We start from the raw sequence: 55,993 nt of genomic DNA, 5'->3' as shown, positions 1-55,993 counted from the left end.
ACAGGGCGGCGTCGTCCGGTTCGTAGCGGGTCAGGCCCCGGTAGGGCGGGCGGGTCTCGTCGTCGGCGCCCGCGAGTGCGGCGGCCTCCGCGCTCGCCGCCCGCCAGCGCCGCTCCCACTCCCCCGGGTCGCCGCCGCAGACGTCGACGTAGGCGAGGGTGACCGCGAGGGTGGGCAGTTGCCGTCCGGCGGCCGCCTGTGACAGGGCGGTCACCGAGAACGGGACCTTGTCGGCCATCGTCCGGTACGTCGGTCGCCCCACCGCGTCGCGCAGGGCGCGGAGTTCGGCGGCGAACCGCTCGACCGGTCCGGCCGCGGGGTCCAGCCGTCGCTCCCGGCGTCCCACTCCGTTTCCGCCCACGTGTGCCCCGCCCCGCCGTCGCTCTCGGTCCCCGTCCGGGCGCCCACGGTAGGGAGGCGCGGCAGGGGGCGGCAAGCGCCGGGCTGCTCGTCGGGGGGTGGCGCACGGGGAGTTCACCGTGTCTTCACGCCGGGTCCGCACGGCTCCGGTTCGCTCCGCGCGGCCCGCCGCATTGTTCAGTGCCGGGTGCGGGCTGCTGAACAACGGTGTTCCGCGGTGGAATCGGTGACCGGGGGAGTGCGGGGTGGCACGACCGCCGGGTCCGGCACGGCCGCGCCACCCCGCACCCGTTTTCCCGTCCGAAGAAGGCACATGAAGGAAGTGATCCGATGACCGCCGAGACGGCGACCCGCCGGCCGTGGACCGTGACGCTGGCGGTGGTGCTGGTGATGCTGGGGACGCTGGTCGCGGCGACGACGGCGACCGGCCCGCAGGGCGCGGCGACCCTGGTGCTCCTGCTGCTGGCGGTCTGCTTCTGGTTCGCGATCCGCGCGGGCCGCGGCCGGCGCACCGCCCGGACCGCGGTGAGCGCTCTGACCGCGGCGATCCTCGTCGTCGCGGCGCCGTTCGCCCTGGACGATCCGCTGTACGGCGGCACCACGCTGCTGTTGGCCGCGCTGCTCGCCGTCCCGGGCGTGGTGCTGCTGTACCTGCCGGCCGCGGAGGCGTACGTGCGGGCCCGCAGCGGGGAGAGCGACGAGGGGTTCGCGGGATGACCGAACCGATCTGCGACCCCCCGTCGGACTACGCGCGGGTGGCGCCCCGGGAGCCGCCTGCGCCCGATCCGCTCGCGGTGGCCGTCGGCAACGCCTCGCTGCTCGGGGCGGGTTACCTGATCCTGCGGCGGCGGGCGCTGTTCTGGGCCGCCGCGGTGGTCACGGCGTCGCTGCTGTGGCTGACGTACCGGACCGCCGAGACGTGGTGCGAGCTGCTCGTAGTGCTGTGGTGGGCGGCGGTCGTCGGACACAGCTAGTGGCTGGCGCGGCGGCATCCGGCGGCGGGGCCGCGGCGCGGACAGCGGGTGCTCGCGCTCGCCCTGGCCGTTGCGGTGCTCGCGGCCGCCGGGTGGGTGCGGTTCGACGCGTACGGGATCGAGGACCGGATCACCGACGCCCGCGCGGACGGGAGTTGCCGGGCGGCGGTGGACGCCCAGGAGGGGATGGGGTTCCGGCACCGGCTCGTCGCCGCGCCGGTGGCCGCCCGGGGCGAGACGGTGGTGGAGGCGTGCGAGCGCCTGGACACGGCGGCGGGCTATCTGAGCGGCGGGCTGACCGGCGACCTGGACATGCTGGAGTCCGCCTTCGAGCGGCTCGGTGCGGTGCTCGGCGAGCCCGGCAACGAACGGATGGTCGAGGTGACCCTGGACCGCTACCTCGGGCGGCTGCCCACCGACGACGGCTGCCGGAACGTACGCATCGCGGACTGGCTGCGGGACCGGAAGACCGGTCCGAAGGACCTGACCGGCCCCGCCTCGGCCACCGCGGCCCGGATAACGCCGGGGGCGCTCGCCCAGTGCGGTGACGCCCTCATGACCGACGAGGAGTGGGCCGACGCCCGGGACACCTACCAGCGGCTGCTCGACGAGCATCCGGGGGACGGCCGTGCGGACGACGCCCGCGAGGGGATCAGGAAGGCGGAGCTGGCGATCGAACTGGTCCAGGTCAGGAATCTGGTCGAGGAGGCGGACGGCATGGACTCGGGCTACTGCCGGGAACCGGCGAAGTACTCGGCGGCCCCCGCCTACCGCAAGGGCAGGAGCGGTGCCGTGTTCGTCGGCGACACCGAGTACACGGACAAGCTGCCGGAGGAGTGGCGGGCCGACACGCCCGATGCCGCGCTGGTGGTGTGCACGGACGAGACGGAGGCGGGCGACGTCGTCGAGACGTGCCAGTACCGGGACCAGAAGGGCCGCATCGGCAGTGTCAGGTTCAACAGACTGGCGGTCCGGGTGAAGGCCTACGCGCTGCGGACCGGGAAACTCGTGACCGACCGCACGGTGCAGATCGGCGGCGAGAGCTGCCCCGGCACCCTCGGGTACTTCGGCTCGCTGCCGTCGCGGATGGCCGTCACGCCCTCGAACGGGGACGTGCGCGACGCCTTCGGGCCGGTGGTCGGGCGCTGACCCGGCGCACGCGGTCGCCGTGTGGGTGGTCGCCGTGTGGTTGGTCGCAGTGTGGGTGGTCGCCGTGCCGTTGGTTGCCGGGCCGTCGGCTGGGCACCCGGGGGCACTGTGCACGAACGTGACGCAATTCTGGTGACCGGCTGGTTCAGCTTCCTGCACGGGGAGGCGACGGCCGGGGACGTGCTGGCGCTGGCCCGGGTGGAGCGGGTGCTGGGGGACGCGGGGCTCGCGTACGACGTCGTGTGGAGCCCCGGGTTCCGTGCCGGCGGCACGCACTTCGCGGACGTGGACCCGGCGACGTACTCCCGGCTGGTCTTCGTGTGCGGGCCGGTGCACGGGCCCCAGGTCGAGGAGTTGCACCGGCGGTTCGCGCACTGTGTGCGGATCGCGGTCGGGGTCTCCGTGGTCGATCCCCACTCCCCTGCCGTCACCGGCTTCCACCGGGTCCTGGCCCGGGACGCCGCCGGAACCGGTCCGGGCGTGGACCTCGCGGCCCGCGCTCCGGCGCTCCCGGCCGTGCCCGTCGTCGGAGTGGTGCTCACCCACGGGCAGCACGAGTACGGGGGGCGGCGACGCCACGAGGAGGTCGCCGCCGTGCTGACCCGCTGGCTGGCCGGGCGGGACTGTGCCCGGCTGGAGCTGGAGACCCGGCTGGACGCGCACGACTGGCGGCTGTGCGGCACACCGGCCCAGCTGGAGGCCGTACTGGCCCGCCTCGACCTGGTCGTCACCGACCGGCTGCACGGTCTGGTGCTCGCGCTGCGGGCCGGTGTGCCGGTGCTGGCGGTGGATCCGGTCGAGGGCGGCGCCAAGGTGACGGCGCAGGCCCGTGCCTGCGGCTGGCCCGCGCTGGTGGCCGCCGAACGGCTGGCGCGGGCGCCCGCGGAGGGGGTGCTGGGGCGCTGGTGGGACTGGTGCCTGGCCGACGGGCGGGCGGCGGCGGCGCGGGTCGCCGCGGGGTTCCGGGCGGCGGACCCGGTGCCGGACGCGGCGGACGGCCTGCCGGCGGCCTTGCGGGACACGCCGGCCTTGCGGGACACGCCGGGAGCGGCGCCGGGGCGATGACGGCGCCGCCGGGCGGTCGGTCGGGCCCGGCACGGCGACGGGCCCGGGGTCAGCCGGTGTAGCTGCGGGCCGTCGAGTCGCGCTGGGCGGGTTCCAGCGAGCGCAGTCGCGCCTCGACCTCCGGCGGCAGCACCCGGCGTTCGCGCAGCACCCACGGCAGGGCGGCCGTCGCCTGGGCGAAGGCGCGCAGGGACGCGGTGTCGCGGGGGACGGTGCGGGCCAGGTGGAGGGTGCGGCGCAGGGCCGGGCCGACCGGGCGGCGCAGCCAGGTGAACCACAGGGTGTTGCGGATGCCGTGGGACCGGCGCACGGTCGAGTCCCGTACGCCGGAGGGATGGTGATGGATCGTCAGGTGGTCGGCGTACGTCAGCCACCAGCCGTTCGCGGCGAGGTCGGCGGCGAGCAGCTCCTCCTCGCCGCCCAGCCACAGCCGGGGGTGGAAGCCGCCCGCGGTCCGGAAGGCGTCGGTGCGCAGGACGGTCGCGGCGGCCAGGAAGGAGCCGAGCGCCGGCCCCGGGAGCCAGCCGGGGCGGGGCACGGGCGAGTCGCGCAGTTCCTCGACGATGGGGTCCTCGGTGCCGTCCGGTTCGACCAGGATGCGGGCGGTGACCGAGCCGACCGCCGGGTACCGGTCGAGCAGGTCCGCGGCCCCGGACAGGGAGCCGGGCGCCCACCAGGAGTCGTCGTCGCAGAAGGCGACGTAGGGGGTGGCGATCTGCCGGACCGCCAGGTTGCGGCCGACGGCGCCCAGGTTGCGGCCGGGGCGCAGGAGCCGTACGCCGGGGTGGTGGCGGGCGACGGCGGCGGCGGTGCCGTCGGTGGAGCCGTTGTCGGTGACGATCACCGCGGGCTGCTCGGGGAGTTCGGCCAGCCGGTCCAGGGTGCGCAGGAGTTCGGGGCACCGGTTGTGGGTGATGACAACGACGGTGGTCCGGGCGTCCGTCATGAGGCCGCTCCGCCGGGTCCGCCGGGTCGACCGGGTCCGTCGGGCCGGCCGGGTCCGTCGAGGAGGCGTGCGGCCCGTTCCACGTGCGGCGGCAGGGGCCTGCGGGCCCGCAGGGCGGCGGGCAGGCGGGTGAGCGCCTCGCGCAGGGCGTGCCGGGCGTGCGGGTCGCGGCGGGCGTCGGCGGCGAGGGCCCGGGTGCGGGCCAGCGCGTGCGGCAGGGGGCGGCGCAGCCAGGCGGTGAGGAGTTCGTTGCGCCGTACGACGGCCGGGCGGCCGGTGCGCGGGCGGGGGTGCGGGTGGTGGTGGGCGATGACGTCGGGGCAGTGCGTGACGCCCCAGCCGCGGGCCGCCAGGTCGTAGGCGAGGAGGGTCTCCTCGCCGCCGAAGAAGAGCAGCGGGTGGTAGCCGCCCGCGTCGAGGTAGGCGGTGCGGCGGGCGACGGCGGCGCAGCCGAGGAAGCCGAGCACCTGGGTTCCGGGGAGGTCGGTGGCCGTGCCGAGCGGGGAGTCGGCGAGCTGGTCGTTGAGGGGGTCGGCGGCGTCGCCGGGGCCGACGAGGGTGCGGGCGGAGAGCAGGCCGAGCCGGGGATGCCCGTCGAAGTGCCGGGCGGCGGCGCCGAGGGCGCCCGGCGCCCACCAGGAGTCGTCGTCGCTGAACGCGACGTACGGGGTGTCGAGGGCGCGCACGCCGTGGGTGCGGGCGAGGGCGCCGCGGTTGACCGGCAGGGCGAGGACGCGGACCTGGGGGAAGTCGCGGGCCAGCATGGCGCGGGTGTCGTCGGTGGAGGCGTTGTCGACGACGAGGACCTCGGGCCGTTCGGGCAGGGCGAGCAGGTTCCGCACGGTGACGGCGAGGCTCGCGCGGCGGTCGCGGGTGGCGATGACGATGCCGACGGGGGCGGGTTTCGTGGGGTCGGTGCGGGTCCGTTCGCGGGTGACCGTCGGGCCGTGGTGCGCGGGGTGGCTCATGGTGCCTCTTCCGGGGCGTCCTGGGTCTCGGTCTCCGGGGCGTCGAGTACGTCGAGGGCTTCGAGTACGTCGAGGGCTTCGAGTACGGCGTCGGGGGTGATCCGCAGCAGCGCGGGGTCGGTGCGGCGGCCGTGCGGGTCGCCGTCCGGGCCCGGATGCCACAGGGCGCGGTGGCGGGGGTGGGACGGCGGGCCCCAACGGCTGGGCGGGACCGGGCCGAAGAGGGTGACGGAGGGGGTGGCGTGGGCGACGGCGAGGTGGGCGATGCCGGTGTCGCCGCTGACGACGGCGCGGGCGTCGGCGACCAGGGCGGAGAGCCGGTGGTAGGGCAGGCCGCCGCCGAACACGTCCGTGTCGGGCAGGTCGGCGAGCTTGGCCAGCCGGGCCACCAGGTCCGCCTCGTCCGCTCCCCCGGTGACCACCACCCGGCGCCCGCGTGCGCGCAGCGCCTCGGCAACGGCCGCGTACCGTTCCACGGGCCAGCAGCGGGCGGGGGCGCCCGCGCCGGGGTGCAGTACGACGGCGCCGGGGGCGGGGGACGGTGCGTCGGGGCGTGGCAGCCGCAGGTCGCGGGGGTCGGCGTCGATGCCGTACGCGCGCAGCAGGCGGCACCACCTCTCGCGCTCGTGTTCCTCGGCGTACCAGGGCGGGCCGTCCACCTCGGGGGTCCCGGGGTGCGCGAACGCCAGCAGCCTCCGCGGGCGCAGGCGGGCGAGGAGGCGGTGACTGGGCGGCCCGTTGCCGTGCAGGTCGACGGCGACGTCGGGGGGCGGCCCGGTCCAGTCGAGGGTGCGCGGGACGGCCCGCCCGGGTGCGGCGGCGGGCAGTACCCGGTCCACGGCGCCGGTGGCAGCGGCCACGGGGGCCAGCTCGGCGGGGGCGGCCAGCACCAGCTCGTGCCCGGGGTACGCCCGCCGCAAGGCCCGCAGGGCGGGTACTCCGGCCAGCAGGTCGCCGAGCCCGAGGGCACGCAGCACCAGCACGCGGGGGGCGCCTCCGCCCTCGCCGCCGACCGGGTCCGGTCCGCCCCGCACCGCCCCGGCGACCGGCGGGTGGACGGGATCCCCGGTCACCGGCCCACCGGCCGACCCGGGGATCCCGGATCCGCCCTCTCCCGGCCGGGACTGCGGCACCGGCGCACCCGTACCGGCCTCCCGGCCGCCCGCGGACACGTCACGACCGTCCACCGGCCGGGCCGGGGTCCCGCCACGGACGGCGCGGACCTCGTGCCCCCGGCCGGCTGCGCCCCGGTCCCCGCCGCGCCGCCCGGCGCCGGCGCTCCCGCCGGCCGCCGCCTCGACCGGTTTCCCCGGGGCCGGGCCGGCCGGTGGACCGTCGTGCGCGGTGGTCGGCGCGGGCCGTGGTCCACGGCGGGTGGGCCGCGGTCCCGGCGGACGGAGCGCGTGCGTCGGCGTGGGCGGGGCGGTCGGGCGGCTCACGGGGGCCGCGGGCGGTGGAGCGCCCGGCGCTGCGCCGACGAGGGGGCGGGCCGGGGCCTCGGGGCTCATCGGGGGGCCTCCGCCGCGCGGGCCAGCAGGGCGGTGGAGGAGCGGCCGTCGAGGTAGGGCAGGAGGACCGCCTGTCCGCCCCACTCCTTCAGGAGCCCGGCCTCGGGGAGGTCGGCGCCGGCGTAGTCGCCGCCCTTGACCCAGACGTCGGGGCGCAGTTCGCCGAGGAGGCGTTCGGGGGTGTCCTCGTCGAAGACGGCGACCGCGTCGACGCAGGCGAGGGCGCGCAGGACGCGGACGCGGTCGGCGAGGGGGTTGACGGGGCGGCCGCCGCCCTTGCGGCGCCGGACCGAGGCGTCGGAGTTGACGCAGACGACGAGGCAGTCGCCGAGCCGCCGGGCGGCCTGGAGGAGGCCGACGTGTCCGGCGTGCAGGAGGTCGAAGCAGCCGCCGGCGGCGACGACCGTGCCGTGTTCGGCGCGGATCCGGGCGGCCAGGGCGCCGGGGTCGTCGGTGTCGGGCAGTGCGGCGAGCGCCCGGTCGGACCCGGCCGGCGGCACGGCGGCCGCGCCGCCCGCGGCGACGAAGGCCGTGGCGGCGCCCACCGCGCCCTCGACGGCCTCACCCACCAGCGCGCCGTCGGCGAGCAGCCCGGCCGCGGTGGCCGCGAACCGGTCCCCCGCGCCGCAGGAGTCGCCGTGGTGGGCGGCGGGCGCCGGGACGAGCAGGGGGTGTTCGCCGTAGGACAGGAGCGCGCCGCGCGAGCCGAGGGTCACCGTCACGGCGGCCACCCGCCAGTCGCGTACCAGGGCGGCGGCGTCGAGCGCGACGGCGCGCAGGCCGCCGCCCGGGCGGCCCTCGGACGGCGCGAAGCCGTGGGCCTCCTTCTCGGCGGGCGTCACCAGGCGGGTGCCGGGGACCGGCGGGCCCCCGCGCGGGTGCGGGTCCCAGACCAGCGGCGGGCGCGCGGTGAGCACGTCGCGCAGGGCGTCCGCCGCGCCGCGGCCGTAGTCCGAGACCAGGACGGCGCGGGCGGAACGCAGCGCGTCTCGGGCCTCGTCCGTCGCCTCGCGGACCCGGCCGCCGCCGCGGTCGAGGCGGACCACCGGGCGGTCCTGGGCGAGGACGCGGGTCTTCTCCGGCACCGTGCCGGTCAGCGGCAACGGGACCAGCTTCAGCCAGGGGGCGAGCAGTTCGCGCAGGGCGAGACCGGCCGGGTCCTCGCCCACACCCGCGATCAGCGTGACCTCGCGGCCGTCGCGGGCGGCGAGGTACGCGGCGAGGGCTGCGCCGCCCGGGCGGATGCGCTCGGCGCACTCCTGGACGACCGGTACCGGCGCGTCCGGTGCGAGCCGGTCGGCGGTGCCGGTCAGGTCGCGGTCGAGCAGTGCGTCGCCCACGACGACCAGGGGGGTCCTGTCCCTCATGACGGCCATGTGCCCCGTCACCTCCGCTTCCGCTGCGCAGCGCGCCCCGCGCGTCCCGTACTCGCCGCGCGTCCCTTACTCGCCGCGCTCCCCGCGGCCGGGGTACCGCGCACGCCCCGCTCCAGGGCCGCGTCGAAGGCCGCGCAGATCATGTGGACGGCGACCAGGTGGATCTCCTGCACGGTGGCCGTCGACGGCGCCTCGACGCACAGGGACTCGTCGCTGCCCGCCATGAGCGGGTTGGGGGCGCAGCCGGTGAGCGCCCACACCCGGACCCCGGCCGAGCGGGCCGCGTCGGCAGCGGAGAGCAGGTTGGCGCTGGCGCCGCTGGTGGACAGCAGCATCAGGACGTCGCCCTCGCGGCCGTGGGCGCGGACCTGGCGGGCGAACACCTCGTCGACGCCGTAGTCGTTGGCGATGGCGGTGGTGGAGGAGGTGTCGGCGTGCAGGGCGATCGCGGAGAACGGCGGGCGGTCGTCGCGGTAGCGGCCGACGAGTTCGGCGGTCAGGTGCTGGGCCTGGGCGGCGCTGCCGCCGTTGCCCGCGGCGAGCAGCCGGCCGCCGCCGCTCAGTACGGCCGCGAGCCGGTCCCCCCAGCGCTGGGTGACGTGCGCGGAGGTCCGGAAGGCCCTCAGCGCGTACTGGAGTTCGTCGCAGTGCCCGACGCCGGGCGGATGCGGCGTCACGACGCCACCCCCGTCGTCACCGCGTGCTCGGAGCGGGTCAGGCGGTACACCTGTTCCGCGCCGTCGGCGACGCGCGCCCAGGTGTAGTGCCGCAGCACGCGCTCGCGGCCGTTCCTGCCGTACTGGCGGCGCAGCCGTTCGTCGGCGAGGAGTTCACGGGCGGCCTCCGCGACGGCCTCGGGGTCCTGCGGGGCGACCAGGCGGCCGGTGACGCCGTCGGCGACCGAGTCGCGGTGGCCGCCGACGTCGGTGGCGAGGACGGGCACGCCGCACGCCATGGCCTCCAGCGGCACGATGCCGAACGGCTCGTACACGGGGGTGCACAGCACCAGGTCGGAGCTGCGGAGCAGGGCGGGCATGTCGTCCGGGTCGACCGCGCCGAGCAGCCGGACCCGGTCGGCGACGCCGGCGCGGCGGGCGATGCCGGTCAGGCGCCGGGCCTCGGGTTCGGTCTCCAGGGCGCCGGCCGGCGGGCCTCCGGCGACGAGGAGTTCGGCGTCGGGGATGCGGGCCAGGGCGCGGACGGCCTGGTCGTAGCCCTTGCGGGGGACGAGTCGTCCGCAGGCGAGCAGCCGGTGCCGCAGGCGTCGTTCGGGGGTGCGGCCGGTGTCGGCGGCGGGGTGGAAGTGCTCGGCGTCCACGCCGCAGGGCACGACGGAGACCTGCCGGGGCGGGACGCCCATGTCGCCGAGTTCGACGACCTCGTCGGTGCAGGTGGCCAGGACACGTTCGCAGCTCCGGCCGAGCTGCCGTTCGATGCCGATGCGCTCGTAGGGGCTGGTGTCCCGCATGCCCTGGTGGCGGCGCTTGACGGTGCCGAGGGCGTGGAAGGTCTGGACGAGCGGGATGCCGTGCGGGCCCGCGCCGATCTGCGCGGCCATGCCGGACATCCAGAAGTGGGCGTGCACCACGTCGGGCCGCTCCCGGGCCCAGGCGCGGGCCAGGTGGGCGCCGAAGGCGGGCATGTGCGGGAACAGTTCGTCCTTGGGGACGGACACGGGTGGCCCGGCCGGCACGTGCTCGACGACCGCGCCGCCGGGCAGCGGCACCCGGTCGGGCAGGCCGGTGGCGTCCCGGCGGGTGTAGACCGTGACGTCGTGGCCACGCCCCGCCAACTCCTCCGCGAGACGGGCCACGTAGACGTTCTGTCCACCTGCGTCCACGCCACCGAGCGCGGCGAGCGGGCTCGCGTGCTCGGACACCATGGCGATCCTCATCGGGTCACCTCCTTGAGCAGCCGCTCCCAGTCGTCCAGGAAGCGGGGCAGCCCGTAGTGGGCCAGGGCCGCCGCACGGGCCGCCTCCCCGACCGCCCGCGCCTGCGGCGGGTCGGCGAGGAAGTCGCGTACGGCGTCGGTCAGTACGTCGATGCGGTTGGACACCACCCCGGCGCCGGGCGGCACGGCCTCGGTGACCTCGGTGGTGGCGAGGGCGACCACGGGCATGCCCAGATGCATGGCCTCCAGCAGGGACAGGCCGAGGGAGGTCCAGCGGACGGGGTGGACGTAGACGCGGCGGCGGGCCAGCTCGGTGTGCAGCTCGCTCTGCGGGACGTCCTGGGTGCGGCAGCGGCCGGGCTCGACGCCGAGGTGCTCGGCGAGTCCCTCGGTGCGCATGCCGAACACGTCGAGCGGGGCGGCCCGCGCGAAGGCGGGGAGCAGGTCGGTCCCGGTCGTGCGGCCGCGCCTGATCGGCTCGTTGACGACGACGGCGGCGCGTTCCAGCTCGCCGGTCCAGCGGTGGCCGGGGTCGACGACGCCGTGCTCGACGACGGTGGTCGGGGTGGCGCCCGCGTCCCACATCAGCCGGTTGAAGTGGGTGACGTGGACGAGGGTGACGCCCGGGAGGTCCGCGGCCGGGTGGCGGGTGCGGGGCACGTCGCCGTCGGGGGCGTTGTGCTCCAGGTAGACCAGCGGCGGGCGGCGGCCCAGCCAGCGGTCGACCAGGTCGAGTTCGTGCGGGCGCTGGAGGACCACGAGGTCGATGTCCTCGTCCCGCAGCCGCTCCGGCGGCACCTCGACGACGGAGTCGGGCCAGTCCCAGGTGCGGGCGCGGCCGAGGCCGTCGGGTCCGCGGTCGGGGGTGACGGGGACGAGGTAGGTGTGCGGGCCCTGCACGAAGGCCGTGGTCCACGACCCGTGCACGTGCCACATGAGGATCCTCATGTCTCCCCCATCGGCTTCTCGACGAAGATCAGCTTCTCGACGGCGGCGGCCACGTCGGTGGCCGTCACGGTGTTCAGGCAGGGGTGCCCGGGGACGGGGCAGTCCCGGGCCCTGCTGTCGGCGCAGGGCGCGTCCTGGTCGCCGAGCAGGACGTAGGGCACGCCGTACGGACGCCAGCGCTCGGCGGGTACGACGGGGGCGAACAGGGAGACGACGGGGGTGCCGACGGCGGCGGCGAGGTGGGCCGGCGCGGTGTTGCCGGTGACGACGGCGGCGGCGCCGGCGAGGACGCCGGCCAGTTCGGGGGCGTCGGTGCGGCCGCCGAGGTCGGTGCCGTGCCGGCCCGCGACGTGTGCGGTGAGGTCGCGCTCGCCGGGGCCGCCGGTGACCAGCACGCGGTGTCCGGCGGCGGCGAGTTCGCGTACGGCCTCGGCGGCACGCTCGGGACTCCAGGCGCGGGCGGGGACGCTGGCGCCGGGGTGCAGGACGACGTAGGGGCCGGGCCCGGTGAGGGCGTCGGCGCGCGGCGGTGTGCGCACGCGCAGCCGTCCGTCGTCCGGCGCGGGGAACCCGGCCGCTTCGGCGAGGTGGAGCGCGGCCTCGGCCTCGTGGGCGTGCGGGGCGCGGTGGTGGCGCAGGTCGAGGAGGGAGCCGGGGTAGTCCTCGCTGTCGGCGGCGATGTACCGGACGCCGGCGAGGCGCAGCACCAGGGCGGTGGGGAGCGGGGACTGGTGGAAGGAGGTGAGGATCAGCGCGGTGTCGGCGTCGATCCGGGTGACGAGCGCGTCGATGTCCTCGCGGCCGACGTCGGGCGGCTCGAAACCGCCCCACGGCGCCTCCCACACCATCACCTCGTCGACGCCGGGCAGCAGCCGGGCGGCGGGCGCGCCGCGGGACCCGCACAGCAGGGTCACGTGGTCGGCCCGCGCGGCGACGGCACGCACGGCGGGCCCGGCGAGCAGCACGTCGCCGAAGCTGTCGAGCCGGGTGACGAGCGCCTTCATGACGACCTCCCGTGCCTGTCGCCGACACCGCGCGTACGGGCCGCCCCGGTGGCGGGCGCGGTGCGCGACCGGGCCCCCGCGGGGGCGTCCCCGCCCCGGCCGGGGGCACGGACCGGGTCCGGGGCCGCTGTCCGGCCCCGGTCGGGGGCGACGACCGGTCCGCGGCGGCGCTCGTGCGCGTCGGGCCCGGTCCCGCCGCGTTCGGCGGCGGGGCTCGCACCCCCGCGTGTGTCCGGGGCCGCCGGAGCCCTCGGGGCACGGCCCGCCGCCGCGGCGTTGGCCTCGCCGCCGCCACGACGGCTCACGTGCGCACCCCGCCTGCTCCCGCCCGGCGCGGCGGCGCCGCGGCCCCTGCCGTCGCCGTGGTCGCTGCCGTCGCCGTGGTCGCTGCTGTCCTGGACGGCCGGCTGCATCGAGGCGCGGTCGGCGGCCCCGGCGGAGGGGTGGTCGCGATCGCTGTCGGCCTCGCTCGGCGGGCCCTCGGGGGCCGGTCGGCGGGCGGCGTTTCGGGGGGCGAAGACGCCTCGCCCCGGAGACGTGGGGGACGCGGTCGCCACGGGAGGGGACTGCTCGTCGTCGGCGGGGGCGGCGGTCCACGGACCGGTACTCGCCGGGCCCGGCCGGTACGCCGCCTCGATGGGCCGCTCGTTCGCCAGGACCCGCCCCCTGGGCGGGCCGTCGACGAGGGCCCGTACGGCGGTGAGGAGGTCCGGGGCGACGTGGGCCGCGGCGGCCGTCTCCTCCGGGCGGGTGCGGTCGTTGGGGACGAGGATGCCGTGGGCGCCGGCGCGTTCGGCGGCCTCCGTGTCGGCGCCGATGTCGCCGATGACGACGCAGTCGGCGGGGGCTGCGCAGACGCGGCCCGCCGCCCACAGGACCAGGCCGGGCTGCGGCTTGCGGCAGTGGCAGCCGTCGTCGGGGCCGTGCGGGCAGACGGCTCAGACGTCGAAGGGGCCGGTCAGTTCGTCGATGCGGCGGTTGACCCGCCGGACGTCGGCATCGCTGATCAGGCCGCGGGCCACGCCGGACTGGTTGGTGACGACGCCGACGCGGATGCCGTGGGCGCGCAGCAGTGCCACCGCCTCGCGGGCGCCGTCGACAGGGCGGACCCGGTCCGGATCGCCGTTGTAGGGGACGTCGTGGACGAGGGTGCCGTCGCGGTCGAAGAGGACGGCCTTCACGGCGTTGCCGGGGGCGCTCATGCGGCCACCTCCCGCCATGCGGGGGCGGAGCGGTGGCGCCACAGTCCGCCGAGCCGGTGCCAGGTCGCGGCGGGCGGGATGAGCACGCTGGTGACCAGCATGGTGGTGATCTCGTGCCGGGTGCGCGGTCCGGGCGCGATGCGGGCCCAGGCGAACTCGGCGGTGCCCGCGGCCCAGCCGGCCCCGGCGAGGGCGGCGGCACGGGGCCGTCCGGCCACCGCGAGGGCGAGGGCGGCGGCACCGGCGGCGGTGATCGCCGCGTGACGGCGGATCCGGCCCCGTGGGGCGACCGCCTTGGCCCACCAGTCGGGGCCGTGCAGCCGCCGCATCAGGGCGTCGTCGGCGTTGCCGCGCTGCTGCTTCAGGGAGACCCAGCGCGCGGCGGGGCGTACGGGGTGGCGGGTGGTGCGGCGGCCGCGCCGGATGCGCCAGCCCGCGTCGAGGACGCGCAGCGCGAGGTCGGCGTCCTCGCGGAAGGCGCGGGTGAAGCGTTCGTCGAATCCGCCGACCTGTTTGAGCACGTCGGTGCGGTAGGCCATGTCGGCGGTGATCCACCGGGCCTGCGCGAGACCGGCGGTGCCGCGCTCCCAGTCGGTGGGGCGGCGCTCCCCCGGCAGCGGCACGGCGATCACGCCCTGCACGGCGCCGGTGTCGGGTGCCGCCTCGGCGAGGTCCTGGATCAGCTGGTCGCACCAGTGCGGGCCGACCTGGACGTCGTCGTCGAGGAAGGCGGTCCAGGGTGAAGTAACCGCGCGGGCACCGGTGTTGCGGGCGGCGGCGGGCCCGCGGCCCCCGCTGCGCAGCACGACCGTGCGTTCGCGCAGGTCGCCGAGGACCGTCAGGGCATGCTCCAGCGCGCCGGTGTCGGCGTCGGGTTCCGGCCGGTCGTCGACGAGGACGATCTCGTCGGGGTCGGGACCGTGCGCGGCGACCAGGGCGGCCAGGCAGTCGGCCAGCGTGTCGCGCACGAGGGTGGGGACGACGACGGCGTAGCCGGTGCACGGGCCGCCGGTTCCGGGGGCGGTGCTCATGTGAACGCCCGTCCCCGGCGCACCGCGAACGGGCCGATGGCCAGCAGGTCGACGGGCGCCGAGCCGAAGCACTCCAGTGCGTCGCGCGGGTCGTCGACCATGGGCCGCCCGGCGGTGTTGAGGCTGGTGTTGACGACGACCGGCAGTCCGGTGCGCCGTTCGAAGGCGGCCAGCATGCGCGCGACGAGCGGCTCGCGGCGCTCCTCGACGGTCTGGATGCGGGCGGTGCCGTCGACGTGGACGACGGCCGGAATCCGGTCGCGCCAGGCAGGGTCGACGTCGTGCACGAAGAGCATGTACGGGCTGGGGAGGGGCCCGGTGAAGATGTCGGCGGCGCGGTCGGCGAGCACCATGGGCGCGACGGGGCGGAACTCCTCGCGGCCCTTGACGTGGTTGAGGCGTTCGAGGTTCTCCGACCGTCCGGGGTGGGCCATCAGGGAGCGGTGTCCGAGGGCGCGCGGCCCGAACTCGCTGCGGCCCTGGAACCAGGCGACGACGCCGTCCCGGGCGAGTTCCTCGGCGACGGTCTCGGCGATGTCGTCCGGCTCCTCGTAGGGGATCGCGGCCGTCTCCAGCCAGGCGCGGATCTCCTCGTCGCGCCAGCCCCGCCCGAGGTCGGCGCCGGGCATCGGCTCGGGGGCGGCCCCCTCCTGGGCGGCGGCGACGTGCAGCGCACCGCCGAGCGCCGTGCCGGCGTCACCGGCGGCGGGCTGCACCCACACGTGCCGGTACGGGCCGCGGGCGGCGATCTTCGAGTTGGCGACGCAGTTCAGCGCGACGCCGCCCGCCATGGTCAGGGCCTGGCCCCCGGCCTCTCCGTGCAGCCAGTGGACCAGTTCGAGGAGGAGTTCCTCCAGGACGGCCTGGGTGCTCGCGGCCAGGTCGGCGTGGTCCTTCGTCCAGTCCTCGCCCTTGGCGCGCGGCGGGGCGAGGGCCGCCCAGTCGACGCCGTGGGCGCGGAATCCGCCGTCGCCGGTGGCGTGGATGTGCTCGCGGAGCCGGTCGAGGTGGCGGGGAGTGCCGTAGGAGGCGAGGGCCATCACCTTGTATTCGTCGCTGCTGCGCAGGAAGCCGAGGTGCTCGGTCAGTTCCTCGTAGACGAGGCCGAGCGAGTGCGGCAGCGCCTGGGTGGCGAGGACGTCGAGCTTGCCGTCGCGGTAGCGGCCGGCCAGATGGGAGGCGGACTCGCCGCGGCCGTCGAGGACGAGGACGTCGTTGTCCGGGTGCGGCGAGGCCGGGCCCGCGGAGGCGGCGTGCGCCACGTGGTGCGGGACGAAGACGACCCGGTCGGGGTCGAGCCCGGGCAGCGCGTCGGCGAGGAACTCGGGGGCCCGGCGGGCGTACTCGAGGCGCAGCGGGTCCCAGGGGTCGTCCAGTCCCATGTCCCGGGCGGGCCGGGCGAGTTTGGGGTCGAAGGAGTAGGCGACGGCGTCCAGCTCCCCCGGCCGCACCCCGGCGTGCTCCAGGCACCACCGCGCGGACAGCTCCGGGACCTCCCACGCGGAGAAGGGCACCGGGCGCTTGCCGTGCTTGCGTCGGCTGAACCGCTCTTCCTCGGCGGCCGCAACGGTCCGGCCGTCGACGACGAGCGCGGCGGCCGGGTCGTGGAACAGGGCGTTGATACCAAGGATGCGCATGGGGCGGGCTCCTCTCTCGGCGTCGCGGGTGCCGCGGGGCGGTTGCCTCAAACACTTGGAGACAGGTCACTTGCGGAGATAAGCGGAATTGTCGCTGTAAGTGACCATCCTGGGTCTGCGTTCGGCCGCCCCCCGGGCCTGCATCGGCCGCCTCCGGGGCCGCGTTCAGGCGGCGACGGCGCGTGCGAACCAGCCGATGGTCCGCTCCAGCCCCTCGTTCCAGCTCACGCCCGGCCGCCAGCCCAGCCGTTCCCGGGCCAGCGTGGTGTCCGGCTTGCGTCGGCCGGGGTCGTCGACGGGGCGTTCGACGAAGCGGATGCGGGAGCCGGAGCCGGTGAGGTCGACGATCCGGCGGGCCAGTTCCAGCATGGTGATCTCGTCGTCGCCCCCGATGTTGATCGGCCCGCTCTCCCCGGATCCGGCGAGGGCCAGGACGCCCGCCACGGTGTCGTCGACGTAGCACAGGGAGCGGGTCTGGCCGCCGTCGCCGGCGACGGTGAGCGGCATGCCGTCCAGCGCCTGTGCGATGAAGGTCGGGACCGCCCGGCCGTCGCCGGTGCGCATGCGGGGGCCGTACGTGTTGAAGATCCGGACGATGGCGGCGTCGGTGCCGTGCACCTGGCGGTGGGCGGTGACCAGGGCCTCGGCGAAGCGCTTGGACTCGTCGTAGACGCTGCGCGGGCCGATCGGGTTGACGTTGCCCCAGTACGTCTCGCGCTGCGGATGCTCCAGCGGGTCGCCGTAGACCTCGGAGGTGGAGGCGAGCAGGAAGCGGGCGCCGTCGGCGTGGGCCCGTTCCAGGGCGTTGCGGGTGCCGGTGCTGCCGACGTCGAGGGTCTGAAGGGGCAGCCGGAGGTAGTCGACGGGTGAGGCGGGGCAGGCGAAGTGCAGGACCAGGTCGAACCGGCCGGGCAGGCCGCGCAGGGCGGCCGGGTCGGTGGCATCGCCGCGGACGAACCGGAATCCGCGCCGCCGCTCCAGGTCGGCCACGTTGGCGCGGGAGCCGGTGGCCAGGTTGTCGAGGCAGACGACCTCGGTACCCGCGTCGAGCAGACGGCCGCACAGGTGGGATCCCACGAACCCCGCTCCGCCCGTCACCAGGGCCCGGCGCCAGGCGCGTCCGCTCACGGAGGACTCGCTCACGGGGGTCTCGCTCACGGAGTTCTCGTTCACGGGGTCTCCTCGCTCTCACCGTCACTTGCGTGCCGGCTGAGTAACCCGGTGAAGACCACCACTACCCCGAACGCACATTCGAGGGGGCACTATGAACCGCGTATATACACGCGGCGTATAGTCCTCGCATGCCTTCGCTGACCAGGAAGACGACGAATACGGGGACCAGGTTGCGTGTGCTCGCGACCTTCGCCGCCGCGGCCTCGCTGACCCTCGCGCTGAGCGGCTGCACGAAGCTGGAGACGCACTCCCCCAGCTCCGTCCGCAACGCCGCCGACACCGTGTCGGCCGTGCCGGCCGACACGGCCGGCACCCAGGCCCGCGCGGGCGGGCTCGGCACCGTCGACTGTGCGCACGCCAAGTGCATCGCACTGACCTTCGACGCCGGACCGAGCGAGAACTCCGCGCGGCTGCTCGACATACTCAAGGAGAAGCAGGTCCCGGCGACCTTCTTCCTGCTCGGCAAACGGCACATCGACACGTATCCCGAGCTTGTCAGGCGCATGGCCGACGAGGGCCACGAGGTGGCGAGCCACACCTGGACGCACAAGATCCTCACGGACGCCGAGCCGGACGAGATACGCGAGGAGCTGGAACGCCCCAACAAGGAGATAGAGCGCCTGACGGGCAAGCGGCCGACCCTGATGCGCCCGCCGCAGGGCCGCACGGACGACACGGTGCACGACATCTCCCGCGAGCTGGGCCTTGCGGAGGTGCTGTGGACCGTGACCGCCAAGGACTACAAGACGAACGACTCCGACCTGATCACCGAGCGGGTCCTGGACCAGTCGTCCCGGGACGGCATCATCCTGCTGCACGACATCTACGACGGCACCGTGCCCGCCGTGCCCGGGATCATCGACGCGCTCAAGAAGCGGGGCTACGTCTTCGTGACGGTCCCCCAGCTCCTGGCCCCCGGGAAGGCCGAGCCGGGCAAGGTGTACCGCTGACGGACGTGCCACGATCGTCCGGTGGCCGTCTTCTCGCTCGAACGCACCGCTCCGCTCGCCCCGGCCGAGGCCTGGCGCCGGCTCACCCGGTGGGAACGGCACGGCGACACCGTGCCGCTGACCCGGGTCACCGCCGAACCGCCCGGCCCCACCCGCCCGGGCACGCTGGTCGTGGCCCGCACGGGGGCCGGGCCGCTCGCCTTCGACGACCCGATGGAGGTGACGCTCTGGGAGCCCCCGCGCGCGGACGCCCCCGGCCGGTGCCGACTGGTCAAGCGCGGCCGGGTGGTCCGCGGCCGGGCGGAGATCGAGGTCGGTACGGCGCCCGGCGGCCGGGCCCGCGTCAGGTGGCGCGAGGAGCTGGACGTCCGGCTCGTGCCGCCCCTCCTCGACGGCCTCCTGGGCCGCGCGGGGCGCCACGTCTTCGGCCGCACGGTCGACCACCTGCTCCGGCAGCCGTGAACCGGAGGTTGCGGGCGGGGGACGGGCCGCGGGCGGGATCGCGCCGCACGCCTCGCGGACGCCGTTTCCCGCGTACCGTGCCGGCATGTCTCTCAGAGCGCGCACCTTCACCCAACTGTCCCTCGCGGGTGTCTTGTTGACCCTGGCCGTGACCGCCCAGCCCGCCTCCGCCACCGACCGGGGCCACTCGGTCCCGCTGCGCATCGCCACGTACAACATCCACGCCGGGGCGGGCTCGGACGGCGTCTTCGACCTCGACCGGCAGGCCGCCGCGCTGCGCGCCCTCGACGCGGACGTGATCGGCCTCCAGGAGGTCGACGTGCACTGGGGAGCCCGCAGTGAGGGGCTCGACGTGGCCGGGGAACTGGCCCGGCGGCTCGGCATGCGGGTGTCCTTCGCGCCGATCTACAGCCTCGACCCCGCGACGGCGGGGGAGCCCCGGCGCGAGTACGGCGTGGCGGTGCTGTCCCGCTTCCCGGTCCGTTCCGCGACGAACCACGAGATCACCCGCCTGTCCACGCAGGACGAGAACCCGGTACCGGCCCCGGCGCCCGGCTTCGGCGAGGTGACGCTGAAGGTGCGCGGAGTGCCGGTGCAGGTGTTCGTGACCCACCTCGACTACCGCGCGGACCCTGCGGTGCGCCAGGCCCAGGTCGCCGACACCCGGCGGATCATGGCCCGGGAGCGGGCGGAGCTGCCGGGCGCGCACCAGTTCCTGCTGGGCGACTTCAACGCCGAGCCTTCGGCACCCGAGCTGGCGCCGCTGTGGAAGGAGCTGCGCGACGCGGGGGCGGGGACCCCCGCGACGTATCCGGCCGAGGCCCCCGTGAAGCGCATCGACTACGTGACCGCAGGCAAGGGCGTACGGGTGCGCGCCGTCGCGGTCCCAAAGGAGCCCACCGCCTCCGACCACCGCCCGGTGGTCGCGGACGTGTCCCTGCCCAGAAGGTCCCCCGGCCGGGGCTGAGACCGGATCTTCGGGCCTCTGCTGCCGACCGTGCGTCGACTCACGTCACCCACACCATGGTCGGCGCCTCGTCTACGCCACCGACCCGATGCGCCCCGTCGGGGCCGGCGGGCCGTCGTGGTGGATGGGGGTGTGGGCGCCGGTCAGGGAGGCGCCCGTACCGCCGTGGCGGGTCGCGACGATCTCGGCGGCCATGGACAGGGCCGTCTCCTCGGGGGTGCGGGCGCCGAGGTCGAGGCCGATCGGCGACCTGAGGCGGGCCAGCTCCAGGTCGCTCACCCCGGCCTCGCGCAGGCGTGCCTCGCGGTCCAGGTGGGTGCGGCGGGAGCCCATCGCGCCGACGTACGCCACCGGGAGGCGCAGCGCCAGCCGGAGCAGCGGGATGTCGAACTTGGCGTCGTGGGTCAGGACGCACAGCACCGTACGGGCGTCCACGGCGGTGCGGGCGAGGTACTCGTGGGGCCACTCGGCGACGATCTCGTCCGCCTCCGGGAAGCGGGCCCGGGTGGCGAAGACGGGGCGGGCGTCGCACACCGTCACGTGGTAGCCGAGGAACCCGCCGACCCGGACCAGCGCCGAGGCGAAGTCGATCGCGCCGAAGACGATCATGCGGGGGGCCGGGACGGAGGACTCGACCAGCAGGGTGAGCGGTGCTCCGCAGCGCGAGCCCTGCTCACCGAGCTCCAGCGTGCCGGTGCGCCCGGCGTCCAGGAAGGCGCCCGCCTCGGCGGCCGCCGTGCGGTCCAGCTCGGGGTGGCCACCGAGTCCGCCGGTGCGGGAGCCGTCCGCGCGGACGACGAGCGCGCGGCCCAGCAGCTGCGCCGGGCCGCTCACGACGCGTGCCACGGCCGCCGTCTCTCCGTGTGCGGCGGCGGCGAGGGCCGCGGCCAGGGCGGGCCGGACGGGGTCGCCCGTCCGTACCGGGGCGACGAGGACGTCGATGACCCCGCCGCAGGTCAGACCCACGGCGAAGGCGTCCTCGTCGCTGTACCCGAAGCGCTCCACGACGGTGCCGCCGTCCTGGAGGGCCTGCCTGCACAGCTCGTACACGGCTCCCTCCACGCACCCGCCGGAGACCGAGCCGACCACCGTGCCCTCGGCGTCGACCGCGAGGGCGGCGCCGGCCGGCCGGGGGGCGCTGCCGCCGACGGCCACCACGGTGGCCACGGCGAAGTCGCGTCCCTGCTCGACCCACCGGTGCAGCTCGTCGGCGATGTCCAGCATCTGTCGGTCCTCCTCGATCCTTCCGGTCCTCCTCGGACCTTCCGGCCTCCTCGGACAACGGGTACGTGAAGGGTTCCCGTCGCGGCGGCTAGTGCACGCCCAGCCAGCTCTCGATCGGGTTGAGGGCGAAGTAGACGACGAAGATCACCGTCAGGGCCCACATGAACGCGCCGATCTCCCGCGCCTTGCCCTGCGCGACCTTGATGGCGACGTAGGAGATGACTCCGGCGGCGACACCGGCCGTGATGGAGTACGTGAACGGCATCAGGACGACGGTCAGGAAGACCGGGATAGCGGTGGCCCGGTCGGCCCAGTCCACGTGCCGGGCGTTCATCATCATCATCGCCCCGATGACGACCAGCGCGGCGGAGGCGACCTCCTGCGGGACGATCGCGGTGATCGGGGTGAAGAAGAGGCATGCCGCGAAGAACAGGCCGGTGACGACCGAGGCGAGCCCGGTGCGGGCGCCCTCGCCGACGCCGGTCGCGGACTCGACGAAGACGGTCTGGCCGGAGCCGCCCGCCACGCCGCCGATGGCACCGCCGGCGCCGTCGATGAACAGCGCCTTCGACAGGCCCGGCATGCGGCCCTTGTCGTCGGCGAGCTTGGCCTCGGTGCCGACGCCGATGATGGTGGCCATCGCGTCGAAGAACCCGGCGAGCACCAGCGTGAAGACGATCATGCCGACCGTCATCGCGCCGACCTCGCCCCAGCCGCCGAACTCCAGATCGCCGAAGAGCGAGAAGTCCGGCATGGAGACCGCGCTGCCGTGCAGTTCGGGGGCGCCGTTGGCCCACTGCTCGGGGTCGATGACACCGGTGGCGTTGAGGATCGCCGCGACGATCGTGCCGGTGACGATGCCGATCAGGATGGCGCCGGGCATGTTGCGGGCCTGGAGCATGAAGATCAGCAGCAGGGTGCCCGCGAAGAGCAGGACCGGCCAGCCCGCGAGTTCCCCGGCCGGGCCGAGGGTGAGCGGGGTCGCCTTGCCCGCGTGCACGAAGCCGCCTTTGACCAGGCCGATGATGGCGATGAACAGGCCGATGCCCATGGTGATGCCGTGCTTGAGGGCGAGCGGGATCGCGTTCATGATCATCTCGCGGAGCCCGGTGACCACGAGCAGCATGATCACCACGCCGTACATCACACACATGCCCATGGCCTGCGGCCAGGTCATCTGGGGGACGACCTGCCCGGCGATCACACCGGACACCGAGAGCCCGGCGGCCAGGGCGAGCGGCACCTTGCCGACGAAGCCCATCAGGAGCGTGGTGAGCGCCGCGGCGAACGCCGTCGCGGTGATCAGGGCCTTCTGGCCGAGGGTGTCCCCGGCGGCGTCCTTGCCGGACAGGATCACGGGGTTCAGGAGGACGATGTACGCCATCGCCATGAAGGTGGTGATGCCGCCGCGCACCTCACGCGCGACCGTGGATCCCCGGTGGGATATGTGAAAGTACCGGTCGAGCCAGGACCGTCCGCCGGGGACGCGGGAACCCGCGCCCGCCTCTTCGGCGGTGATCTCGGGCTCCACTGACTGCTGGGTCATGGGGCCGTCTCCCAAGGTTCATAGGTGCACCCGGCCGGCCGCTGGGGCGGCCGCGGGATTTGGGATATGCACGACCCGGGGGACGGCCCGAGACGAACGCATGTGTGGTGGTACTGGTTGGTGCTGGTTAGTACTGGTTGGTACTGATTCGTGCTGATGATGCTGATTGGTTCGGACGGTACTGGTGGTGCTTCAAGTGCCGCGAGCGGAGCGGGACTTGGTCGGTGCTCCGGGCGGCGCGGAGGGTGTGACGTTCCGTGCGCCGCCCGGAGGGTCCTGGGGGTGTCGACCGGAGCCCGCCGTGCCGGTGAGGTGTTCCGGTCGTACGGGCGTGCGGTCGAGCGCCAGCCCGGTCGCCTCCCTGATGGCCGCGAGGACCGCCGGGGTGGACGACAGGGTGGGTGCCTCGCCGGCTCCGCGCAGCCCGTAGGGCGCGTGGTCGTCGGCGAGTTCGAGCACGTCGACCGGTAGGGCCGGCGTGTCGAGGATCGTGGGGAGGAGATAGTCCGTGAAGGACGGGTTCCTCACCTTCGCGGTCACGGGATCGACGACGATCTCCTCCATCACCGCGATGCCCAGGCCCTGGACGGTGCCGCCCTGGATCTGGCCGACCACGGAGAGCGGGTTCAGCGCCTTGCCGACGTCCTGGGCGCAGGCCAGCTCGATCACCTTGACCAGGCCCAGCTCGGTGTCGACCTCGACGACGGCGCGGTGCGCGGCGAAGGAGTACTGGACGTGGCCGTTGCCCTGTCCGGTGCGCAGGTCGAAGGGTTCGGTCGGCCGGTGCCGCCACTCCTCCTCGACCTCGACCGCGTCGTCCTCCAGGACGTCCACGAGGTCGGCGAGGACCTCGCCGCCGTCGGTGACGACCTTGCCGCCCTCCAGGAGGAGTCCGGCGGTGGCCCAGGCGGGGTGGTACGAGCCGAACCTGCGGCGGCCGATCTCCAGGACCTTCTCCCGCACCAGCTCGCAGGCGTGCTTCACGGCGCCGCCGGTGACGTACGTCTGCCGGGAGGCCGACGTCGAACCGGCGGAGCCCACCTGTGTGTCGGCGGGCCGGATGGTGACCTGGGTGACGCCCAGCTCGGTGCGGGCGATCTGCGCGTGGACGGTGACGCCGCCCTGGCCGACCTCCGCCATCGCCGTGTGCACGGTGACGACGGGGCGCCCGCCCGCGACCTCCAGGCGGACCCGGGCCGTGGAGTAGTCGTCGAAGCCCTCGGAGAAGCCGACGTTCTTGATGCCGACCGCGTAGCCGACGCCCCGTACGACGCCCTCGCCGTGCGTGGTGTTGGACAGGCCGCCGGGCAGCTGCCGTACGTCCGCGCCCTCGCTGGACTCCCACTGGCGCTCCGGAGGCATCGGCATCGCCTTGACGCGGCGCAGGAGTTCGGCGACCGGCGCCGGGGAGTCGACGGGCTGCCCCGTGGGCATGAGCGTGCCCTGCTCCATGGCGTTGATCCGGCGGAACTCCACGGGGTCCAGGCCGAGTTCCTTCGCCACCTTGTCCATCTGCGCCTCGTAGGCGAAGCACGCCTGGACCGCGCCGAAGCCGCGCATGGCGCCGCAGGGCGGGTTGTTGGAGTAGAGGGCGAGGGCCTCGATGTCCACGTCCTCGCACACGTACGGTCCGACCGACAGCGAGGCGGCGTTGCCGACGACCGCCGGGGAGGCGGAGGCGTAGGCACCGCCGTCCAGGACGATGCGGCACTTCACGTGGGTGAGCCGGCCGTCGCGGGTGGCGCCGTGCTCGTAGTGGAGCCGGGCCGGGTGGCGGTGGACGTGGCCGAAGAAGGACTCGAACCGGTTGTAGACGATCTTGACGGGTTTGCCGGTGCGCAGGGCGAGCAGGCAGGCGTGGATCTGCATCGACAGGTCCTCGCGCCCGCCGAAGGCCCCGCCGACGCCGGACAGCGTCATCCGCACCTTGTCCTCGGGCAGGCCGAGCACGGGGGCGATCTGGCGCAGGTCGGAGTGGAGCCACTGGGTGGCGATGTAGAGGTCGACGCCGCCGTCCTCGCCGGGCACCGCGAGACCCGACTCGGGGCCGAGGAAGGCCTGGTCCTGCATGCCGAAGTGGTAGTCGCCCTCGACGATCACGTCGGCGCGCCCGGCGGCCGCGGCGGCGTCGCCGCGCACGATCGGCTGGCGGTGCACGATGTTGGGGTGCGGGACGTGGGGGTTGTGGTGGTCGGTGCGGTTCTCGTGGACGAGGACCGCGTCGGGGGCGGTCGCGGAGGCCTCGTCGGTGACGAGGGGCAGTTCGCGGTACTCCACCTTGATCCTGGCGGCGGCGCGGCGCGCGGTCTCCGGGTGGTCGGCGGCGACGATCGCGACCGGTTCGCCGTGGTGGCGGACCTTGCCGTGGGCGAGGACCGGGGTGTCCCGGATCTCCAGCCCGTAGTGGCGCACGTCGGTGGGCAGGTCGTCGTAGGTCATGACGGCGTACACGCCGGGGGTGGCGAGCGCCTCGCCGGTGTCGATGGAGACGATCTCGGCGTGCGCGACGGTGGAGCGCAGGATCTGGCCCCAGAGCATGTCCTCGTGCCACATGTCGGACGCGTACGCGAACTCGCCGGTGACCTTGAGGACGCCGTCCGGGCGGAGCGTGGACTCGCCGATGCCGCCCCTGGTCGTGGAGCCCTGGGTGAGGCCGGTGGGTGCGCCGTTGGCGGTCATGCTCCGGCCCCCTCGCAGCGGCGGGCCGCGGCCAGGCGGACCGCGTCCATGATCTTCTCGTAGCCGGTGCAGCGGCACAGGTTGCCGGACAGGGCCTCGCGGATGTCCTCGTCGGTCGGGTCCGGGTGGCGCTCCAGCATCTCGTCGGCGGCGACCAGCAGCCCGGGCGTGCAGAAACCGCACTGGACGGCGCCGGCGTCGAGGAACGCCTGCTGGATCGGCGCCAGTTCGATGTTCTCGCCGGTCTGCGAGTCGGTGCCCCGGGCCTGCCACCGCCGGGCCTCGTCGAGCGAGGCGCTCTCGCCGGCGCGGGCACCCGTCGTGGTGCCGCCCTCGGCGCGCTGCCCGGCGTACTCGGCCAGGCCCTCGACGGTGACGACCTCGCGGCCCTCGGCCTGTCCGGCCGCGACCAGGCAGGAGCAGACCGGCACGCCGTCCAGGCGGACCGTGCAGGAGCCGCACTCGCCCTGTTCGCAGGCGTTCTTGGAGCCGGGCAGGCCCATCCGCTCGCGCAGCACGTACAGCAGGGACTCGCCCTCCCACACGTCGTCGGCCTCCTGCGGACGTCCGTTGACGGTGAAGTTGACGCGCATCACGCGGCTCCTTCCGTGGTGCGGCGGGCGCCGCGGTACGACTCCCAGGTCCAGGTGAGGGTCCGGCGGGCCATGACGCCGACCGCGTGGCGGCGGTAGTCCGCGGTGCCGCGGACGTCGTCGATGGGGTTGCAGGCGGCGGCGCACAGGTCCGCGAACCGTTTGACGGCCGACGGGGTGATGATCTTCCCGTTCTCCCAGAAGCCGCCCTCCTCCAGCGCCGCGTTCAGGAACTCCTCGGCGACCGTGGCCCGGACCGGGGTGGGCGCCGCCGAGCCGATGCCGGTGCGGACGGTACGGGTGGCGGGGTGCAGGGCGAGGCCGAAGGCGCACACGGCGATGACCATGGCGTTGCGGGTGCCGACCTTGGAGAACTGCTGCGGTCCGTCGGCCTTCCGGATGTGCACGGCGCGGATCAGCTCGTCGGGCTCCAGCGCGTTGCGCTTCACGCCGGTGTAGAACGCGTCGATCGGGATGCGGCGCACGCCGCGCACCGACTCGGCCTCGACCTCGGCACCGGCGGCGAGCAGCGCCGGGTGGGCGTCGCCGGCCGGGGACGCGGTGCCGAGGTTCCCGCCCACGCCGCCGCGGTTGCGGATCTGCGGGGAGGCGACGGTGTGCGAGGCGAGGGCGAGACCCGGCAGCTCGGTGCGCAGGTTCTCCATGATCCGGGTGTACGGCACGGAGGCACCGAGCCGTACGGAGGTCTCGCCGACCTCCCACTCGGCCAGGTCGCCGATGCGGCCCAGGTCCATGAGGTACTCGGGCCTGCGGTGGTCGAAGTTGATCTCGACCATCACGTCGGTACCGCCCGCGATCGGCACAGCGGTGGGGTGCTCGGCCTTCGCGGCGAGCGCCTCCTCCCAGCCGGCGGGGCGAAGGAAGTCCATGACCGGCTCTCTTCCTCGTCTGATCGGGGGTATGGGGACGATCGGGGGCGTACGGATCGAGCCATCTGCGGGTACGGGAGGCCCGGCTCGTTCATGTGCTGTTCACGTGGAATGGCCTCAGTACACCGTCGGGTACTCCACCAGGGTCAGTCGCAGAAACCATGAAGGAGTTGGCTGGCCAGGGCGGGCATCTTGTAGATTCGTATGAACGGAGGTGCTCATTTGCCTCCCTGTTCTCCTCTGGAATCGGGCGACACAGCCGCGTGACCTGGAACACTTCGAGACAAAGAACGGCGGCGACGAGAATGCGGCTGCGCGCACTGCTGGACACCGACGCGCTGGGCCTCAAGCTGCTCGGCGGCGAGGACGAGCTGGACCGCACGGTCCGGGGCGTGATGACCACCGACCTGCGCGACCCCAGCCGCTACCTCTCGGGCGGCGAACTGGTGCTCACCGGTCTGGCCTGGCGCCGCGGCGCCGCCGACTCCGAGCCGTTCGTCCGCCTCCTGGTGCAGGCCCAGGTGGCGGCGCTGGCCGCCGGTGAGGCGGAGCTGGGGGACGTGCCGGAGGACCTGGTGGTGGCGTGCGCGCGGCACCGGCTGCCGCTGTTCGCGGTGCACGAGTCGGTGGCCTTCGCGACGATCACCGAGCACGTCGTGCGCCAGGTGTCCGGCGAGCGGGCCGGGGACCTCGCGGCCGTGGTGGACCGGCACCGCCGGATGATGACCTCGGGACCGGCGGGCGGCGGCCCCGACGTGGTCCTGGACCTGCTCGGCTCCGACCTCGACCTGCGGGCGTGGGTACTCTCCCCCACCGGGCGGCAGGTCGCCGGGCCGAAGGACGCGGAGCCCGCGCTCTTGGCGCAGGTGTGCGCCGAGCTGGCGGCCGAGCACCTCGCGGCCACCCGCACGGGCCGGCGCGCGCCGCACCGGGTGACCGTGGGCGCGACGACGTACAGCCTCTTCCCGGTACGCGGCCGGGGACAGCCCCCGGTCACGCCGCCCGGCGCGCGTTCCCCGCAGGGCGCCGGTGCGGGGCGCGACGTGCGCGAGACGGTGCTGTCCGACTGGCTGCTGGTGGTGGAGGCGGACGCCGGGGACTGGGCCGAGGAGCGCCTCGACCTGCTGTACGGCGTCACCCAGCTGATCGCGGTCGAGCGGGACCGGCGGGACGCGGCGCGCACGGTGCGGCGGCGGCTGGCCCAGGAGGTCCTGGAACTGGTGCAGACGGGCGCCGCGCCGGCCGAGATCGCGGCCCGGCTCCGGGTGGCGGCGCCGGTGCTGCTGCCGGGCCTCGGCGCCGCGCCGCACTGGCAGGTCGTGGTGGCCCGGGTGGAGTGGGAGGACGGCGACGAGCAGACCGGGCGGGTCGCGCAGACCCTGCTGGAGGAGATCCTCGTCGACCCGCACGCCACCGGGCCCGAGCAGTCGGACCGTATCGCCGTGGCGCACACCGGTGAGGAGGCCGTCGCTCTGGTACCGCTGCCCGCGGTCTCCAGCGAGCACGACGGCTCCGAGGCGGGGGTCCTCGCGGAAGCGCTGCTCGCGTCCGTACGGGAGCCGCTGGCGGCGGGGCTGGACGGCGACGGGCGGGTCACGCTCGGCGTCAGCGCGGCCGTGCACTCGGCGGAGGGACTGCGCGGGGCGCTGGAGGAGGCCCGGCACGCGCGCCGGGTGGCCGCGGCCCGCCCCGGCCGGGTCTGCGCGGCCGGCCACCAGGAGCTGGCCTCGCACGTGCTGCTGCTCCCCTTCGTCCCCGACGACGTGCGGCGGGCCTTCACCGCCCGGCTGCTGGACCCGCTGCGGGACTACGACCGCCGCCACCGCGCCGAGCTGATTCCGACGCTGGAGGCGTTCCTCGACAGCGACGGATCCTGGACGCGCTGCGCGAACCGGCTGCACCTGCACGTCAACACGCTGCGCTACCGCGTCGGGCGGATCGAGCAGTTGACGGGGCGTGACCTGTCGCGCCTGGAGGACAAGCTGGACTTCTTCCTGGCCCTGCGGATGAGCTGAGGCCCGCGGGGTCCGCGGAGGGCGCCGGAGGGCCCGGCGCGTTCCCAAACCTCGGCGGGCCGAAGTCCACGACTTTGTGAAAACTTTCACCCATCCCCTTGGCCGGGCCGCCGGATCCGTGCTGAGATGCGGCCACCACTCGAGAGCTCGATGGCGTGCTAAGGGGAGGGCGACGTGGCGCATTCCGCCATGGCTGGTTCTGGCTGGGGAACGACCGAAGGTGACGATCCGCTCCAGACCGCGGTATGGCGGTTGCGCTCGCGCGGCTGCTGGGCCGACGCGGCCGCCCTGCTGGAGCCGGCCGCCGCGGACACCGCCTTGCAGCGGACCGCGCTGCTGGTGGAGCGGTGCCTGTACACCGAGCAGGGCTGGGCCGAGGCCGAGGACGCGCTGCGCACCGCGGAGGCCCTGGCGCACACCGACGACGAGCGCGGGGCCGCCGCCTGCGAACGGGGGCAGCTCGCCTACGCCGCCACGGTGCACGGGGTGCGCGACCGGGCCGACGAGGCGCGGGCCGCGCTCGGGCGGGCGGCGGCGCTGATCGCGCCGGGGGCCGGGGGGCGGGCGCTGCTGGACTTCCGGCGCGGGCTGCTCGCGGAGAACCTGACCCGCTCGCCGCAGGCCGCCCGCGCGGCGTACCGGCGGGCCCACGCCGGTGCCACCGCGCACGCCGACCCGCTGCTCCAGTCCTTCACCTGGCGGCATCTGGCCGGACTCGCCCTGCGGGAGGGCGAACTGGCCGAGGCGCGGCACGGTTTCGCGGAGTCGCTGCGCATCCGCGAGGAGCTGGGGTACCTCGTCGGCACGGCCCCGGCGCTGGCCTCGCTCGCGGACGCCGAGTCGGAGCCGGAGGCGTCCCGGCTGCGGGAGGAGGCGCGGCGGCTGTTCCGGCTGCTGGGCGGCGTACCGACGTGGCTGGCGCGGCAGTTGGCTCCGCCGACGGCGGGCGCGGCGACGGCGTGAGCGGCCCGCGCCCGGTCGGACGTCACGGGTGTCTGCTCCAGCGCGGGGCCGTGTTGGCCCAGGCCGCGTCCCACTGGGCGAGGTTGCGCCGGTGCAGCACGAGGCCGGTGGCGGCGTGCGCCGCGAGGCCGGTGATGACGACGCCCAGGAAGGCGAGGATCGCCCAGCCCATGGTGCGGCTGCGGATCTGCTCCGCGGTCAGCGGCGGCTCGGTGATCCGGCCGTCGTCGTCGACCCAGACCAGGACCGTACTGTCCGCCGGCAGCCCCGGTTCGACCTCGGTCGTGCCGGTGCGGGACGCTCCGTCCGGGCCGGTGAAGCGGACCGGGACCGGGTAGCGGGTCTTCTTCGCCTCGTCCGACCCCGGCTCGGGATGGCGCGGGGCGTCGTGGGTCAGGACCGCGGGGCGATGGTCCCGGGTCCGCGCCTCGTGGTCGGCGGTGCTCCGGTAGTGCCGGTACGCGCTGTCGCCGACCCCGAACATCGCGGCCGGAGCCGCCACCAGCACGGCGAGCACGAGCCCGAGCGAGACCCACGCCCGCAGCCGGTCGCTCGGCCGCCGCAGCGGGTTGCGCCGCCACCGCCACAACAGGAGATACGGGTACCGTCCGCGACCGGGGTCGGGATCGGGAACGGCGGGTGGTGGCTGGGCCTGAGGGATCTCTCCGGCCACGGGGTGCCTCCTTCCTGGGACGGGGCGCTTGCCGAGTCGGGTCGGGTCGGGTCGGGTCGCACGGTCACCCGCGAGACACACGGGGTACGGCCGACGCCGGGGCGGACGCCGACCGCACGAAACGGGGACGGGGGACGGAGGACGGGGGACGGGTTGGGAACGGGGCGAGTACGAGTACGAGGACGGAGCGGGGGCGGGACCGGGGGACGGGGGACGGGGGCGGCTTGCGGGAGAAGGGGTGCGGTGCTTCCGGTCCGGCGGGCCGGGCGAGCGGAGGCCCGGCCCGCCGGACGGCTGGTGCCGACCCCGCCCGACGGGTGACGGACGCCGGAACCTCCGGACCGGGCCCGACGGCCGGCATCCCACGCCGGTGCCGGTGCCGGTGCCGTGCCGTGGCCACGGAACCGGTTCCGGTCCCCGTGCCGCGGCCGGTACGGGCGGCGCCTGTCTCCCGGGGTGGGTGGCCGGGCCCCGGCCCGCCGGACGGCTGGTGCCGACCCCGCCCGACGGGTGACGGACGCCGGAGCCTCCGGACCGGGCCCGACGGCCGGCATCCCACGCCGGTGCCGGTGCCGCGCCGTGGCCACGGAACCGGTTCCGGCACCCGGTCCCCGTGCCGCGGCCAGTACGGGCGGCGCCTGTCTCCCGAGGTGGGTGGCCGGGCCCCGGCCCGCCGGACGGCTGGTGCCGACCCCGCCCGACGGGTGACGGACGCCGGAACCTCCGGACCGGGCCCGACGGCCGGCGTCCCACGCCGGTGCCGGTGCCGTGACCCCGGACCAGGACCTGCCCGGCACGAAGCGGTGCGAGCGCCCCCTCCGGCAGAGCAGCCCCGCCCCACGGACGGACGACCGACACCCTCGGCACCCGACCCGACCCCCGGCGCACCGGAAGACGGACGCGCGACCCGGACCGACCCGGTACCGCAGCGGAGCGAGCGACCCCGCCGGCGGACCGGCCCCGTCCCACGGACGGACGACCGACACCTCGACACCAGCCCGCCCACCGGCGGACCGGAAGACGGACCGGCGACCCGGGCGCCGGCCCGGCGCCGGATCAGTGCGGGTGGCCGTCCGGTGGGTCCGTGCCCGTGGTCGACGGGTGGCTGTGCGCGGCCTCCAGGAGCTTCGCGGCGCCGCGGACGGCCGCCGTGTGCGGTGCGGGCACCGCGCGCAGCGGCACGTGCAGCCGGTCGGCCAGCCGGCAGGTGATCTCGGGGCGCAGCGCGCCCCCGCCGGCCAGCAGCGGTCCCCGGCCGAGCGCCTCGACCGCGAGGGACGTGCCGTCCTGGCGCAGCATCGAGGTCGTCATGTCGGCCAGCGCCTCGCCGATCCGCGCGGAGGGGGTCGCGTCGTCGATGTCCCCCGTGCCGAGCGCCGTGCGGCGGGCGTCGAAGACGGCGCCGTCCACCAGGAGCACCACCTCCGTGAGATGGGCGCCGATGTCCATCACGAGCAGCGGCCGGGTCAGGTCGGCGCCCGCCGCGAGGGCCACGGCCCGCGCGCTGGGCACGGTCAGCACACTGCGCGGGCGCAGCACCTCCACGGCCGTACGGGCCTCGGTCCGGTAGGCCAGCCCGTCGAGGACCGGCGCGGTCACCACGACCACCGGACGGGCGAAGCGGGGCAGCCGGTGGCCCAGCAGCCGGTCGAGCATCCGGGCCGTGCCCTGGGTGTCGACGATGGAGCCGCGCTGGATGGGGTACACCGCGCCCGCGCCGGGGAAGGTCACCGTCGGCACGTCGAGGATCATCCCGCGCCCAGCGACCCAGGCGCGGGTACGGGCGCTGCCCATGTCGAGGGCGACGCCGCTGCACTGCCGGCACAGCGGCCAGGGCCGGTGCCGGGACAGGGCGGCCCGGGGCCGCCGGAGCACGGTCATCGTCCGGCCTCCCGCACCTGCTGGCAGCGGGCGCAGTAGCGGGCCTGCGGCACGATCATCAGGCGTTCGCGGTCGATGGCGCGCCGGCACAGATGACAACAGCCGTAACGGCCCTCGGCGATGCGGTCGAGCGCCGCTTCCACGTCGGCGAGGACCATGCGTGCGGAGGCCGCCAGCTTGACCCGGACCTCGGTCCGAGCGGCGGACCGCCGCAGGATCGGCTCGTCGGTGCGGGACGGGTACGCCGCGATCTGCCGCAGTTGCTCCTCGCGGAACAGCCGTTGCTCCCGGAGGTTGTCCCGGAGCGCGGCGAGGTCCTCGGGCGACAGGGGCGACAGACGCGTGTCGCGGTCGCCGATGATCTGGTTGTTCACCACTTCACCCCTTGGGCAGGGCGGGAGGGACGGTACTGGACGGGACGGCGGGACAGGGCCGTCAGGTGGCGGCGCGGCGCTGGCAGGCGACGCAGTACCGCGTGTAGGGAAGGATCTCCAGGCGCTCCCCCGGTACGGGCTTGCCGCAGCCCAGGCAGGCGCCGTAGGTGCCGTCCTCGACCCGGGCGAAGGCCTCGTCGATCTCCTTGAGCACCCGCTCGATCGCGGCCTTCTGCGCGGACATCAGCTGGTCGTCCGCCTGGCCGCTCTCGGCGAGGGCCTGAAGCTGGGTGACGCGGGTGTTGCGGGCGTGTTCGAGGCGCTGGCGCGCCTCGTGAGCGGTCAGCCGCTCAGGGCGGGGTTCGATGCGGGAGGCGTCGAGCGACACGGTGAGGGGTCCTTTTCTCGGAAGGTTCTGCGGGTATGCCGAGTGCCGGGCCGATCGGACCCGGTCATCCTCAACCCTGGCCGGGCCGCCCGCCGAAACCCATCGGGCGCAGGACCCATTTGCCCGGGGGTGCGGGATCCACTCGGCGGTACGCCGGGGCGGCCATATGGGTATGCCGCGGGCCGGAAATGGGGGTCGGGCCCCATCGACCGGACGGGTCCGCGAGGGGCACGCTGGTCGCTTGCTCGGTCGCTACCTGGGCCGCAGCTCCCACCGAGGGTGCGCGATGACCGACAGTAGAGGCGTACCAAGTCGACACGTCGCCGAAGGAGGCGTACCCCCGGTGTCCCTGTTCTGGCGGATCTTCGGGCTCAACGCGGTGGTGCTGGGCTTCGCCACGGCGCTGCTGCTGTGGGCTCCGGTGACCGTCTCCGTGCCGATCCTGCTGACCGAGGCCGTCGTCCTCGTGGTCGGCATGGGCGTCATGCTGGTGGCCAACGGCGCCCTGCTGCGCTGGGGCCTGGCGCCGCTGGAGCGGCTCACCAAGCTGATGACCACCGTCGACCTGCTGCGCCCCGGTCAACGGCTGCCGATCTCCGGGGGCGGCGAGGTCCCGGAGCTGATCCGCACCTTCAACGCCATGCTGGACCGCCTGGAGAACGAGCGGGCCACCAGCAGTGCCCGCGTCCTGCTCGCCCAGGAGGCGGAGCGGCGCCGCATCGCCCAGGAGCTGCACGACGAGGTCGGGCAGAGCATGACCGCGATCCTGCTGGTCCTGGGGCGTGCCGCGGACGACGCCGAGGAGCCGCTGCGCGACGAGCTGCACCAGGCGCAGGAGATCACCCGGGAGAGCCTGGACGAGGTCCGCCGCCTGGTGCGCCGGCTGCGGCCCGGCGTCCTGGACGACCTCGGCCTGATCAGCGCGCTGTCCTCGCTCACGCACGACTTCGCCACCCACACCGGGCTGCGGGTGGTGCGCCGTTTCGACGCCGATCTGCCGGTCCTGGACCACGAGACGGAGCTGGTCCTCTACCGGGTGGCGCAGGAGAGCCTGACCAACGCCGCCCGCCACGCGGACGCCGAGCGCCTGGAGGTGGGCCTGGCCGGCGCCGACGGCGCGGTGACGCTCACCGTCGCCGACGACGGGCGCGGCATCGAGGCGGCGCACGAGGGCGCCGGCATCCGCGGCATGCGGGAACGGGCCCTGCTCATCGGGGCCGCCCTCGACATCACGTCGGCACCCGGCGCCGGCACCCGCATCCGGCTCACCGCACCCCTTCCCAGGAAGTAGCCCCGACCATGTCCGACCCGTCCCTGCCCGAGCCGTCCGCGCCGAACGCCTACCGCCGCCCCGCCGACGCGTCCACGACGCCCCAGTCCACGACGAGGTCCACGCCGTCCGCGACGTCCACTTCGTCCGCGTCGCCCACGACGTCCGCGTACGGCACGCCCCCGGCGTCCGCCCCGCCGAAGATCCGCATCCTGCTCGCCGACGACCACGCGCTGGTGCGTCGCGGTGTGCGCCTCATCCTCGACCGGGAGCCGGACCTGGAGGTGGTGGCCGAGGCCGGGGACGGCGCGGAGGCCATCGACATGGCGCGGGCCCACGAGGCCGACCTCGCGGTCCTGGACATCGCGATGCCGCGCCTCACCGGTCTCCAGGCGGCCCGCGAACTGGCCGCGCTGAAGCCGGGGCTGCGCATCCTGATGCTGACGATGCACGACAACGAGCAGTACCTGTTCCAGGCGCTGAAGTCGGGGGCCTGCGGATACGTGCTCAAGTCGGTCGCCGACCGGGACCTGGTCGCCGCCTGCCGCGCCGCGATGCGCGACGAGCCCTTCCTGTACCCGGGCGCGGTGACCGCGCTCATCCGCAACTACCTCGACCGGGTGCGGCACGGCGAGGAGACCTCCGACCACATCCTCACGCCGCGCGAGGAGGAGGTCCTCAAGCTCGTCGCCGAGGGCCACTCCTCGAAGGAGATCGCCGAGATCCTCTTCATCAGCATCAAGACCGTCCAGCGGCACCGGGCGAACCTGCTGCAGAAGCTCGGCCTGCGCGACCGCCTGGAGCTGACCCGGTACGCCATCCGCGCCGGGCTCATCGAACCCTGACGGTCCCCCGAACCGCCCGTGGCTCTGGCCGCCCACTCCCCGGCCGGAGCCCCGGGCTCCTCCCCTCGGCCGACCCCGGCAAGATCCAAGCGACATCCCCTGACTCACCCACCACGGAAGGGAACGGTGCATGCGCCACCGGCTCGCGACGGTGCTCACGGTGCTGCTGGCCGTTCTGCTGCCGCTGGTCCCGGCCTGGCCCGCGGCCGGCGCCCGGGTGGGCCCCAGCGGTCCCCTCGTGGCCGCCGCGGCCACGGCCGTGCCCCATCCGGCCCTCGACCTCCACGCGGACGACGGCTGTACGCCGATCTGCGCCGCCCAGCCCCGGGCCCGGCACGACCACCTGGCCGAGCGCCCGACGGCACCCGACCACCACGCGGCCACCGCGGCGCGCGACGCGGGTTCCGCCCCCGGTGCCCATGCGCGGACCTCGGCCACGCCCGGTCCGGTACCGGTCTCCCCCGGCCGCACCGGCCACGACAGCGGCCGGGCGCCGCCCGTCTCCTCCGGCAGCTGAGACGCACACCCCGACCACCCGTCACCTTCTTCCGCCGCGGCCGCGCTCGGCCGCCGCCGCGGCGTGCCCGCCGGAGGCCCGTCTTGAAACGCTCCCGTCCCCCTTCCCGCTCCCGCTCCCGTACGCGGTCCCGTTCCCGTTCCCTGAACGTCCGCGCGCTCCTCGCGCTCGCCGTGCTGGCCGGGGCCGTGGCCATCGCCCTGACCATGCCGGTCCGCCTCGGACTCGACCTGCGCGGCGGCACCCAGATCGTCCTGGAGACCAAGTCCACCGAGACCACCAAGGCCGACCGGGAGGCCACCGACCGCACCGTGGAGGTGCTGCGCGGCCGCATCGACGCCCTCGGTGTCGCCGAACCGACCATCGTCCGCTCCGGCGAGAACCGCGTCGTCGTCGAGCTGCCCGGCGTGCAGGACCCCAAGAAGGCCGCCGACGTACTCGGCCGCACCGCGCAGCTCACCGTCCACTCGGTGCTCGGTCCGGCGGAGAGCCCCGGCGACGGGGCCGACGGGACGGCGGCCGAGGACGGTGCGGACGGCGAGCGGGTACTGCCGGACGAGTCCGGGCAGTCGCTGCGGCTGAAGGACGCCACGCTGACCGGGCAGGACGTCAAGGGCGCCGACGCCCGCTTCGACCAGCAGAACGGCGCGGGCTGGCACGTCACCGTCGACTTCAAGGACGCCGGCAGCGACCGGTGGGCCCAGGTGACCGGCGAGGCGGCCTGCCATCCGGCCGGTGATCCCCAGCGCCGGGTCGCCATCGTGCTCGACGACAAGATCATCTCTTCGCCGCAGGTCGACCCCTCCGTGGCCTGCGGGGCGGGCATCACCGGGGGCTCCACACAGATCACCGGCTCCTTCGACGACGCGGAGGCCCGCGAACTGGCCCTGCTCGTCAAGGGCGGCGCCCTGCCCGTGCCGGTCGAGACGATCGAGCAGCGCACCATCGGCGCCACCCTCGGCGACGAGGCCATCTCGGCCGGCGCCTGGGCCGCCGTCATCGGCACCGCGCTGACCGCGCTGTTCATCATCGTCGTCTACCGGCTGATGGGCGCCCTCGCGACGGTGGCCCTGCTCTGCTACGGCCTGATCTCCTACGCCGCCCTGGCCGCGGTCGGCGCGACCCTCACCCTGCCGGGCCTCGCGGGCTTCGTACTGGCGATCGGCATGGCGGTGGACGCCAACGTCCTCGTCTTCGAGCGGGCCCGCGAGGAACAGGCGGCCCGGACCCGTCCCAGTACGCGCTCCGCGCTGACCGCCGGATTCCGCAGCGCCTTCAGCGCGATCGCCGACTCGAACATCACCACGCTGATCGCCGCCGCCCTGCTGTTCTTCCTGGCCTCCGGCCCCGTGAAGGGCTTCGGCGTCACCCTGGGCATCGGTGTGCTGGCCTCGATGGTCAGCGCCCTGGTGATCACCCGGGTGCTGGCCGAGTTCGCCGCGAGCCGCCCGGCCGTCTACCGCCGCCCCCGCATCACCGGCATCTCCACGACCGGCCCGGTCCGCGACGCCCTGCTGCGCCGCAACCCCTTCCTGATGCGCCGGCCGCGCCGCTGGCTGGCGGCCTCGCTGGTCGTCCTCGTGGTGGCGGGCTCCGGCATCCTGGTGCGGGGCCTGAACTTCGGCATCGAGTTCACCGGCGGGCGGCTCATCGAGTACTCCACCGCCACCCAGGTCGATCCCGACCGGGCCCGGGACGCGCTCGCCGACGCGGGCTTCCCGCGCGCCGTCGTCCAGTCCTCCGGCGACGGCGACCTCACGGTGCGCACGGAGGAGCTGACCGACGCCGAGGCGGCGACCGTCACGAAGGCCGTCGCCGCCCTGGGCGGCGAGACGGAGAAGGTCCGCGACGAGCTGATCGGCCCGAGCCTCGGCGAGGAACTGCGCCGGGACGCCCTGATCGCCCTCGGCCTGGCGCTGGCCGCGCAGCTGGCGTACCTGGCGGTCCGGTTCCGCCTGCTGTTCGGCACGGCGGCGGTCGGCGCCCTCGCCCACGACGTGGTCATTCTGGTCGGTGTGTTCGCCTGGCTGGGCAAGCCGATCGACGGGGTGTTCCTGGCCGCGCTGCTGACCGTGATCGGCTACTCGGTCAACGACTCGGTGGTGCTCTTCGACCGCATCCGGGAACTGCTGGGCAAGGAACGCAAGACACCGTTCGACCGGCTCACCAACGACGCGATCCTGCAGACCCTGCCGCGCACGGTCAACACCGGCATGGGCGCGGTGCTCATCCTGGCCTCGCTGGCGGTCCTGGCCGACGACTCGCTCACCGACTTCGCGCTCGCGCTGCTCATCGGCGTGGGGGTCGGCACGTACTCGTCGGTCTTCACCGCCTCTCCGCTGGCCATCGAGCTGCACAACCGCGACGCCGCCGGTTCCCGCCCCGGGCGCCGCAAGGGCGGCAGGGCCCGCGCCACGGGGAAGTCCGAGAAGCCGGGGAAGCAGGTACCCACGAGCCGCACGGAACGGCAGGAGGTCCGGTAGCGGCGGGCAGACAGGCCCTGGCCCTCGGCGCTCGCCGCCGCTGCGGGCAGTCGTGCCTCCCCCAGTGCCTGAACGGCCTGGGAGGTACCCCCAGGGCGGCACGGGTGGGCGGTGGGGGTACCTCCCGCTCGAGCGGAGCCGAGAGTGGGGGAGGCACCCGGCAGGCGCCGGCGAGCGCACCCGCCTCGGGCCTCCGGCTCACGACGTGGCCGTGAAGTGATCCCCTACCAGGGCCCGCACCGTCTCCGGGTCGCCGGCGATCAGCGCGTCCAGCATCGCGGTGTGCTGGTGTGCGTCGGCGACCAGGTCGGCCCGGCCGCGCACGGAGGGCGAGCCGGCCGGCGGCCCCTGGGCGCGGCGGTGCACGTCACCGGCGATCCGGACGAGCTGTTCGTTGCCGGCCAGCGCGAGCACGGCGCGGTGGAAGGCGCGGTCGGCCTCGGCGTAGGTGGCCGGGCAGCCGGAGGAGGCGGCCCGGACGGTGGCCTCGGCGAGGGGCCGCAGCTCCGCCCAGTGCTCGGCGGGCACCGTGCGGGCCAGCCGGAGCCACACCGGGACCTCGATCAGGGCCCGGACCTCGGCCAGCTCGGCCAGCTCGCGGTCACCGCGTTCGAGGACGCGGAAGCCCCGGTTGGGGACGACCTCGACGGCGCCCTCCAGGGCGAGCTGCTGCATGGCCTCCCGCACGGGTGTGGCCGAGACGCCGAACCGCTCGCCGAGCACCGGCGCCGAGTAGACCTCGCCGGGCCGCAGTTCACCGGTGACCAGCGCGGAGCGCAGGGCGTCGAGGATCTGGCCGCGCACGGAGGAACGCTGGACGAGGGCGCGCGGGCGGGGCGTCGGCGCTTCGCCGTGGGTGTGCTCGCCGCGCGCCGGGCCGTCCGGCTCCTCACCGCGGGGGGCCCGGTCCCGTGCCCTGTCCGCCGCTCCCGGCTGCACCGGGATCCGCACCGCTCCGGCCGCCGCACCCGTACCCGTACCTGCGGCGCCCTGCGCGCTGTGCTTCACGGGTCCTCCTGCGGGACGTGTCGGTACTTGGGGTCATTACGGCGGGTTGTCACCTGTCCGTCAAGCACCATAAGCGCAGGGGCCGTCAGTTCAAATCCCGAACATGTTGGGTAAGGTAAGGCTTACCTTTAAGCAGCCCGTTGTCCCGACGTGGATCGGTGGTCCCGCATGCCTGTCGCCCGCACGGCCCTCACGGACGCCTACGCGCGCCTGTCCGAGGTCCTCCCCGGGCTGGGCGTGACCGAACTGGACGCGGCCGACGAGGTCCCGAGCGGCGACGGCTGGGTCACGGCCGCCTCCCTCGCCGCGGGCGGGGCGGAGCTGGCGGCCTTCCTCGCCTGGGACGAGGCCCAGGTGCTGCGGGACTACGGACAGCGGGCCCGGCCGGACGTGATCGCGAGCTTCGGCCTGCACCGGTACGCGTGGCCGGCCTGCCTGCTGATCACCGTGCCGTGGTTCCTGCACCGCCGGGTGCCCCGCCACCCCGCGGCCCACGTGTCCTACGACCGCACGGCCGCCGGGCTCCCCCTCGGCCGGATGGCGGTGCGCGCCGCATCCTTCGCCTGCCTCCCCGGCGACCCCGCCGCCGCCCTGCCCGGCGCCCGGGTGGTCGCCGACGAGGAGGAACTGCGCGCCGAGGTGCGGGCCGCCGTCGCCGAGCACCTGGAGCCGGTCCTGGCCGGATTCGGCCCCCGGATGCGGCGGCGCGGACGCGCCCTGTGGGGGATGGCGACCGACGAGGTCGTCGAGGGCCTGTGGTACGTCGCCCACCTGCTGGGCGAGCAGGAGCGGGCGAGGCACGAGCTGGAGCTGCTGCTGCCGGGCGCGACCAAGCCGTATGTCGGGGACGCGGCGTTCCGTGAGCTGAAGGGGCCGGACGGCGAACCGCTGCACACCCGGGACCGGGCGAGCTGCTGCATGTTCTACACCCTGCGCCCCGAGGACACCTGCGCCACCTGCCCGCGGACCTGCGACGCCGACCGCGTCGACAAGCTGCTCGCCGCAGCGGGCTGAGTGACCGTCAGCTAAGATCGTCCACGTTGTTCCACAACTTCCCCACGCATGGCGGGAACTTTCCGTGGAACCACCCGTACGGGTAGTCTTAATCGAACTCAACTCCCGCCCCTCACGCGGCAGTTCGAGCAGAACGCCGCCCTGGGCACCCCCTCTGCACTCCCTTGGCGGCCTCTTGCCCCGAAACCCCCTGAGGGCCGCTGGGTTTGGGCCACCATGGCGGGCGTTACGCCCTATCCCACTGCAAGGGACCCCTGATGAGATTGACCGACATATCGCTGAACTGGCTGCTTCCGGGCGCCGTGCTGCTCCTGGGCATGCTGGCGGCGGTGGCGGTGCTCGCGCGCGGCAAGCGTTCCTCGGGGAAGGACGCGGGCGCGGACGACTCGTGGGAGCGCATGGAGGAGCGCCGCCGGCGCAAGGAGGCCCTCTACGGCACCTTCTCCTACGTCCTGCTCTTCTGCTGCGCGGCGGTCGCCGCGGCGCTCTCCTTCCACGGTCTGGTCGGCTTCGGCGAGCAGAACCTCGGCCTGAGCGACGGCTGGCAGTACCTGGTCCCGTTCGGGCTGGACGGTGCGGCGATGTTCTGCTCCGTCCTCGCGGTGCGCGAGGCCAGCCACGGTGACGCGGCCCTCGGCTCGCGGATACTCGTGTGGGCCTTCGCCTTCGCCGCGGCCTGGTTCAACTGGGTGCACGCTCCCCGCGGCCTGGGGCACGCGGGTGCCCCGCACTTCTTCGCGGGCATGTCCCTGTCGGCGGCGGTGCTGTTCGACCGGGCCCTGAAGCAGACCCGCCGGGCCGCCCTGCGCGAGCAGGGTCTGGTGCCGCGTCCGCTGCCGCAGATCCGCATGGTCCGCTGGCTGCGCGCGCCCCGCGAGACGTACCGCGCCTGGTCGCTGATGCTGCTGGAGGGCGTGCGCAGCCTGGACGAGGCGGTCGAGGAGGTCCGCGACGACCGGCGCCAGAAGGAGGAGAAGAAGCTCCGGCGGCGCGAGCAGGAGCGCCTGGAGCGGGCGCAGCTCAAGGCGATCAGCCGGGGCCACGGCCACCGCGGCTTCCCCGGGCGCGGCGGCCGTCAGGTCGAGGTCGAGGTGCAGCAGGTCGAGCGGGGCTCGGAACGCGCCGCCGCGGAGCCTGCCATATCGACCCCGGAGCAACTGCCCGCGGCGGGCCGGCGGCCCTCCCTTCAGCCCGTGCGGAGCGGGTCTGAGCAGATGTCCGTCGAGACCGTCGACCTCACCGCGGAGGACGACACCCAGGCCCTGCCCCGCCTGGACTCCCTGGAGCGCAAGCTCAAGGACCTGGAGCAGCAGTTCGGCTGAGCCGAACGCGCACCGTGTCCGACACCGACGGCCTGAGGCACCGGTCTTCCCGGCGTCTCAGGCCGCTTCCGCGTCCGCTGCCGCGCCCAGTTCGAACCAGACCGACTTGCCCACCTCGCAGGGCCGGACTCCCCAGTCGTCGGCGAGCGACTCGACCAGGACCAGCCCTCTGCCGTTGGTGCTCTCCTCCCGCTGCGGTGCGCGTGGCCGGGGCTGCCGTCCCCGGCCCACGAAGTCCCGTACCTCGACCCGCAGGGCGCGCGGCCCGACCGTCGCGGTCAGGACGGCGCCCTCGTCGGTGTGCACGAGCGCGTTGGTGACCAGCTCGCTGGCGAGCAGCTCCGCGACCTCCGACTGCCCGGGCCCGCCCCAGTGCCGCAGCAGCTCACGCAGCGCCCGCCGGGCCTCGGGCACCGCCCGCAGGTCCGCCCGGCCGAGCCGCCGCCTGAGCTGTGGCACCGCCTGCTCCTTCATGTCCCCCGTCGGCGCGCTGATGTCGTCTCCCCCCGTCTGTCCCGCTCCGGTCGAACAACTTCACGGGGAAAGCCTTGCCCGTTCGGGCCCCCGGCAGTCATCGGGTTTCGGCCGGGTCGTCGGTCCGGTCACGGGCGGGGGACGTTGCGCAGGTTGGAGCGGGCCATCTGGAGCATGCGTCCGACGCCGCCGTCCAGGACGATCTTCGAGGCGGACAGGGCGAAGCCGGTGACCATGTCGGCACTGATCTTCGGCGGGATGGACAGCGCGTTGGGGTCGGTGACCACGTCGACGAGGGCGGGGCCCTTGTGCTTGAACGCCGCCTTCAGCGCCCCGGCCAGGTCCTTGGGCTTCTCCACCCGGACGCCGAAGGCGCCGCAGGCCTCGGCGACGGCGGCGAAGTCGGGGTTCTTGTTGGTCACGCCGTGCGAGGGCAGACCCGCGACGAGCATCTCCAACTCCACCATGCCGAGCGTGGAGTTGTTGAAGAGGACCACCTTCACCGGGAGGTCGTGCTGGACGAGGGTGAGGAAGTCGCCCATCAGCATGGTGAAGCCGCCGTCGCCGGACATCGACACGACCTGCCGGCGCCGGTCGTTGAACTGGGCGCCGATCGCCATGGGCAGTGCGTTCGCCATCGAACCGTGGGAGAAGGAACCGATGATGCGGCGGCGCCCGTTGGGCGAGATGTAGCGGGCCGCCCAGACGTTGCACATCCCGGTGTCGACGGTGAACACCGCGTCGTCGTCGGCCATTTCGTCGAGCAGGGCGGCCACGTACTCGGGGTGGATCGGGACGTGCTTGTCGACCTTGCGGGTGTACGCCTTGACGACGCCCTCCAGGGCGTCCGCGTGCTTCTTCAGCATCCGGTCGAGGAAGCGGCGGCTCTTCTTCTCCTTCACCCGCGGGATCAGGCAGCGCAGCGTCTCCCGCGCGTCGCCCCACACCGCGAGGTCCAGTTTGGAGCGCCGCCCAAGGTGCTCGGGCCGGACGTCGATCTGGGCGATCTTCACGTCGTTCGGGAGGAAGGCGTTGTACGGGAAGTCGGTGCCGATCAGGAGCAGCAGGTCGCACTCGTGGGTGGCCTCGTAGGCGGCGCCGTAGCCGAGCAGCCCGCTCATGCCGACGTCGTACGGGTTGTCGTACTGGATGAACTCCTTGCCCCGCAGGGCGTGCCCGACCGGTGCCTTGAGCTTCCCGGCGAACTCCATGACCTCGGCGTGCGCGCCCGCGGTGCCGCTGCCGCAGAACAGGGTGACCTTGTCGGCGTCGTCGATCATCCGGACCAGCCGGTCGATCTCCTCGTCGCCGGGCCGGACGGTGGGCCGGGAGGTGACGAGCGCCGTCTCGGCGGCCTTCTCCGGGGCGGGCTCGTCCGCGATGTCGCCGGGCAGCGAGACGACGCTGACGCCGCCCTGGCCGACGGCGTGCTGGATGGCGGTCTGGAGCAGTCTGGGCATCTGCTTCGGGCTGGAGATCAGCTCGCTGTAGTGGCTGCACTCGCGGAACAGCTGGTCGGGGTGGGTCTCCTGGAAGAAGCCCAGGCCGATCTCGCTGGACGGGATCTGCGAGGCGAGGGCGAGGACGGGGGCCATGGAGCGGTGGGCGTCGTAGAGCCCGTTGATGAGGTGGAGGTTGCCGGGACCGCAGGAGCCGGCGCACGCGGCCAGCTTCCCTGTGATCTGGGCCTCCGCGCCGGCGGCGAAGGCGGCGGTCTCCTCGTGCCGGACGTGCACCCATTCGATGCCGGAGTGGCGGCGCACGGCGTCCACGATCGGGTTGAGGCTGTCCCCGACGACTCCGTAGAGGCGCTCCACCCCGGCGCGGGTGAGGATGTCGACGAACTGTTCCGCGACGTTCTGTTTGGCCATGGGTCCAGCTATGCCACAGCGAGCGGTCTCACGCCTCCCAAACGGCGGCGGCCGTACGGTCGTCCGCGTAGCCCTTGACCCGTACGCCGCTGTCCGCGAGGAACTCCACCGGTCCGGGTGCCGGGCGGCCCGCCCATCGCCGAGCGAGGAGTTCGCCCAGTCCGGGCTCGCTCAGCAGTGGCTCGGCGAGGCCTGCGGTGCACATCAGGAGCACATCACCCGGGCGGGCTACGGAGGCCCGGAAACGGAAGGGCTCCCGGGGTGGCCCGGCGGGCGGGCCGTCGTACGGGCCCGGGGGTGTGGTGATGCCGAGGTCCATGGTGAGCCGGTCGCCCACGGGCGTCTCGCTGGGCGCGTCGCCCGGCACGCCGTGGGATGCGGAGCCGAAGCCGAGGACGGGCTCTGCGGTGACGTCACCGGCGTCCGGCTCCATGTCCTGCCAGACGCCGTCGCGCAGCCGGAGCAGCCCGCCCGCGCCGACGCCGAAGAACACCCGCGTGCGGCACCCGGGGTCGGCGGGCAACAGCAGGCAGCGCAGGGTGGCCGCGTACTCGTCCGGGGCCAGGCCCTGCTCGGCGGCCCCCGCACGGAGCCGGCCGAGGCTGCGGTCGGTGAGGCGGTGCAGGCCGGACTTCAGGTCGCCGCGCCGGGCGGCCCGCAGGTCCTCGGCGAGCCGGGCGTGGCTGCGGCCCACGGCCCGTCCGATCCACCGGCACACCTCGGCCGCCGCCCGGTGCGCCCCGGCGGTGGCGCGGGCGCCGGTCGCCATCGCCACCAGGACCAGCGCCTGCTCGCCGGCGCCGAACCGGGCGACGAGCAGCGCGTCGCGCCGCGGCTCGCCCCGGTACCGCGCGGAGTCCCCGCGCACGGAGACGGCCCGCAGCGTGCACGTCCCGTACCGGGCGCCCTCCAGCACGGTGTCCGGGACCAGCCCGTCGAGGCCGTCGGGATCGGCGGGCGGCAGCGCGGTGGGCTCGGCGTCGTAGGTGGGCGGCCCACTGCCGACGTAGTCGCGGTCGGCGTCCGACGAGGGGAGGAACGGCGGCGGAAGCGGCGGCAGGTCGGACACGGTCGGGGTCGGCGGGACCGCCTCGGGCGGCTCCCTGAGGTCGGCCGCCCCGGACCCGGACGTGGTCGGCCCACGCGGATCCGGCCGCCTCGGCCCGGGAGGCCGCCCGGCACCGGACGCCGGGGGCGGCACCGGGCCGGACCGCCCGGCACCGGGCGCGGTGGGCGGCACGGGACCGGACCGCCCGCCCCCCGACCACAGCGACCCCGCCCCCGGCGGGACGGGACCCGACGCATCACCCGGCGGCGGAGTTCCGGCGGGCGTGGGCTCCGGCGGCGCTTCCGGCGCGTCCGGCGCGTCCGTGTCGCCCGGGTCGGGACTCCGGGCCGGAAAGCTCCTCGGACCGGCGTCTGTCGCGGACGCAGGCTCCCAGGGAGCCGTGGGCCGGGACGGCCCGGCAGCCCGCGCAGGGCCACCGTTCCCGAGCCCGCCGTCACCCGTTCCCGGGGAGCCCGCAGACCCGTACGGGCCGCGGCCCCCCGAACCGTTGCCCGGTCTCGGCAAGTCGGCGTGCTGCGGCGGGGCGTCGTCCCCGGTGCGGGGGCCGGGGACGGTGGCGGACGGGGTCCGGGACCACCAGGGCCGTCCCGGTTCGGGCGCGGTGGGGGACGGTGGTGGCCCCGGCTGCCTCGGCTCGCCGGGGCCGGGGGCCGCCGGTCCGCGGGACAGCGTGCCCGACGCCGAGGCGAAGCGGTCGTCCAGGGAATCGGGTGCGGCCGTGGGGCCGGTGTCGTCGGTGGAGTCGTCGTACAGCTGCCCCCACCAGTCGTCCTCAGGTCCGGTGGGACCGGTGGGACCGGTGGGCCTTCCCCCCTGCTGACTCATGCTCCCGATTGTCCACCGACGGGGCCGGATGAAAACGGGGCATCGGGAAATTCGGGGCGGACCGGCGTGCGCCGGGCGGCGTGTCGGGGGACGCGTCGAACAGTTCTCCGAGGTGGGGTGGCCTGGGTCCTGTCGTCAAATTCCCGTCGTCCGCCCGAAGGGCGGGCTCGGCGGCGTCAGGTGCGTGCTCTCGGCGTGCCGGGCGTCGACCGGCGTACTGGTTGTACGTGGTCGGCGCCCGGTGCGGCGAGAGTGCGTGCATGGCGTCGCCGAGCAGACGGGAATTTGACGACTGGACCTAGCGGCCCCACCCCCCACGGGAGGACCGCCCGGCGACGCCACCTTGGCAGAGTGACCGGCGGTACGGCGATGATGTCCCGAGGCGGGTTTGCGCCGTGGCCGTTTCCCGCCACGGACGTCCGCGCAGGTGGAGGTGGGCATGGTTCTGGGGAGGGGCGACACCTGATGCTGGGAGTGCTGGGGCTGGAGGACACGCACGAGGCGGCGTACCGGGCGCTGGTGTCGGTGGGCGCGGCCGACGTACCGGATCTGGCCAGGCGGCTGGCGCTCGGCGAGCGGGACACCGAACGCGCGCTGCGCCGGCTGGAGCAGAACGGGCTCGCCGCCCAGTCCTCGGCCCGCCCGGGACGCTGGGTCGCGGCCCCGCCGGGCGTCGCGCTGGGCGCCCTGCTCACCCAGCAGCGGCACGAGCTGGAGCGTGCGGAGCTGGCGGCGGCCCTGCTGGCGGAGGAGTACCGGGCGGCGGCGGCCGAGCCCGCGGTGCACGACCTGGTGGAGGTGGTGACCGGCGCCGGGGCCGTCGCCCAGCGCTTCCTCCAGCTCCAGCTCGGCGCGAGCGAGGAGGTGTGCGCCCTGGTCACCGACAAGCCGGTGGCCGTGACCGGCATGGAGAACGACGCGGAGGAGCAGGCCACCGGGCGCGGCGTCCGCTACCGGGTGGTGGTCGAGCGGTCGGTCCTCGACCTGCCGACCGGCATCACCGAGCTGACCGCCGCGCTCGGCCGCGAGGAGCAGGTCCGGGTCGTGGACCGGGTGCCGACCAAGCTGATCGTGGCCGACCGCTCCCTCGCCCTGGTCCCGCTCACCGCGCGCTCCTCGGAGCCCGCCGCGCTGGTGGTGCACTCCAGCGGCCTGCTCGAACTGCTCTCGGGCCTGTTCGAGGCCGTGTGGCGGGACGCCCTCCCGCTGCGTCTGGGCGCCTTGGGCGTGACCGAGCAGGCCCCCGACGGCCCCGACGGCACCGATCTGGAGATCCTCTCCCTGCTGCTCGCCGGTCTCACCGACGCGAGCGTGGCCAAGCAGCTCGACCTGGGCCTCAGGACCGTGCAGCGGCGGGTGAAGCGCCTGATGGAGCTGACCGGGGTCACCACCCGGCTCCAACTGGGCTGGCACGCCTACGAAAGGGACTGGGTGGCCAGAAAGGACTGAGGAGACCTCGTCCGCCGGGCCGGACTTCTGCGGACCCGGCCGGATTACTGCACCCTGGACAGATGGGAGCGTGGGACCTCCTGCTGGCCGGCCTGGTCATTCTGCTCGGGCTGTGCGGCGTCCTGCTCCCCGGCGTGCCGGGGTCGTGGCTGGTGTGGGCCGGGGTGCTGTGGTGGGCGCTGAAGGATCCGCAGCCGCTCTCGTGGGCGGTCCTCGTCGGCGCCACCGGCGTGCTCCTGCTGTCCCGGGCGGTGCGCTGGGCGCTGCCGACCCGCAGGAAACGCCGGGACGAGGCCATGCGCCGGCTCACGGCGTACGCGGGCGCGGGCGCCGTTCTCGGCTTCGTCCTGGTCCCCGTGCTCGGCGCGGTCCCCGGCTTCATGGGCGGCATCTACCTCGCGGAGCGGCTGCGGCTGGGGCGGCACGGCGAGGCGATGGCGTCGCTGCGGACGGCGATGCGCCAGGGCGGCGCCGACCTGCTGACCGAGCTGTTCGCCTGCCTGCTGATCACCGGGGCGTGGCTGGGAGCGGTGCTGGCCGGCTGAGCGGGGCGCCCTCCAGCGACAGCAGCCGCGTCTTGCGCTCCAGCCCGCCCGCGTACCCCGTCAGGGAGCCGTCGGCGCCGATCACCCGGTGGCAGGGGCGCAGGATCAGCAGCGGATTCGCGCCGATCGCACCCCCGACGGCGCGTACCGCGGGCCGCGAGGCCCCGATGCGCGCGGCGATCTCGCCGTACGTCGTCGTCGCCCCGTAGGGCACGTCGTCCAGGGCGGCCCACACGCGCTCCCGGAAGGCGGTGCCCTCCGCGCGCAGCGGCAGCGAGAACTCGGTCAGCTCCCCGGCGAAGTAGGCGCCGAGCTGTTCCTCGGCCGTCCGGAAGGGCCCGGCGTCGCGCCGCCACCCGTCCCGGACGCTCCGGCCGCCCTTCTGCCCGGGCACGGACAGGGAGGTGAGCGCGCCGTCGGAGCCGGCGGTGAGGAGCAGCCGCCCGACGGGGCTGTCCACCTCGTACCAGTACGTCTCGGCGGGCGTGGTCGTGTTCGGGGCCGGGATCGAGGCCGGGGTCGGGGTCGTGGTCATCGGTCGTTCTCCCACTCTCCTGCTGCGCGCAGGTGGTTCAGTGCGTACGAGCGCCAGGGGCGCCAGGTGTCGGGGACGGCGGCGCCGGGCGGGGCGGCGTCCGGGTCGCCGAGGGCGCGGGTGCGCACGACGGCGACGGTACGGGCGTCCAGGCCGGGCACGGCGAGCAGGGCGCGCTCGGCGTCGTCCCGGTCGGCGCCCGGGTCCAGGCGTACGGCGCCGTCGGCGAGGGCGGCGGCGAGCGCGCCCGCGGTGCCGTGCGGCGCGGCCTCGGCGAGGACCGCCGGTTCGGGGAAGAGGTGGGTCAGGGTGCCGCAGGGCGCGTCGAGCACCTTGCCGTACCGCTGGACGAGCCGCTCGGCCTCCGCGCGCCCCACCAGGGCCCGCACCGAAAGTTCGTCGGGGTCGGCGCTGCCCGGCGAGCGCAGGCCCGGGCGGGCGGCGACCAGCGGGGCGAGCCGGGGGTCGGCACCGAGCCGCTCGTCGACGGCGTACGGGTCGGCGTCCAGGTCGAACAGCCGCCGCAGCCGCTGTACGGAGGTGGTCAGGTCGCGCAGGTCGGTGAGGTGGAGGCGGGCCTCCAGCCAGCCCCCGCTGCCGGCGCCCGCCCGGTCCGGCCCGCCCGGCCGTTCCTGGACGGCGACGATCCCGGTGCCGTACGGCAGGCGCAGGGTGCGCCGGTAGACGCGGCGGCCCGTCTCGCCGCTCACCTCCTCGACACCGGCGACGGCCTGCCGCTGGAGCAGGTCGAAGACGGGGCCGGACTGGTAGGGCCCCCGGTGGGCGAGCCGCAGCGGCACACCGGCCGAGGGGGTGGCCGTACGCCGGGCGGCCCGGTCGCGGGCGGGGGCGGCGGCGCGCAGCTCGCTCGGGGTGGCCGCGTACACGGCCCGGATGGTGTCGTTGAACTGCCGCACGCTGGCGAACCCGGACGCGAAGGCGATCTCGGTGACCGGCAGGCCGGTGGTCTGCAACAGGACCCGCGCGGTGTGCGCACGCTGGGCGCGGGCGAGGGCCACGGGTCCGGCGCCCACCTCGGCGGTGAGCTGGCGCTGCACCTGGCGGGCGCTGTAGCCGAGCCGTCCGGCGAGTCCGGCGACGCCCTCGCGGTCCACGACACCGTCGCCGATCAGCCGCATGGCCCGCCCGACGACGTCGGCACGGACGTTCCAGTCGGCGGAGCCCGGCACGGCGTCGGGACGGCACCGCCGGCAGGCCCGGAAGCCCGAGCCCTGCGCGGCGGCGGCCGTCGCGAAGAACCGCACGTTGCGCCGCTTCGGTGTGACGGCGGGGCAGCTGGGCCGGCAGTAGATGCCGGTGGTCTCGACGGCGAAGAAGAACGCGCCGTCGAACCGGGCGTCCCGGCTCCGCACGGCCTCGTACCGGACGTCCTCGTGCGCGTCCGCCTGCTCCGCTGTCTGCGCTGTCTGTGGTGTCACGCTGTCCAGTCTCCGCCAGACCGGCGGACCGGGCTGGCGGAAATCGGACATCGCGTCGGAGCGGCCGCCGGGCTACCTCAGGCCGCCCCGCTTGGCCTCCATGGCCGCCTTGCCGATGGCTCCCCGGCGCTTGAACTCCTTGCGGATCTCGGCCCGCACCCGGGCGTCGGTCTTGGCGACGATGCGCTGGTTCTCCCGCATCAGCTTGCGGTAGCTCTCCAGCCGCCGCTCGGGCAGTGCACCGCTGTCGATGGCGGCCAGGACGGCGCAGCCCGGCTCGCTGTCGTGGGCGCAGTCGTGGAACCGGCACTGTTCGGCCAGCTCCGCGATCTCGGCGAACACCTGGTCCACCCCGCTGCCCGCGTCGAAGAGGCCGACGCCCCGCAGCCCGGGGGTGTCGATCAGCACTCCCCCGCCGGGCAGGGCGAGCAGGTTGCGGGTGGTGGTGGTGTGCCGGCCCTTGCCGTCGACGTCGCGGGTGGCCTGGACGTCCATGGCGTCCTCGCCGAGCAGCGCGTTGGCGAGGGTGGACTTGCCGGCGCCGGACTGGCCGAGCAGCACGGCCGTGCCGCCGGAGACGACGGCGGCGAGCACGTCGAGCCCCTCGCCCTGCTCGGCGCTGACGGCCAGCACCGGCACACCGGGCGCGGTGGTCTCCACGTCCTGGACGAGGTACGCCAGGGTCACCGGGTCGGGCACGAGGTCGGCCTTGGTGAGGACGACCACGGGCTGCGCCCCGGACTCCCAGGCGAGGGCGAGGAACCGTTCGATCCGGGCGAGGTCCAGCTCGACCGCGAGCGACACGGCGACGATCGCGTGGTCGACGTTGGCCGCGAGGATCTGCCCCTCGGACCGCTTGGACGAGGTGGAGCGCACGAAGGCGGTACGGCGGGGCAGGTACGTCCGTACGTAGCGCGGGTTGCCGTCCGGTTCGACGGCGACCCAGTCGCCGGTGCAGACGACCCGCAGCGGGTCGTGCGGCGTGACGAACGCGGTGTCGGCGCGCAGGACGCCGTCCGCGGTGACGACGTCGCACTGTCCGCGGTCGACCCGGACGACCCGGCCGGGCAGCAGCCCTTCGGCGGCGTGCGGCGCGAACGCGTCGGCCCAGGAGTCGTCCCAGCCGTAGGAGGACAGGCCGGAGTAGGCGGAGGGGGAAGACGTGGAAGTCAAGGGGTGACCCTTCAGGGTGCGGCCCCGGCGCGAGAACTCAGGGAGCGGCTGAGATCAGCCGGTGGCCACGGAGGTGGACTCGATGGACTCCTGGATGCGGGCAGCGCCCGTCACAGTGACAGCCATTGGTCGACACCTCCTCGGCAAGATCCCCTGTCGGCGGCCGCTGGGGCCGCCGCTCGAACACCGCTCACTTTAGCCGCGCGCCGAAGGGCCGCGCCACCGAATAACCACGAACCGTCCGCTCAGACCTCCACGGGCGCGTCCGCCGGCAGGCTGTCCATGAAGGAGCTGACCGAGAAGACCGCGTTGCCGGCGCCGGGCGGGCCGTAGCCGGGGGGCGAGGAGAGGCCGAAGTCCTCCATGGTCTGGCGGTAGGCCTGGAGCAGGCGGATGTGGTACTCCAGCGGCGCCCCGTCGGGGTTGGTCTTGCCGAGCGGCGTGGTCGGCTCGGGGCACCAGGTGGTGAAGCGGGGCGTGATGCCGTGCGACATGAAGAAGCGCAGGCCCTCGGTGGTGGACGCGATCGCCTCGTCGACGGTCTTGAAGCCGAAGGGCTCGGCCATCTCCACGCCCGCGACGAAGTTGGGGATGACGTTGCGCGCGCCGAAGACCTCGGTGGAGTCCAGGATGCGCCTGTGCCACTCGTCGCGGCCGACGTAGCGCTCCTTGCCGGGGCAGTACATCTTGAACAGGTACTCGTCCCACACCTCGAAGTTGGGGTGGTAGATCTGCACGCCGTAGTCCTTGAAGCGCTGGACGTCCGGCTTGGGCAGGGCCTGGGCGACGACCTTGCCGATCCAGCGGCCGGGGAAGTGCTCCTCGATGGCCTTGGCGTACCGGCCGTAGAAGTCGGCCTCGTCCAGACCCTGGACCTTGGACGTGATCGCGCCGCCGGTGAGCGTGTACGCGGTGGAGATCTTCGCGGTGTCGTACTTGTCGATGATCTCCAGCGCCTCCAGGACCTCGTCGACGTCCTTCACGCCCGTGTACGGCCGCCCGGCGGCCTTGTGCTGGCGCCAGTTGTGGTTGATGTCGCAGTACTGGCACTCCTCCTTGGCGCCGAAGTACTGGCAGACGCGGAAGGCGGTCAGGTAGATCAGGTAGCCCCACTGGATGGTGGGGGCCACCTCCATGACCGACTTCCCGTTGGAGAGCTTGTGCCGGTAGTACTCGGGCATGGGCGGCACACCGACGTCGGCGATCCGCCTGCCGTCGAGGTAGAGGCCGAGGACGCCGTCCTCGCTCGCGGCCACCCGGTAGGGAGAGGCCGGGTTCACGCGGACGGAGACGACGGTGCGGCGCAGGTCGTAGGGGCCGCCGGTGAGGATGATCTCCTCGGGCGGTCGGCGCAGGGCGGCCTCGCCCAACTCGGGCAGGGTGCCGTGGTCGAAGGAGAAGATGAAGTACGACTTCGGCTTGACCTCGCCGGCTGCCTCATTGGTGGTATCGCTGAGTGCGGAAGGGTCGAAGGCGACGCCGCCGCGCAGCAGGTCCTCCTTGAAGACGGCCTCGCGCGGTACGTGCGGGAACCGCTCCATCAGATCCTCGACCAGCGCGGTACGGCTGTCCATCCCGTGTCTCCTCCCGGGTCCGGCGTTCGACTTCTCACGGTATGCCCCCGCGGGAGAGGCTTCCCGCCCGGGGCCCCTTCAGGCGCGCCGGGTAGGTTTCCGCGCTATGAGCGACATCACGGTGACCAACTGGGCCGGCAACATCACGTACACGGCGAAGGAACTGCTGCGGCCGCACTCCCTGGACGCCCTGCGGGCCCTGGTGGCCGGGAGCGACCGCGTGCGGGTGCTGGGCAGCGGGCACTCCTTCAACGAGATCGCCGAGCCGGGCGACGGGGGCTTGCTGCTCTCGCTCGCGGGCCTGCCGTCCGTGGTGGACGTGGACACGGCGGCCCGTACGGTGCGGGTCGGCGGCGGGGTGCGGTACGCGGAGCTGGCCCGGCTGGTGCACGCCCGGGGGCTCGCGCTGCCGAACATGGCCTCGCTGCCGCACATCTCGGTCGCCGGGTCGGTGGCCACCGGCACGCACGGTTCCGGGGTGGGCAACGGTTCGCTGGCCTCGGTGGTGCGCGAGGTGGAGCTGGTCACCGCGGACGGTTCGACCGTGGTGATCGCGCGGGGCGACGAGCGGTTCGGCGGGGCGGTGACCTCGCTCGGCGCGCTGGGCGTGGTGACCTCGCTCACCCTCGACCTGGAGCCCGCCTACGAGGTGGAGCAGCACGTCTTCACCGAGCTGCCGCTGGACGGGCTGGACACGGCGACGTTCGAGACGGTGATGGCGGCGGCGTACAGCGTGAGCCTGTTCACCGACTGGCGGGCGCCCGGTTTCCGGCAGGTGTGGCTGAAGCGGCGCGCCGACCAGCCGCTGGACGGCTTCCCGTACGCTGCGCCGGCCGCCGAGAAGATGCACCCGGTGCCGGGCATGCCCGCGGTCAACTGCACGGAGCAGTTCGGGGTGCCCGGTCCCTGGCACGAGCGGCTGCCGCACTTCCGGGCCGAGTTCACGCCCAGCAGCGGTGCCGAGCTTCAGTCGGAGTACCTGATGCCCCGGGAGCACGCCCTGGCGGCCCTGCACGCGATGGACGCGATACGGGAGACGCTGGCGCCGGTGCTCCAGACCTGTGAGATCCGCACGGTCGCCGCCGACGCGCAGTGGCTGAGCCCTTCCTACGGCCGGGACACCGTGGCGGCGCACTTCACCTGGGTCGAGGACACGGCGGCGGTGCTGCCGGTGGTGCGGCGGCTGGAGGAGGCGCTCGCGCCGTTCGCGGCCCGCCCGCACTGGGGGAAGGTGTTCACCGTCCCGGCGGGCGAGCTGCGCGCGCTGTACCCGCGGCTGGCCGACTTCGGGGCGCTGACCGGGGCGCTGGACCCGGCGGGGAAGTTCACCAACGCGTTCGTGCGCGGGGTGCTCACGGGCTGAGCACCCCGCGCACTGCGTCTTGCGGCGGCCGGGTCAGTGGTCGGCGCAGCAGGGGGTGGGGTCGGGGTCCTCGAACGGCACCAGGGTGCCGCCGACCGCGGGCATGGCGGCCAGGACGAGGCGGCCGTCCTGCCAGTGCGGGCGGACGTGGTCCCGGGTGACCAGCCGGGTGTCCGGGCTCGGCTCGTCCGGTGTGCCGAGGACGGTCACCCGGTCGATGGCGGAGCGGGCGAGCAGCTCGGCGAGCGTCAGGGTGCCGGTGAGGGTGGCCGCACCGGGGAAGAGGACCGCGCGGCCGGTCTCGTCCCAGGTGCCGTCGCGGACCTCGTGCCCCCGGGCCGTGAGCCGGTCCCGGGCGGTGCGCAGGACCGGCTCCGCCTCGGCGGCCAGCGACAGGGCGACCCGCGGGCGGCCGTCCCGCACCAGGTGCGTGCAGCCGAAGACTCCCTCGGGGAGGGCGAGTTCGGCCGCCAGCGCCTGGAGCAGGTGGTCGGCCTCGCGCAGGGTCGTCGCGTCGGTGTCGATGCCGAGGACGTACGGCGCGGCGGGCGGTGTCACGAGGGCAGGACCCAGACGGGGTTGGAGTAGAACCACAGGTCGCGCCACGGGTCGGCGTCGCCGACGACGTCGATGGCGGGACCGGCCGGGTCGACCTTGGCGCCCAGCGCGCCGACGGCGGAGCGGTTGCCGTCGGTGCCGCGGGTGCGGAGGTAGACGGGGTGGTCGACGCGGCCGAGGTCGTAGGTGAGGCGGACGGTGCCGGTGTCCGTGTTCGCCTCGGTCACCTCGTACGACGTGACGACCCGGGCGGTCGGCGCGGTGAAGGTGTCCTTGTCGGCGGCCGGTCCGGTCACGTCGCCCTGGATGACGTCGACGCGGGCCAGCTTGGGGACGAAGCCCGCCCAGTTGGGGCCGCCGGCCAGGGCGACGTCGATGGACAGGGTGACGCGGGTGCCCCTGCGGACGTGCAGGGCGCCGCCGAGCGTGGCCCAGCGGCCGCCGCCCAAGACGCGGACGTCGAGGCCGCTGACGAGCTGCCCGTGGTCGACCCAGACGCGTCCGGCGCGGATGCCGTCCATGACGGCGGCGTAGGAGAAGCCGTCGGAGCCGACGTGGGTGCGGCTGTACTGGCCGGGCCAGAAGTCGTTCTGGGTGATGTCGATCTGCCCGGCGTAGACGGGGTCGTCGTAGCGGCCGTTGGCGTTGAAGTCGCCGCCGCCGCGGGCGCCGGTGTCGGCGTAGACCTGGTGGGAGTCGGAGTTGGCGGTGATCCACCAGGGGCGGCCCTCGGCGATGAGGCTGTCCCACAGGCCGCCGACGGTGGCGGTCATCCAGTCGAAGCCGCCCCAGGTGCGGTAGCTCTCCAGCGGGTAGCCGGCGAAGGAGTTGGCGCTCGGGCTGCCGTCGTAGATGCCGCGGGCTCCGCCCGGGCCCAGGGGTTTCGGCAGGCCGCCCGCCTGGTGGCCCGGGGCGCCCTCGAAGCCGACGGCGATCTGGTGGCCGCGGGAGGTGGCGTCGCGCCAGGCGCGGATCTCGTGCGGGGAGTCGATGCCCTTGCGCGCCGGGTGGTTGGCGAGCATCAGGGCGTCCTTGACCTTGCGCCGCTTGACCTGGTCGGCGAGGAAGGAGAGTCCGGCGATGGCGAGGGCCTCGTTGGCGGGGGTGGAGTCGCCCGCGCCCTTGACGCTGCCGTCGTAGTCGGTCTCGAACTGCTTGAGGACGGAGACCTCGTGCTTGCCGGGGTGGACGAAGACGGTGCCGTGCTCGGCGGCCGGGATGTTCCACTCCAGGCCCTGGAAGACGAGGGTGTCCTCGTGGGCGTCGCGGGCCTCGCGGATGTCCGGGTTGACCTTCTCCACGCCGATCTTCGCGTGGGTGGCGCTGCCGTGGTCGGTGATGACCAGCCAGTCCATGCCGTGCCGGGCGCCCTGGCGGACCTGGTCGACGACGCGGTACTTGCCGTCGCTGCTGTACTGGGTGTGGATGTGGTGGTCGCCGGCCAGCCAGAGGAAGCCCTTCCTGCGGCGGCCGTTGCTCGCGGCCTGCGGGGATGCGGCGGGGGCGGCGGTGGCGGTGCCCGCCGGGGCGAGGACGGTACCGGCGGCCAGTCCCGCGCCGAGCAGACCGGCGCGGCGCAGCAGACCGCGCCGCGACTGCTGTGCGGGGCTCAGGGCCTCGTCGGGGACGCTGGTGTCGAAGGCGGCGGGCAGGGCCTGTGCGGTGGCGTGCTCGTGGTCGTGCGTATGTCCGTGGTGGTGGTGACCGTGCGGGTGTCCGTGTGCGTGTCCGTGCCCCATGCGTGTTCCTCCTGGATACCGCCGCCGTGCGCGGCTTCGAGGAGAATCGGCGCGGAAGATGAACGTTGAACGACTTGCGGG

The 55,993-nt window shown here is 74.8% G+C and carries 50 protein-coding genes and 1 pseudogene (1 of these 51 running past the window's edge); 18 read left to right on the top strand and 33 right to left on the bottom strand.

The features are described 5' to 3' along the window. On the bottom strand, positions 1-346 hold the beginning of the coding sequence (locus ACFYZ3_RS18785) for a WD40 repeat domain-containing protein (RefSeq protein WP_388518697.1). 3,428 nt of this gene lie to the left of the window's left edge; the window shows 346 of its 3,774 coding nt (coding positions 1-346); its start codon is at positions 344-346; its stop codon lies off the left edge, out of view. Positions 347-690: 344 nt separating this feature from the next. Here ACFYZ3_RS18785 and ACFYZ3_RS18780 point away from each other — a divergent pair, with 344 nt between their 5' ends. From ACFYZ3_RS18780 to ACFYZ3_RS18765, 4 genes are all read left to right on the top strand, one after another. Continuing rightward, a complete protein-coding gene (locus tag ACFYZ3_RS18780) occupies positions 691-1,077 on the top strand; it encodes a hypothetical protein (RefSeq protein ID WP_388518694.1) in 387 nt (128 codons plus the stop codon). Continuing rightward, on the top strand, positions 1,074-1,334 hold the full coding sequence (locus ACFYZ3_RS18775) for a hypothetical protein (protein WP_388518692.1): 261 nt from the start codon (positions 1,074-1,076) through the stop codon (positions 1,332-1,334). The genes ACFYZ3_RS18780 and ACFYZ3_RS18775 overlap by 4 nt, the downstream gene beginning before the upstream one ends. 48 nt (positions 1,335-1,382) lie before the next feature. Next, positions 1,383-2,483, top strand: a complete 1,101-nt coding sequence (locus ACFYZ3_RS18770; protein WP_388518689.1) for a hypothetical protein — start codon at positions 1,383-1,385, stop codon at positions 2,481-2,483. Between the two features lie 132 nt (positions 2,484-2,615). After that, positions 2,616-3,548, top strand: coding sequence for a polysaccharide pyruvyl transferase family protein (locus ACFYZ3_RS18765; RefSeq protein WP_388518687.1), 933 nt, complete (start codon positions 2,616-2,618; stop codon positions 3,546-3,548). Positions 3,549-3,597: 49 nt separating this feature from the next. Here ACFYZ3_RS18765 and ACFYZ3_RS18760 read toward each other — a convergent pair whose 3' ends face one another. From ACFYZ3_RS18760 to ACFYZ3_RS18700, 13 genes and pseudogenes are all read right to left on the bottom strand, one after another. Further along, positions 3,598-4,494 (bottom strand): glycosyltransferase family 2 protein, encoded by an 897-nt coding sequence (locus ACFYZ3_RS18760; protein WP_388518684.1) that lies wholly within the window; start codon positions 4,492-4,494, stop codon positions 3,598-3,600. Then, complete coding sequence (locus ACFYZ3_RS18755) at positions 4,491-5,462, bottom strand: glycosyltransferase family 2 protein (protein ID WP_388518682.1); 972 nt, start codon at positions 5,460-5,462, stop codon at positions 4,491-4,493. The genes ACFYZ3_RS18760 and ACFYZ3_RS18755 overlap by 4 nt, the downstream gene beginning before the upstream one ends. Next, on the bottom strand, positions 5,459-6,496 hold the full coding sequence (locus ACFYZ3_RS18750; protein WP_388518758.1) for a glycosyltransferase family 9 protein: 1,038 nt from the start codon (positions 6,494-6,496) through the stop codon (positions 5,459-5,461). The genes ACFYZ3_RS18755 and ACFYZ3_RS18750 overlap by 4 nt, the downstream gene beginning before the upstream one ends. A gap of 470 nt (positions 6,497-6,966) precedes the next feature. Further along, positions 6,967-8,337: a D-glycero-beta-D-manno-heptose 1-phosphate adenylyltransferase gene (gene rfaE2 / locus ACFYZ3_RS18745; RefSeq protein ID WP_388518679.1), complete on the bottom strand. Its 1,371-nt coding sequence runs from the start codon at positions 8,335-8,337 to the stop codon at positions 6,967-6,969. Between the two features lie 17 nt (positions 8,338-8,354). Beyond that, positions 8,355-9,023, bottom strand: a complete 669-nt coding sequence (locus ACFYZ3_RS18740) for an SIS domain-containing protein (RefSeq protein ID WP_388518676.1) — start codon at positions 9,021-9,023, stop codon at positions 8,355-8,357. Continuing rightward, positions 9,020-10,240 carry a glycosyltransferase family 4 protein gene (locus ACFYZ3_RS18735; protein WP_388518673.1) on the bottom strand — a complete coding sequence of 407 codons (1,221 nt, stop codon included), beginning with the start codon at positions 10,238-10,240 and terminating at the stop codon, positions 9,020-9,022. The genes ACFYZ3_RS18740 and ACFYZ3_RS18735 overlap by 4 nt, the downstream gene beginning before the upstream one ends. Beyond that, positions 10,237-11,187 carry a glycosyltransferase gene (locus ACFYZ3_RS18730; RefSeq protein ID WP_388518670.1) on the bottom strand — a complete coding sequence of 317 codons (951 nt, stop codon included), beginning with the start codon at positions 11,185-11,187 and terminating at the stop codon, positions 10,237-10,239. The genes ACFYZ3_RS18735 and ACFYZ3_RS18730 overlap by 4 nt, the downstream gene beginning before the upstream one ends. Next, positions 11,184-12,191: a glycosyltransferase family 9 protein gene (locus tag ACFYZ3_RS18725; RefSeq protein WP_388518668.1), complete on the bottom strand. Its 1,008-nt coding sequence runs from the start codon at positions 12,189-12,191 to the stop codon at positions 11,184-11,186. The genes ACFYZ3_RS18730 and ACFYZ3_RS18725 overlap by 4 nt, the downstream gene beginning before the upstream one ends. Further along, positions 12,188-12,748: a hypothetical protein gene (locus ACFYZ3_RS18720; protein ID WP_388518761.1), complete on the bottom strand. Its 561-nt coding sequence runs from the start codon at positions 12,746-12,748 to the stop codon at positions 12,188-12,190. Before ACFYZ3_RS18720 ends, ACFYZ3_RS18725 begins: the two co-directional genes overlap by 4 nt. A gap of 81 nt (positions 12,749-12,829) precedes the next feature. Continuing rightward, positions 12,830-13,393: pseudogene (locus ACFYZ3_RS18715) on the bottom strand (D-glycero-alpha-D-manno-heptose-1,7-bisphosphate 7-phosphatase); the annotation flags it as partial. Beyond that, positions 13,390-14,424: a glycosyltransferase family 2 protein gene (locus ACFYZ3_RS18710; RefSeq protein ID WP_388518665.1), complete on the bottom strand. Its 1,035-nt coding sequence runs from the start codon at positions 14,422-14,424 to the stop codon at positions 13,390-13,392. The pseudogene ACFYZ3_RS18715 and the gene ACFYZ3_RS18710, both read right to left, overlap by 4 nt. Then, the gene (locus ACFYZ3_RS18705; RefSeq protein WP_388518662.1) at positions 14,421-16,061 is read right to left on the bottom strand and encodes a carbamoyltransferase; all 1,641 of its coding nucleotides are present in this window, start codon (positions 16,059-16,061) and stop codon (positions 14,421-14,423) included. The genes ACFYZ3_RS18710 and ACFYZ3_RS18705 overlap by 4 nt, the downstream gene beginning before the upstream one ends. 165 nt (positions 16,062-16,226) lie before the next feature. Next, positions 16,227-17,234, bottom strand: coding sequence for an NAD-dependent epimerase/dehydratase family protein (locus ACFYZ3_RS18700; RefSeq protein WP_388518659.1), 1,008 nt, complete (start codon positions 17,232-17,234; stop codon positions 16,227-16,229). Positions 17,235-17,362: 128 nt separating this feature from the next. Here ACFYZ3_RS18700 and ACFYZ3_RS18695 point away from each other — a divergent pair, with 128 nt between their 5' ends. The 3 genes from ACFYZ3_RS18695 to ACFYZ3_RS18685 all read left to right on the top strand — a co-directional run bounded on the left by ACFYZ3_RS18695 (position 17,363) and on the right by ACFYZ3_RS18685 (position 19,613). Further along, complete coding sequence (locus ACFYZ3_RS18695) at positions 17,363-18,184, top strand: polysaccharide deacetylase family protein (RefSeq protein WP_388518657.1); 822 nt, start codon at positions 17,363-17,365, stop codon at positions 18,182-18,184. Between the two features lie 21 nt (positions 18,185-18,205). Beyond that, on the top strand, positions 18,206-18,646 hold the full coding sequence (locus tag ACFYZ3_RS18690; protein ID WP_388518654.1) for an SRPBCC family protein: 441 nt from the start codon (positions 18,206-18,208) through the stop codon (positions 18,644-18,646). Positions 18,647-18,731: 85 nt separating this feature from the next. Beyond that, positions 18,732-19,613 (top strand): endonuclease/exonuclease/phosphatase family protein, encoded by an 882-nt coding sequence (locus ACFYZ3_RS18685; RefSeq protein ID WP_388518651.1) that lies wholly within the window; start codon positions 18,732-18,734, stop codon positions 19,611-19,613. A gap of 72 nt (positions 19,614-19,685) precedes the next feature. On the opposite strand, the gene ACFYZ3_RS18680 is transcribed toward ACFYZ3_RS18685, so the two are convergent. The 5 genes from ACFYZ3_RS18680 to ACFYZ3_RS18660 all read right to left on the bottom strand — a co-directional run bounded on the left by ACFYZ3_RS18680 (position 19,686) and on the right by ACFYZ3_RS18660 (position 26,545). Continuing rightward, on the bottom strand, positions 19,686-20,837 hold the full coding sequence (locus ACFYZ3_RS18680) for an XdhC family protein (protein ID WP_388518648.1): 1,152 nt from the start codon (positions 20,835-20,837) through the stop codon (positions 19,686-19,688). Between the two features lie 88 nt (positions 20,838-20,925). Further along, a complete protein-coding gene (locus tag ACFYZ3_RS18675) occupies positions 20,926-22,383 on the bottom strand; it encodes an NCS2 family permease (protein ID WP_388518646.1) in 1,458 nt (485 codons plus the stop codon). A 192-nt stretch (positions 22,384-22,575) separates the two neighbouring features. Continuing rightward, the gene (locus tag ACFYZ3_RS18670) at positions 22,576-25,062 is read right to left on the bottom strand and encodes a xanthine dehydrogenase family protein molybdopterin-binding subunit (RefSeq protein ID WP_388518644.1); all 2,487 of its coding nucleotides are present in this window, start codon (positions 25,060-25,062) and stop codon (positions 22,576-22,578) included. Next, positions 25,059-25,655, bottom strand: coding sequence for a (2Fe-2S)-binding protein (locus ACFYZ3_RS18665; RefSeq protein WP_388518641.1), 597 nt, complete (start codon positions 25,653-25,655; stop codon positions 25,059-25,061). Before ACFYZ3_RS18665 ends, ACFYZ3_RS18670 begins: the two co-directional genes overlap by 4 nt. Next, a complete protein-coding gene (locus tag ACFYZ3_RS18660; RefSeq protein WP_388518639.1) occupies positions 25,655-26,545 on the bottom strand; it encodes an FAD binding domain-containing protein in 891 nt (296 codons plus the stop codon). The genes ACFYZ3_RS18665 and ACFYZ3_RS18660 overlap by 1 nt, the downstream gene beginning before the upstream one ends. A 305-nt stretch (positions 26,546-26,850) precedes the next feature. On the opposite strand from ACFYZ3_RS18660, the gene ACFYZ3_RS18655 reads away from it, so the two are divergent. Together ACFYZ3_RS18655 and ACFYZ3_RS18650 are read left to right on the top strand one after the other, a co-directional pair. After that, positions 26,851-28,560: a PucR family transcriptional regulator gene (locus ACFYZ3_RS18655; RefSeq protein WP_388518637.1), complete on the top strand. Its 1,710-nt coding sequence runs from the start codon at positions 26,851-26,853 to the stop codon at positions 28,558-28,560. Between the two features lie 174 nt (positions 28,561-28,734). Continuing rightward, entirely contained in the window at positions 28,735-29,523 is a 789-nt protein-coding gene (locus ACFYZ3_RS18650; protein WP_388518634.1) for a hypothetical protein, read from the top strand. A gap of 22 nt (positions 29,524-29,545) precedes the next feature. On the opposite strand, the gene ACFYZ3_RS18645 is transcribed toward ACFYZ3_RS18650, so the two are convergent. From ACFYZ3_RS18645 to ACFYZ3_RS18630, 4 genes are all read right to left on the bottom strand, one after another. Further along, positions 29,546-30,196, bottom strand: coding sequence for a hypothetical protein (locus ACFYZ3_RS18645; RefSeq protein WP_388518632.1), 651 nt, complete (start codon positions 30,194-30,196; stop codon positions 29,546-29,548). A 1,056-nt stretch (positions 30,197-31,252) separates the two neighbouring features. Further along, positions 31,253-32,077, bottom strand: a complete 825-nt coding sequence (locus tag ACFYZ3_RS18640; protein ID WP_388518630.1) for a rod shape-determining protein — start codon at positions 32,075-32,077, stop codon at positions 31,253-31,255. Further along, positions 32,074-32,454 (bottom strand): TraR/DksA family transcriptional regulator, encoded by a 381-nt coding sequence (locus ACFYZ3_RS18635; RefSeq protein ID WP_388518628.1) that lies wholly within the window; start codon positions 32,452-32,454, stop codon positions 32,074-32,076. The genes ACFYZ3_RS18640 and ACFYZ3_RS18635 overlap by 4 nt, the downstream gene beginning before the upstream one ends. Positions 32,455-32,512: 58 nt before the next feature. Further along, entirely contained in the window at positions 32,513-32,839 is a 327-nt protein-coding gene (locus ACFYZ3_RS18630; protein ID WP_356859888.1) for a TraR/DksA C4-type zinc finger protein, read from the bottom strand. 343 nt (positions 32,840-33,182) lie between these two features. Between ACFYZ3_RS18630 and ACFYZ3_RS18625 the strand changes: the two genes are divergently transcribed. The 4 genes from ACFYZ3_RS18625 to secD all read left to right on the top strand — a co-directional run bounded on the left by ACFYZ3_RS18625 (position 33,183) and on the right by secD (position 37,954). Beyond that, a complete protein-coding gene (locus ACFYZ3_RS18625; RefSeq protein ID WP_388518626.1) occupies positions 33,183-34,130 on the top strand; it encodes a HAMP domain-containing sensor histidine kinase in 948 nt (315 codons plus the stop codon). Between the two features lie 8 nt (positions 34,131-34,138). After that, the gene (locus ACFYZ3_RS18620; RefSeq protein ID WP_388518624.1) at positions 34,139-34,954 is read left to right on the top strand and encodes a response regulator; all 816 of its coding nucleotides are present in this window, start codon (positions 34,139-34,141) and stop codon (positions 34,952-34,954) included. Between the two features lie 130 nt (positions 34,955-35,084). After that, complete coding sequence (locus ACFYZ3_RS18615) at positions 35,085-35,471, top strand: hypothetical protein (protein WP_388518622.1); 387 nt, start codon at positions 35,085-35,087, stop codon at positions 35,469-35,471. Between the two features lie 83 nt (positions 35,472-35,554). Beyond that, a complete protein-coding gene (gene secD, locus ACFYZ3_RS18610) occupies positions 35,555-37,954 on the top strand; it encodes a protein translocase subunit SecD (protein WP_388518620.1) in 2,400 nt (799 codons plus the stop codon). A gap of 198 nt (positions 37,955-38,152) precedes the next feature. Here the strand turns inward: secD and ACFYZ3_RS18605 are convergent, their stop codons facing one another. Then, positions 38,153-38,962 carry a GntR family transcriptional regulator gene (locus ACFYZ3_RS18605; protein ID WP_388518618.1) on the bottom strand — a complete coding sequence of 270 codons (810 nt, stop codon included), beginning with the start codon at positions 38,960-38,962 and terminating at the stop codon, positions 38,153-38,155. Between the two features lie 168 nt (positions 38,963-39,130). On the opposite strand from ACFYZ3_RS18605, the gene ACFYZ3_RS18600 reads away from it, so the two are divergent. Continuing rightward, the gene (locus ACFYZ3_RS18600) at positions 39,131-39,976 is read left to right on the top strand and encodes a (2Fe-2S)-binding protein (RefSeq protein WP_388518616.1); all 846 of its coding nucleotides are present in this window, start codon (positions 39,131-39,133) and stop codon (positions 39,974-39,976) included. Between the two features lie 257 nt (positions 39,977-40,233). Then, positions 40,234-41,298, top strand: a complete 1,065-nt coding sequence (locus tag ACFYZ3_RS18595; RefSeq protein ID WP_388518614.1) for a DUF2637 domain-containing protein — start codon at positions 40,234-40,236, stop codon at positions 41,296-41,298. A 57-nt stretch (positions 41,299-41,355) separates the two neighbouring features. Here the strand turns inward: ACFYZ3_RS18595 and ACFYZ3_RS18590 are convergent, their stop codons facing one another. From ACFYZ3_RS18590 to ACFYZ3_RS18580, 3 genes are all read right to left on the bottom strand, one after another. Beyond that, positions 41,356-41,757, bottom strand: coding sequence for an ATP-binding protein (locus tag ACFYZ3_RS18590; RefSeq protein ID WP_388518612.1), 402 nt, complete (start codon positions 41,755-41,757; stop codon positions 41,356-41,358). Between the two features lie 143 nt (positions 41,758-41,900). Then, positions 41,901-43,643 (bottom strand): pyruvate dehydrogenase, encoded by a 1,743-nt coding sequence (locus ACFYZ3_RS18585; RefSeq protein ID WP_388518610.1) that lies wholly within the window; start codon positions 43,641-43,643, stop codon positions 41,901-41,903. Positions 43,644-43,671: 28 nt separating this feature from the next. After that, the gene (locus tag ACFYZ3_RS18580; protein ID WP_388518607.1) at positions 43,672-45,537 is read right to left on the bottom strand and encodes a protein phosphatase 2C domain-containing protein; all 1,866 of its coding nucleotides are present in this window, start codon (positions 45,535-45,537) and stop codon (positions 43,672-43,674) included. Positions 45,538-46,002: 465 nt separating this feature from the next. Here ACFYZ3_RS18580 and ACFYZ3_RS18575 point away from each other — a divergent pair, with 465 nt between their 5' ends. Further along, entirely contained in the window at positions 46,003-46,986 is a 984-nt protein-coding gene (locus tag ACFYZ3_RS18575) for a helix-turn-helix domain-containing protein (protein ID WP_388518604.1), read from the top strand. Between the two features lie 62 nt (positions 46,987-47,048). Beyond that, positions 47,049-47,531, top strand: coding sequence for a DUF456 domain-containing protein (locus ACFYZ3_RS18570; RefSeq protein ID WP_361006405.1), 483 nt, complete (start codon positions 47,049-47,051; stop codon positions 47,529-47,531). On the opposite strand, the gene ACFYZ3_RS18565 is transcribed toward ACFYZ3_RS18570, so the two are convergent. The 4 genes from ACFYZ3_RS18565 to ACFYZ3_RS18550 all read right to left on the bottom strand — a co-directional run bounded on the left by ACFYZ3_RS18565 (position 47,494) and on the right by ACFYZ3_RS18550 (position 52,252). After that, positions 47,494-48,066, bottom strand: coding sequence for a methylated-DNA--[protein]-cysteine S-methyltransferase (locus tag ACFYZ3_RS18565; RefSeq protein WP_388518601.1), 573 nt, complete (start codon positions 48,064-48,066; stop codon positions 47,494-47,496). The two genes, ACFYZ3_RS18570 and ACFYZ3_RS18565, sit on opposite strands and share 38 nt — an antisense overlap. After that, complete coding sequence (locus ACFYZ3_RS18560) at positions 48,063-49,556, bottom strand: DNA-3-methyladenine glycosylase 2 family protein (RefSeq protein WP_388518598.1); 1,494 nt, start codon at positions 49,554-49,556, stop codon at positions 48,063-48,065. Before ACFYZ3_RS18560 ends, ACFYZ3_RS18565 begins: the two co-directional genes overlap by 4 nt. A gap of 21 nt (positions 49,557-49,577) precedes the next feature. Further along, positions 49,578-50,678, bottom strand: a complete 1,101-nt coding sequence (gene rsgA / locus ACFYZ3_RS18555) for a ribosome small subunit-dependent GTPase A (RefSeq protein ID WP_388518595.1) — start codon at positions 50,676-50,678, stop codon at positions 49,578-49,580. A 245-nt stretch (positions 50,679-50,923) separates the two neighbouring features. Continuing rightward, positions 50,924-52,252 carry a radical SAM protein gene (locus ACFYZ3_RS18550; RefSeq protein WP_388518593.1) on the bottom strand — a complete coding sequence of 443 codons (1,329 nt, stop codon included), beginning with the start codon at positions 52,250-52,252 and terminating at the stop codon, positions 50,924-50,926. Positions 52,253-52,358: 106 nt separating this feature from the next. Between ACFYZ3_RS18550 and aldO the strand changes: the two genes are divergently transcribed. Continuing rightward, entirely contained in the window at positions 52,359-53,615 is a 1,257-nt protein-coding gene (gene aldO / locus ACFYZ3_RS18545) for an alditol oxidase (RefSeq protein WP_388518590.1), read from the top strand. A 33-nt stretch (positions 53,616-53,648) separates the two neighbouring features. Here aldO and ACFYZ3_RS18540 read toward each other — a convergent pair whose 3' ends face one another. Together ACFYZ3_RS18540 and ACFYZ3_RS18535 are read right to left on the bottom strand one after the other, a co-directional pair. Continuing rightward, positions 53,649-54,173 (bottom strand): hypothetical protein, encoded by a 525-nt coding sequence (locus tag ACFYZ3_RS18540; RefSeq protein ID WP_388518587.1) that lies wholly within the window; start codon positions 54,171-54,173, stop codon positions 53,649-53,651. Further along, positions 54,170-55,912: a PHP domain-containing protein gene (locus tag ACFYZ3_RS18535; protein WP_388518584.1), complete on the bottom strand. Its 1,743-nt coding sequence runs from the start codon at positions 55,910-55,912 to the stop codon at positions 54,170-54,172. Before ACFYZ3_RS18535 ends, ACFYZ3_RS18540 begins: the two co-directional genes overlap by 4 nt. Positions 55,913-55,993 lie beyond the last annotated feature (81 nt).

This window comes from Streptomyces sp. NPDC001599 (assembly GCF_042893535.1).
Lineage (GTDB): Bacteria > Actinomycetota > Actinomycetes > Streptomycetales > Streptomycetaceae > Streptomyces.
Note: the sequence above shows the minus strand (reverse complement) of the source record. Positions and strands in the feature narration are given on the sequence as shown.

Bases quoted from the DNA above. Each gene is read 5' to 3' on its own strand.
- ACFYZ3_RS18730 (WP_388518670.1), bottom strand. From the start codon at position 11,187: ATGAGGATCCTCATGTGGCACGTGCACGGGTCGTGGACCACGGCCTTC.
- ACFYZ3_RS18775 (WP_388518692.1), top strand. From the start codon at position 1,074: ATGACCGAACCGATCTGCGACCCCCCGTCGGACTACGCGCGGGTGGCG.
- ACFYZ3_RS18660 (WP_388518639.1), bottom strand. From the start codon at position 26,545: ATGGACTTCCTTCGCCCCGCCGGCTGGGAGGAGGCGCTCGCCGCGAAG.
- ACFYZ3_RS18570 (WP_361006405.1), top strand. From the start codon at position 47,049: ATGGGAGCGTGGGACCTCCTGCTGGCCGGCCTGGTCATTCTGCTCGGG.
- ACFYZ3_RS18600 (WP_388518616.1), top strand. From the start codon at position 39,131: ATGCCTGTCGCCCGCACGGCCCTCACGGACGCCTACGCGCGCCTGTCC.
- ACFYZ3_RS18665 (WP_388518641.1), bottom strand. From the start codon at position 25,655: ATGCGCGTCAACTTCACCGTCAACGGACGTCCGCAGGAGGCCGACGAC.
- ACFYZ3_RS18620 (WP_388518624.1), top strand. From the start codon at position 34,139: ATGTCCGACCCGTCCCTGCCCGAGCCGTCCGCGCCGAACGCCTACCGC.
- ACFYZ3_RS18595 (WP_388518614.1), top strand. From the start codon at position 40,234: ATGAGATTGACCGACATATCGCTGAACTGGCTGCTTCCGGGCGCCGTG.
- ACFYZ3_RS18685 (WP_388518651.1), top strand. From the start codon at position 18,732: ATGTCTCTCAGAGCGCGCACCTTCACCCAACTGTCCCTCGCGGGTGTC.
- ACFYZ3_RS18760 (WP_388518684.1), bottom strand. From the start codon at position 4,494: ATGACGGACGCCCGGACCACCGTCGTTGTCATCACCCACAACCGGTGC.
- ACFYZ3_RS18680 (WP_388518648.1), bottom strand. From the start codon at position 20,837: ATGCTGGACATCGCCGACGAGCTGCACCGGTGGGTCGAGCAGGGACGC.
- ACFYZ3_RS18585 (WP_388518610.1), bottom strand. From the start codon at position 43,643: ATGGCCAAACAGAACGTCGCGGAACAGTTCGTCGACATCCTCACCCGC.
- ACFYZ3_RS18670 (WP_388518644.1), bottom strand. From the start codon at position 25,062: ATGACCGCCAACGGCGCACCCACCGGCCTCACCCAGGGCTCCACGACC.
- aldO (WP_388518590.1), top strand. From the start codon at position 52,359: ATGAGCGACATCACGGTGACCAACTGGGCCGGCAACATCACGTACACG.
- rfaE2 (WP_388518679.1), bottom strand. From the start codon at position 8,337: ATGAGGGACAGGACCCCCCTGGTCGTCGTGGGCGACGCACTGCTCGAC.
- ACFYZ3_RS18640 (WP_388518630.1), bottom strand. From the start codon at position 32,077: ATGACCGTGCTCCGGCGGCCCCGGGCCGCCCTGTCCCGGCACCGGCCC.
- ACFYZ3_RS18550 (WP_388518593.1), bottom strand. From the start codon at position 52,252: ATGGACAGCCGTACCGCGCTGGTCGAGGATCTGATGGAGCGGTTCCCG.
- ACFYZ3_RS18615 (WP_388518622.1), top strand. From the start codon at position 35,085: ATGCGCCACCGGCTCGCGACGGTGCTCACGGTGCTGCTGGCCGTTCTG.
- ACFYZ3_RS18735 (WP_388518673.1), bottom strand. From the start codon at position 10,240: ATGAGGATCGCCATGGTGTCCGAGCACGCGAGCCCGCTCGCCGCGCTC.
- ACFYZ3_RS18565 (WP_388518601.1), bottom strand. From the start codon at position 48,066: ATGACCACGACCCCGACCCCGGCCTCGATCCCGGCCCCGAACACGACC.
- ACFYZ3_RS18655 (WP_388518637.1), top strand. From the start codon at position 26,851: ATGCGGCTGCGCGCACTGCTGGACACCGACGCGCTGGGCCTCAAGCTG.
- ACFYZ3_RS18560 (WP_388518598.1), bottom strand. From the start codon at position 49,556: ATGTCCGATTTCCGCCAGCCCGGTCCGCCGGTCTGGCGGAGACTGGAC.
- ACFYZ3_RS18575 (WP_388518604.1), top strand. From the start codon at position 46,003: ATGCTGGGAGTGCTGGGGCTGGAGGACACGCACGAGGCGGCGTACCGG.
- ACFYZ3_RS18725 (WP_388518668.1), bottom strand. From the start codon at position 12,191: ATGAAGGCGCTCGTCACCCGGCTCGACAGCTTCGGCGACGTGCTGCTC.
- ACFYZ3_RS18710 (WP_388518665.1), bottom strand. From the start codon at position 14,424: ATGAGCACCGCCCCCGGAACCGGCGGCCCGTGCACCGGCTACGCCGTC.
- ACFYZ3_RS18705 (WP_388518662.1), bottom strand. From the start codon at position 16,061: ATGCGCATCCTTGGTATCAACGCCCTGTTCCACGACCCGGCCGCCGCG.
- ACFYZ3_RS18580 (WP_388518607.1), bottom strand. From the start codon at position 45,537: ATGAGTCAGCAGGGGGGAAGGCCCACCGGTCCCACCGGTCCCACCGGA.
- ACFYZ3_RS18535 (WP_388518584.1), bottom strand. From the start codon at position 55,912: ATGGGGCACGGACACGCACACGGACACCCGCACGGTCACCACCACCAC.
- ACFYZ3_RS18755 (WP_388518682.1), bottom strand. From the start codon at position 5,462: ATGAGCCACCCCGCGCACCACGGCCCGACGGTCACCCGCGAACGGACC.
- ACFYZ3_RS18695 (WP_388518657.1), top strand. From the start codon at position 17,363: ATGCCTTCGCTGACCAGGAAGACGACGAATACGGGGACCAGGTTGCGT.
- ACFYZ3_RS18675 (WP_388518646.1), bottom strand. From the start codon at position 22,383: ATGACCCAGCAGTCAGTGGAGCCCGAGATCACCGCCGAAGAGGCGGGC.
- ACFYZ3_RS18780 (WP_388518694.1), top strand. From the start codon at position 691: ATGACCGCCGAGACGGCGACCCGCCGGCCGTGGACCGTGACGCTGGCG.